Source organism: Mariniflexile fucanivorans, assembly GCF_004341235.1.
Lineage (GTDB): Bacteria > Bacteroidota > Bacteroidia > Flavobacteriales > Flavobacteriaceae > Mariniflexile > Mariniflexile fucanivorans.
Window position 1 is genome coordinate 57,672 of sequence record NZ_SLUP01000005.1, and the last position, 57,671, is coordinate 115,342.

The following is a 57,671-nucleotide window of genomic DNA, read 5'->3' on the forward strand; positions in this document are numbered from 1 at the left end:
TCAACTTATCCAGATAATGTTGGTCAGTCTTTAATAGTCCCTGTTGGCTGGAATAACACATTGGGAGGCACATCTCCTTATATGTATGAACGCAGTACTATGGAACTTTCTGGAGAAAATAATTCAGCAAGTCGTGCTGCTTGGTCTACAATACTTTCGCAAGATCAATTAACAGATGGTACGCCCATAACAACCTTCAATTTCACTAAAGGAAATGATAATTGGGATCCTATTGCAGAATTAAACAGTTTGAGTGTTGATGATATTATTAAAACATCCTCAAAAGTAAATTTAGCGGCGTATGGTGGTAAAGTTTATATTTCAAATGTAAAATCAAATACTCAAATTAATATCTATAATATTACAGGAGCTTTGGTTAAATCTATAGCAACAAAAAACGATACTAACTTCGATTTTATAAACGGTCTATTTATTGTAAAAATTAAAGATGCCGATGGAAAAAAGACAGTTAAATTAATAGCTCACTAGTACTTTTCAGATTTATTTTTAAAAAAGGTTATCTTAACAGATAGCCTTTTTTTGATAATTCTCAAACACATCTTTTAACATACCAAACTTCAAAAAAATACTATTTATAAAAAATATTTTTATATATTTGGTAATCGATTACAGTAACTGTAATCAATTAACTTAAAACTAATTAAACATGAAACAAAAATTACTTTATTTTATTTTAACCGTTTTGTTTTTTACGGCGAACTTACAGGCCCAAGATAAGATTTGGGACTTTGCTAACCCATCGGCAAATTGGCCGTTAAATTTCGCTGGTGCATCTACACCAACAATAATCGACAATTTAGCACTAGTCCCCGGTAGTGGAATTACTAATTTAGGTCAGATTGATGGAAATAATACATCTTGGACTGATGGTTTTACAGGCTCGCAAAGAATAAAACAAAATGGAGCTGGTGTAGATACCGGAATCATACCTGAAACGGACATGGTCTTTATTCCAACCAAACGTCATATGTATTTTGCCGTTAATGGAGCGTGTACAGTAAAAATATGGTTTAGAGGTGGTGGCACAAGTGCTCGTACACTTTATGTAACTGATGGTTCTGCAGTAGTTGGTAAATTCACAACGGCTAATACGGATCAACAGATTGAGACATTTAACTATTCAGGAGGTGCAGCAAATTTATATATATTTGGTGTTGACAATGCTTTTAATTTATATAAAATGGAAGTGTCCCCTGCCAGTGCTCTCAATACAACTACTCTTGGTTTAGGTTCTAAAGTCTCGGCTGTTTCAACTAATTTACAAGCAATCGGCAACAGAATTTTTGTTTCAAACGTTAAGACAAGCTCAGAAGTGAATATTTACAGTATTACAGGAGCATTAGTAAAATCATTCAAAACAAATAGTGATATAGATTTTGCTTTCAAAACTGGGTTGTTTATTGCTACAATTAAAACTTCAGAGGGTCAAAAAGTAGTTAAACTATTAACCAATTAAGCTTGATAATAATTTAAAAAATAATATAAGGATATCCAACTGGGTATCCTTTATACTATAAAAAAAATTAAAATGAGAAAACAAAAAGGTTGTTTATTATTATCATTAATTTTAGTGTCGTTAGCCCATGGTCAAGAAATAAAAGAGGTTTTAAATGATTCTATAAAAAATTACACCATACAAAATTGTGTTAATCAATTTAATATAGAACAAGCTATACCTACCAAAGTGGGTTACCAATATTGGTTTGCTGATAAAGATTTTATTGATGGAAGAACTCTTAAATTAAGTGTTGTAGTACCTCATCAATCTACCCACGCTCCACACAAACATATTGAAGATGAATTCTTTTTTGTTTTAGAAGGTACTGCAGAATTTTTTCTAGATGGCAAAACCCAAACAGCAGGTCCTTATACCAGTTTTTATTGTCCGTCTAACTCAATGCACGGCATTAGTAATGTTGGAGATACCGAACTTAAGTATTTGGTGATTAAAAAATATAAGATAGATTAAATTGAAAAAAAGTAAACAAACATGAATTATTTAAAAAGAAATATAATTACGCTATTTAGTATTTGTGCCATAACTATAAGCATTCAAGCACAAATTCTTGATAAATCTTGGAAAGAAATAACCGAAATGGATGAAGGTACTTGGTTTGCTTCACAAGAAGCAAAAGATATAGCTGAAAATGTATTGCTTTACCAACATAATATTGGTGGTTGGGAAAAAAATATTCAAATGCAAAATCCTTTAAGTGCCGAAGAAAAAGAAAAATTAAATAAAGAAAAAAGTAATACAGATCATGTTACTACGGACAATGGCGCAACATATCAAGAAATGGTTTTTCTTTCAAAAATGTACAGACAAGTACCAGACGAAAGATACAAGAAAGCATTTCTGGCGGGGTTAGATTATGTTCTGGAAGCACAATATGATAATGGTGGTTGGCCTCAATTTTATCCATTAAGAAAAGGCTACTATACACACATTACTTATAATGACGATTCTATGGTGAATATCCTGAATATTCTTAAGGAAATAAAAGATAAATCGGATTACTTTTCAATAAAACCTTCATCTGAAACCATAGAAAGAGTTACGAAAGCTTTTAACAAAGGCATTGATTGTATTATTAATACCCAATATAAACAAAATGGCGTATTAACAAGTTGGTGCGCGCAACATGACGAAAATACGTTGTTACCTGCTAAAGCTCGTGCTTATGAATTACCTTCATTAAGCGGTAAAGAATCTGCTAAAATAGTATTGTTACTCATGGAAATTGAAAACCCTTCCAAAAAAGTTATTAATGCTGTAAATCGTGCTTATAATTGGTTTCAAAAAGTAAAAATAACTGGATTGAGAGAGGAACGTATTTTCAACGAATCTGGAAAAATAATTGATAAAAAAATGATACCAGATGCTGATGCCCCACCCCTTTGGGCACGTTTTATGAATTTGGAAGATAACAAACCTTTTTTCTGCGATAGAGATGGTATCAAAAAGTCTACTTTAGAAGAAATTGGAGCAGAACGCAGGAATGGCTATGCTTGGTACACTAATCAACCAAAAGAGGTGTTAAAAAAATATCCTAGATGGAAAGAGAAATATGATAATTCGCTTTCCGAAAAAAAAAAGTAAAGTCGCCAAAGGATGATTATAACATGCTAGTTTCAAAAGATGGAACTGGTGATTTCACAACAATTCAAGAAGCCATAAATGCCTCAAAAGCGTTTCCCTATCAACGTGTTCTTATTCATATAAAAAATGGTGTTTATAATGAAAAAGTACATGTTTACTCCTGGAACACGCACATTTCATTAATTGGAGAAAGTAAAGAAAACACGATTATTACTTTTGATGACTATTTTGATAAAATTGATTTAGGACGAAATAGCACCTTTCACACCTCTACCCTATTAGTTGAAGGCAATAATTTTATTGCTAAAAACTTAACTGTTCAAAACACCTCTGGTACTGTTGGACAAGCCATCGCGTTATCGGCAAACGCGGACAAATGCTATTTTGATAATTGTTCGTTTTTAGGCTTTCAAGATACTCTTTACACATCAGGCGAAGGTTTTAAGCAATACTTTAAAAATTGTTTTATTGAAGGAAGTACCGATTTTATCTTTGGTGAAGCGACCGTTTTGTTTGAAAATTGTGAAATTCGTAGTAAAACCAATTCGTACATTACAGCAGCTTCAACTCCTAAAACCCAAGATTTTGGGTATGTTTTTAAGAACTGTAAACTAACTGCCGATGAAAATGTTTCCGAAGTTTATTTAGGAAGACCCTGGCGCATGTATGCTAAAACCGTATTCATAGAATGCAAGATGGGCAAACATATAAAACCGGAAGGTTGGCACAACTGGTCTAATAAAGAAGCCGAAACCAATACATTTTATGCTGAATTTAATTGCAGCGATGAAGGATACAAACCTGAAAGTAGAGTTAATTGGTCTCATCAATTAAAAAAATCTCAAGCAAAAAAATACACCATAGATAATATTCTTAAATCAAACACAAAATGGTATCAAAATCTGTAATTAAAATGAAAAATATAATCAAAATTAAATTCGTAATTCTTTTATTAGTGACTTCTAGTTGTATGGCTCAACAAAGCACCATTTACATGATTGGCGACTCCACAATGGCGAATAAAAAAAACCCTGAAACCAACCCAGAACATGGTTGGGGGCAAGTTTTACCTGAATTTTTTAATAAACAAATAAAAATAGATAACAGAGCTGTAAATGGCAGAAGCAGCAGAAGTTTTATTGTTGAAAAACGATGGGATTCTATATATAATACATTAAAAAAAGGTGATTACGTTTTTATTCAATTTGGTCATAACGATCAAAAAATTAACGACCCGAAACGCTATGCCAACCCGCATACAGCATATCGGAATAATTTAGTTCGTTTTGTATTGGAAACTCGCGAAAAAGGCGCTACTCCTATTTTGTTTTCATCTATAGTTAGACGAAATTTTAATGAAGAAGGTACTTTAGTTGATACACATGGTGAATATCCATTGGAAGTGCGGTTAGTTGCAAATGAGTATCAAGTATCTTTTATTGATTTACAATACCAAACCGAACTACTTGAAGAAACCTATGGTGTTGAGAATTCAAAAAAACTACATTTACATTTTGAATCTGGCGAAAACCCGTATTACAAAGAAGCGAAACATGATGATACCCATTTATCAAGATTAGGAGCCACAGAAATATCTAAACTTGCCGTCAGTCAATTAAAAAAACAAGTGCCTAGCTTAATTAAATTCATCCTTTAAAAAAATCATTCTTCTTTTATATCTATTAAAAAAGGGTTAGATATTCTAACCCTTTTTATATTAACTAATAAATCTTTTTATCTTTTAACAATAATTTGCTTGTGTGTACCTTGCTCTGTTTGAATACTCACTAAATAATTTCCTCTACTTAGGTTGCTCAGATCTACAGATTTTGAATTTCTAATACTCTTTACTAAAACCCCCATAATAGTATAAACATGCACTTGCTCTATGTTCGCAATTGAAGCTATTTCAAAACTATTTGTTACAGGATTTGGATATAGTTTTAATTTCAGAATCTCTGCATTTTTGCCTAAACCCAAGGTATTATAAACTGTTTTTATATAAAATAGGTTTGCTGTATTATTTTTTGTTATTTCATGTGCTCCAGCTGGAATGTTTGGAATTGTTACTACACCTGCTGATGCGGTATAATCTACACCATCCAATTTAATTTTTCCAGTGAAAGAATCATCAAATACTAAAGTCAATGTAGAAATTGCCGTAGTAGTATAAGTAATTGAAGTTGAACTTTCAATTTTAAGACGTCTTGTTAAAGTTAAACCGTCATAGTTTACAGAACCATTAGTGCTATTCATATTTCCTGTAATGTTGTAGAATGAACTAACTTTTTCTGATAATGTGAAATTGTGAATTTCTTCCCCTGTAGTACTTCCAGGAGGAACTACTGTAATGGTTCCAGATTCTGATATTGGAGTGCTAATCGTACCAACGGTTGTAACTGAATAGGAAACGTTAGCTGTAGGTGTACCAGTAATAGTAACGGTTTTAGCTATACCATTTTTCACAAAGCTTAGTCCTGATGCTGGTAAACCACTAACCGAAACATCGGTAGCATCGCCACCCCACGTAAATATAATGGTTTCCATTGCTTCACCTTCAATGACATCTTGACTCGCATTGCTTGTTGTTACAATAAGTGTATGTGTACTTGGTACAGCTTCTCCTTGTATATAAACCAAACTAGTTTCATAATTTACAAGTGCTGTTTTTAATGGTGTATTTACAGCTGATGATGTATCATCCGCAGGTAAAAAAGTCCAATTAAAATCACCACCATTCATACGTCCTGCATATTGGATTACTTTTGCTTTTGCCACCTCGGGCGTATCAGGAACTAAATTTTTAACATATAGAGCTACATCGGTATCAAAATTATTATAGGTATTGGCTCCTTGTTTTGAAACAACTGAAGATGGGACAACTTCACTTCTTGTAGTTGCTAAATAAGCGTCAAAATCTGAAGTAGAGCTAATTTTTCCAGCAATATTGTATAAAGGATTCGTGTCTCCATAAGCAACAAAACGCATCGAGTTAGTTGCATTATCAGCATCAAAAGTATTGTTGAATGCTTTAATAGTACCACCATCTTCACCCGAAAATATTCCTTGATTATTTGGGTCATTTTGTTGGGTTGAATTATTCCATACATCTGTCCCCTGCATGGAGGTCATCATTGGGTTTTTACTATTACGGAAATAATTTCCTTCCACAAATAATGATGAGCCTTCAGTAGAACCAGAACCATATTTAGAATTTCCATCAAAATAGTTGTTGTAAATATGAGCCGAATAGTAACGTACACGTGGATGACGAGAATCGGAGTGATCATACCAATTGTGGTGGTAAGTAATATACAATTCCGTATCACTTCCTTCACTTAATCCTAAAAGATTACTTTTTCCTGAATCCCAGAAATGGTTATATGAAAACGTTACATACTTAGATTTTTTACAATCTAGTGCACCATCACCTTTTGCTTGATCGGCATCACCACCGGCATCACCATAAAAGAAGTCAACATTATGAACCCATATATAATCATTGTTTTGTTGTAAGCCAATATTATCACCTTCACTACTGTTGCAGTTCATTGTGCCAATATTACGAATTTCAATGTTTGTTGCATTTTTAACGCGAATACCCCAACCATCGGCTACATCATCTTCTCCTACCCCTTCAAAAGTTATGTAGCTTGATGCGTTATTTTTATTTTCTATTACAACATCGCCTCCTAATAAATAGCTTGGGTCTGTAATCTGTCCTATTAAACGAACAATTAATGGGCGTGTATCATTGCCTTTTTTAAAACCATCTAAAATAGTTTGCAACCCAACACAAGGATTTGCATTAGCACCTGTAACTACCAGTGATACTGTATTTTTAGTTTCTTCAGTAATGTAAAGTATAACAGCACCTGCTTTGGGTGTACCATCTAATTTATAAGCTCCCGGAACACGCCCATTGGCAAAGGCAAACCCGTTACGATCGTGGGCAAGCACAGTAATGGAACCTGTAGTTGTACCTGTTGTTTCTTCTACTGCTGAAACAACTGCTTTCACTGTAATGGTATATGTCCCAGATTTTAATCCAGGTATATCGGCACGAAAATATGTTCCATAACTACGAATAAGTGGGTTGTCAATTTTTTGATTGATAATACCTTCACCAGTAAAGTAAACATTGTAACTTTCAGCACCAGAAACTGGTTCCCATTTTACATAGGCTACTTCAAACCAACCTGCAGAATCTGTAATATTAACTGATTGTGACCAAGTTAATAAAGGGGTCATCAAAAAGGTAATTAAAAATAGTAATCTTTTCATAGTTTCATCTAAATATTTATACTAATTAGTTTTGATTCAAATAATTACAAAAACATCATTATTTAAAATAACATATTTGTAATCGATTGCATAAATATACGTTATTTTTTAAATCAAACTATTTAATTGGATTAAAATCGATGAAAGACATTAGAATTATTATTTATAAACTATTTTTGTAATATTAAGTGCAAAAAAGGGCAAGACAATACCACCCTCGGTGGAAAAAGATCCGCATAGATAAATTGTCAATAACTCATTGTATTATAATATTTTAAGCCGAAAATGATCTGGCTCAAATTATCCGCCTTTAATTCTCATCATCCGTCCCATCCACTATACTATAAACAACTAAGTATTTTACAGTCCTATTATTAAAAAATACGTCTAGTGCTTTTATTATTTTTTTCATTAACCCTTAATTATATCATTTTCAACCAACCCTAATTCAATTTCTTCCAAAATCTCGACTGCATATTCCAAATCCCAATCTTTTCCTCTAATCCATTGTTTAGCTATTTCTGAATTTTCAACATTAATGACATTTTCATTAATGGTTTTCAGTATTCTTTCATTTATGGCAGGAGAAACATCCAAAAACTGGCTTGCTTTTCTACCCAATACCCTTGCAGCTATTTTGAGTTGATCTAGTTCTCCTTCTTCAGGAAAGATGTCATTATGGAATTCTATTATTTCATCTAAATTTAGGCTAAAATAATGTTCTATAATTCTCAAAATATCTCCTAAATCACTATCACGTTCTTCTGGTCTATCACTCCAAGCTATAAGCTTTAATATAACCATGCCTGGTAGAGATGGTATTTGAACAATCTTTTCTTCTATTTGTACTGTTTCTGGGTCTTGCAGTACTTCACTAAAACCTAAAACATGCAAATCGGTATAACGTTTGTTAAAATTTACAGTAAACTTTTCTTCAATTTCTCCAAAAGGCAATAAGTCTATCACTATGTTAAATTTATCATTGTACAGTGTCCAAGGTGCTTCTACTTTTTTAAATCCATAATTACTCAGTTCCATAACAATGGTTTCAAACTCTTGAATAGATGAAATCATGATAGCAAAATCAATATCTTTTGTACCTCTGCTAGGCTTAATGCCATCTTTTAGTAATTCTAATGCTATGGCACTTGCTCCAATTAAATAATAAGGCACATTTAGTTTTAACATAACTTCATCAATAATGTCAAAAACTTCTTTGAAATAGGGAATTGCTAGTTCTTTATACGTTTGGTTGGATATGCTCATTGAAAATTAGTTTTGCTGTTTCTTTACATCTTTTATCATTGGTAATCATTAAATCTGCATAAACCAATTGTTTAGGTGCTGTATTTGTATTCATATTATTTGTCCAAAACATATCATATACCCATATATTGCCTTCATCATCTGGTAATAATCTATAATTCAACATTAAATCTTTATTTGTTTCCTTTGTGTAAATAGTAAATCTTTCTGGTCGTAGATGATTGGTTATAATATCTCCTGCGGGTTCACCACCCCACACTGTTTTTTCATGATTGAATGGAATATTTCTCCAATCTTGATTATCATTTTGAAATCTAAAACGTTGTTTAAAAATGCTAGGTTTCTGCGTTTGCTCGAATTCTGCAATCCACTTTTTAAGTAATTCTTCATAATTATTAATGACATACTCATTTTTATTCAACTTTAAAATTAGGTTCGTTTCTAGTAAACCATTTATAATTAAGGGAATATTGCCTAAAGCAACATTTGTAACTTCTGCAATATTTCGTTGGGTGTGATTGATTAATTCGGGGGCTAACAAGAATTGAAACAGTACTTTTAAGCCAGTTTTAGTAAACGCCCTATTGCCTTTTTCCTTTTGAGCTTTAGCTGTTTTATTTGTGTCTATATAAAGAAACAATCCATCTTTATTTATATATACATTGCCATTGCCCTCTAAATAATTCACTTGATTTTCTCTAAGTTCCTTTTTTACTTTTGGATATAGTTTTTCAGCCACCAATAAAAAATTTTTGAATTTATTATTATAATTAAGGATGTTAAATAGTTGGTGATTTTTAACGTCCTTTTTTACGTCTACAAGTAATACTGTTTTTTGATTATTAATTACAATATCTAATTCTCCATCAATACCAATATCTTTGTTATAATCCACAGCTTTCCATTCCCATTTTAACGGGATGTCTTTCTCCAAATTATGAATCGCATTATTTAGAATATCTATTTCATTCATTGTTATTAATTGTTTATGTTCATTATTTTTAAACGTTCATTATTCGTGAACAATAAAAATATATGAACAAATATATGTCATTTTTAATAAATATCAATAAGTAAACAGAGGAAGTTATTTTAATATCTCCGATGATTAAAAGTTACCAATTACTGAAGGTTTTCCCCAGTACATTCTAACATTTATCCGAATTGCCTTTAATGATTGTATGTCCTTTTTTGGTCTTGCCATATTTGGGAATTTTGAGGTAATAACTTGTAGCCCCTGCGAACGAAGTGAGCAGTTTTTGCTTGCAAAAACATGGCTTGCTTCGTGACTACCGACTGACTTTGGCTTTTTATCCTACTAACTTTTTGTTGTCAATAAGCGTTCTTATGTCGTTAGGGTAAAAAAGAACCCTGCCTTCAATGGAGATTCGTTTTAACAGCCCTTTTTTGATCCAGGAATAAATGGTTGGTCTTGAGACTGATAATTTTTGACAAGGTCGGTAATGGTCAATAACGGATCCCCTGATTTTGAATTTAAAGAATTTTTAGATGGTTCTGAACCGATTTTTGGAATTTGCTTATCCTGACTGTTGACGGGAATACACTCTTGAATGCGGTTATCGTCCATTACAAAAATTCTTTTCATTTTGTTGAATTTTGGTTTGTTTGACATATAGAAAACCTACCACCATTTGACATCATGAAATGGCTTTAACGTACATGCTGTATGGTATGGTAAAATGCTTAACAGAGTTTTACATTATCGAGCACTATAATAAGTGACATTTTCACCTCTGGCACTTGAGAGTATTTGTAGGGTGCCTCAACCAAAAGTAGCTCAGTTTTATAGCACGCTTTTCCGTGTACGTTTACCCAATCATCATCCGATTTTGAATAATTAACTTTAAATAAAAGCTTTAAACTATTTTGATGAGAGGCTTTATGAATAAATGGAAAGGGAGAAAAAGGTAAACGGTCAGTAAATTTCGACGGTTCGTCCACCTATTGTAAGGATATAATAAGAATATTCATGGTTATCTAATATTCATATATATGCATATATATTTATGTATATATATGTGTATATATATCATGCCAAAACATCAAAAAATAAAAATTAAAACCAATGGAATATCTATATTCTTCTTCTTTCTCCCTTTCCATAAAATGCACCCGTTAGGGTGCTAGGAGAAGCCTACCAATCCTAGCATGAAGCATTAATGAATAATTGGATAATAATGGAATTAACAAATCAGATTGTCAAAAATATAGAAAACGGAGATTCTCAAATTTTATTTAAGATTCTATACGTGCTCTAAGTGAAATATAAACGCTTTCAAGATAAATATGTTACAAATTTATTTTCAATTCCAATAAACAAACCATGTGTTCAATGGGGTTGGCGCAGGAAAAATAAAGTCTATGGGAACTTTTTTCTAAGTTCCCTTAGTCTTTATGAGCGGTCTTGGGTAGGTCTGTGTAATGAAGGTAAAAGATTCAAGATGGTACTGAGCAAAGCGAAGTCATCTTGGATCTTGAAACCGCAATGCAACAGACTTACCAAAAGAATTGGCAACCCTTATACAGATCCCAAATTTTTCTACAAATAAAAACTAACAACAATATCGTTGAACTTCTTTAATCAATTTCCTGTACAAAACAGCATGTACGGCAAAGCCGTTTCATGATGTCAAATGGCCATAAATTTGCTATTAAGGAGGTTAAAAAACACCTGCTAAGAATAAAAATAATATAAGAAAATAAAAAGCAAAAGAGAATAGTCTGACACAATATGGATGCGGGTTTAATCAGTGATAAAATATTAAATGTTCTAGTGGATAGTTTATCCATTGAAGAACTGGAAGCTATTTTGACCCAAAAGAGATCAAAGTTATTCCCAGATTACAAACCCAGACCGATGACCGAGGAACAACGCCTTAAAGAACATTATAGAAGGCTTATGATTTCTATGGGCATGGTTTACCCACCGAAACATAAGATGTAATGTTTATAAATGCCAACAACCCTACTCTAAGCAATAACAACCTTTATAAAGATTAAACAATACAGACTTTTTTGATTAGTAACCTTTCAGCCATTATTGTATCTCCTGTTCTCTCCCCCGTAATTATTCCATAATCTTTAAAACCCCTTCATTACTTTCCTTAAATGCCATGCTTTGGCGCAGCTTTTCTTCCATTTCATCCATATCGCTTCCATAAATGGTATGGCTAAACGCCTGTGCACGTTCCAACATTCTGATATAAACCTTTGGGTCATTGTTTCTCGTCAGTCTGCGTAACCCTCCCAAGTAATCTTCCCGGTAGACGGTAGGAATGATAATTTTTGTCTGGCCACTTGTAGCGAGTTCCGCATTCATCATTACTCGTGCCATACACCCGTTTCCATCAAGAAATGGATGAATTTCACTTACAACAAACATTATATAGGCAGCCTTGGCAAAAGGATGTACCAGTGCTTTATAAAAATCAAAACTCTGTATGATCGTTCCCCGTACCAATCCCATATCCACAAAGGAAGTGTCTCCTGCCTGGTTGTTCCTGTCCTTGAATTTACCTGGTTTCTTATCCTTACGGACATTTAACAATATTTCGTGGCGGTACTGTAGGATATCTAAGAGATTCTCTCCAGAGTATGGAATTATCGACATCTCCTGTTTATTGGAAACCAATTGATACGTGCCCAATACGTCATGTGAATCTTCATTGCGTGCAGGCATTGGTTGCTGTGTCGCGATGATTTGTTTTGCTGTATCTACCTCGAAAACAGTTCCTTCTATATAATTAGAGAAATAACTTTCATAGACTGCAAAATTACGATAAGCCTGGGTGGTTGTGTTTTGTTCTTCCCGGTTCTTAAACTCCTGTTGCTTTAGCTCCCTAAAGAGCATTTCAAACAACTGCAAACGGGCGGGGTCGTAAGGCATACCTACGGCACGGGCAGCCGCTACAGGAGATTTTAATCCGCTTGCAGATCGCGTAGACAGAAGAGCGCTTATGATTTTATTAAGTTTTTTGAATTCCTTTTGCATTCCAATCTCTTCTGAAATCTCCCGTGCACGATCCCTGACCGCATTGAGATCATCCTCCCCATTTACACGTATGATTTGTTCCAGTTTTTCTTCTATTTGTGGATAGGCAAGTGTTTTGGAATCAGCACCTGTCTGTCTTGATTCCTGCAGATTTTCAAGAAGAGCCCTTTCCTTTTGTGATACCATTAATTTTCCTGAGAACGGTGTATCGCCATGAATAGCCGCTACACCTTCCATAAAACGAATGGTAATCCCCGGAAGTCTTACTTTTTTGGTGTACTTGTAGGTCACAAATATTTGTCCGCTGGCTGTGGGGGCAAATTCAAAGGCCGAACGGTGGCTCAATAGCACACCAGAATAAAGATTGCCTAAAATTGGAAAAATGTTACGTTTGATGATGTCTGCTGGCGAATCTTCAAGATTTGATGTGTAGAGTCTTGACGCAATTTTGCGCACGATGCCTTCAGATTCCCACTTGGATATCCTACGGGAAATAACAGAATCTGCCGAACCGTAAATTATCTCTTGTAGATGTATCGGGAAGTTTTTTTCCACTATAAACGATTTAGAACAAAATTGCAAAATATTTTCCATTAAAACATTAATATAGCAAAATATTTTCTATTATAAATGAAATTTGATTTTCCAATAAATTAACTCACTTGGACAACATTGCAAAATATTTTTTATTAAATATCCATTTGTGTAAAATATTTTCCAGTTAAAATCAAGTTTATAGATAAAACTATTTAACAATAAACGGGGTGAATATAGATGCTTTGCATATATCAATGGCAAAATACTTAGCCAACAACTTTAGCCAATTAAACAATAATTTTTAACTTTTCAAACCCAACAAACCACTATAATCCTCTGGCAACTCCGCATCAATATCCTTTAAATAGGTTTTAAGGGCTTTTAAAGTGGAATGCCCAGTAATAAGCATGAGTTTATCGCAGGTCTCGGAATATGAAAACTCCTCCCTAAATTTACGGAAAAGCAGGGTAATAAATGTGTGCCTGAAGGAATAGACGGTATATTCATTTCCCAATTGAAAGCTTTCCCCCTGTTCTATAAGGTAATCGTTATATTTCTCTTTCAGCTTTTTAAATCGTTTTGTAAAATAGTCCCGACGATAGTTTTCTTTAATAGGCCAGAGCCCAATACCATTCGGCGTAAACAGAAAATAATCTTGAACGGAAAAATCAAATCCCATAATTTCATTAACCACGATATCAGGTATGATTTTTGTCTTGGTTGGCTTGTTCTTTGCCTTAAATTGCAATTGTTTTTCATCTAAATTGATGTCCTTTATTCTTAGGCGACAAACTTCTATAGGTCGTAATACGTTATAGGAAACAAATTTTATAAATAATAGTAATAGAGGATCATTTTCTTTCATATAGGAAAACAGACCTTCCAATACATCCAACGAATAGGTTTGGTGTCTTACAGAATTTGTCTCAAGCACTTTAATATTAGCCACAAAGTTTCTTTGAATAATATCGTTGTCTTCCAACACCCCAAAAAGAGCGCTTATGACGATTCGTGTGTTGTTGCGATTTCTTGCACTCGTTGCTTTAAGAATTCCGTTAAGATAACCATTTACAATTTGTTTGGTTATATCCAAAATACTTCTTTCCAGCAACCCTTTACTTTTAAGATAGGTTTTAAACTGATTCAACCTGCTTCGATAATCTGGTATGGATGTATCGCTCAAACTCTCTACTTTAAGAGAATAAGCATAGTCTAAAGCAGCCTCGGCAGTATATTCTGTGTAATCCAGTTTAAATTCATCCTTATAAGGGGAAAAGCCACCTTTCAACATTTCATGGAGTACGTCCTTTATAATTCCAAAATGTAACAGCCGTTTCTCCTTGGTCTTGTAATTTCGGTTGACCTTTAAGGTAATAGGGGTTTGCCGCACCAAAACGGGACGCCCTTGCTTATCCCTTAAGGTAGGATGGGCGTATGAGTAATAGACATACCACCGTTTGGAAAGGTCAAAATGCTTTCCTCCATGGTAAATCTTTGGTTCGGTATACTTCTTTTCCACGCCGTGCTTGTATGCGGTAGTGTATGCGGTATGCAATATATTAAAAAAATAACCCATTGACAAAGGTGTTAAGTACCTGTTGATCAATGGGTTTCTTTTGTAGCGGGAACTGGACTCGAACCAGTGACCTTCGGGTTATGAGCCCGACGAGCTACCTACTGCTCTATCCCGCGATGTAATACCTTAACAATTTACTTAGCTTCTAACTTTCGGTTCATAATGCCGACCAAATTGTTTCGGATTGCAAATATACAACCCTTTTTAATTCCTGCAAGCATAAATTTAGAAAATATTATTGCTCTATGCTATTTGCCTGAAAATCTACTAATTCCGAATTATTAAATTGAACCCTAAGCTCAATAGGGTTACAACAAACTTCGCAATCCTCTATGTATACTTGTTTAGAAACTGAATTATCTAACATCATAGATATAGTTTCCCAACAATACGGACATGTAAAATAATGTTCTAGCACAACCATAAAATTAAACAAAAAAAGCCAACTACAATAGTTGGCCGTTTTTGTTTTAAAGTATAAATTTATTTAATCTTTTTCAATGTCTAATATCGCTGTTGAATTTTGTATTTCCATTTGTAAAACACTTGGTGGCGCCATAACAGAAATGCTTATGTATTCTTCATTTAAGTTATTATCACTAACCATAATAGTATTTAATTTTTTTAAATCCATAAATTCAATTGGTAAATTACCTGTTAATTGGTTAGTAGATAAAATTAACTCTTCTAAGTTTGTTAATTTAGCCAATTCTACTGGAATTTCTCCTTCCAATCTATTATCCATTAAACTTAATTTTTCAAGTTTTGATAGTACATAAATATCGTTTGGAATAGTTCCTGACAAATAATTGCTACCTAATAATAGTTCTTTTAAATTTGTTAATTCCAATAAAGCTTGTGGGAAAGAACCATCAAACTTGTTACTATATAACTTTAAAGACTCTAGTTTAGATAATTCTCCTAATTCTGAAGGTATATTTCCTTCAAATTGATTCATAAACAATTCCAGAGATACTAATTCTTTTAAATTTTTTATTGAAGAAGGAAGGGTACCTTCTAATTTGTTGAATCCTAAATTAATTTTTCTAATATATGCCAAATCCCCTATTTCTTGAGGCAAACTTCCTTGAAGGTTATTAAATTGAAGATTTATTTCCACAACTTTATCGTTCTCAACCTTAACACCATACCAAGTTTTAATAGGTGAATTTAAGTTCCATTTCGTATTCCATTCACTACCATTTGTAGTATTATAAAGTGCAATTAATGCATCTTTTTCACTTTGGGAGATATTAGCAAATGAATAAGCCGATATAAAAAAAGTTAGAATTATAAGTTTTAAGGTTTTCATGGTCGAATAAATTTGGGGTTAATTCTACTTCGAAAATAAGCCCAATATAGACAAAAAACTATTTTATTCGTTGTAATACACTTTTTTTTAACAAAGAACATTCGATGAACGACATTCTGCGAAAATGAAAATAAGCTATTATAATACCTAAAACGTAATATTTAGCAGTTCTCCGCTTAATTGGAGCAATTGTAATTCGGCCAATTTAGCATCATATTTAGCTTGATTTCTACTTAATTCCGCATTTAATAAATTTAATTGCGCTTGTCTAAATTCAATAGAATTTACTTGCCCTATTTTAAACTTTTCTTCTGTACGATTGAAATTGTTTTGTGAAGTAATAATGTTTGCTTCTTGTAGTTTGAAAATATTCAATTTGTTTTGATAATCGTCCCAAGCATTGTTAAAGTCGCGTTCTATTGTTATCAACAATTGTTCTTTCTGTAATTGCTGATTTTCTAAATTGATTTTAGCATTTTTCACTCGTATAATTGTACTACCTCCATCAAATAAATTCCATGATAAATTTAGTCCAGCCGAAACACCAGAATTTGTACTTTGCAACGTAAATGCCAATGGACTATTGTTAGTAGATTCATTCCATCCATAAGAGCCAATTAAACCAATAGTTGGTAGATAAGCTGATTTTCCAGATTTTATATCAAAGCCGCTAATGGCAATATTCTTATCAATTTGCAAAAGTGTTGTATTTCTAGTTTTTGCCTTTAGAAAAAGTTCTTCTTTACTAAATAATACATCAAAATTTATTTGGGTATCTACACTAAAATCTTCAGTTAAAACATCACCCAAAACAACATTTAAATCGCGTTTAATATTTATTAATTGCTGCTTAGTATTTATAACACTTATACTATCTTTATTTATATCTACCTCAGCATTAAGAACACCTAACTTAGTACTTTGCCCATAATCAAACTGATATTGTGCGCGTAACAACCGGTCTTTTGAAATGGCTAAGGTTTCATTTAATGCCACGGTGTTTTCTGTTAACTGTGCCACATTATAATAGACAGTAAACAACTGGAAAACGGTATTTTCAATAGTTTCTCTCGCCTCTAATTCGGTTAGTTGATAACGTTCTTTTAATTGTTTATAGTTATAACTTCTTCCCATACCATCAAACAAGGTATAGTTCAAGTTTATTGATGCGTTATAACGTCTTGTTTCTGCACCGTCTGCAATTCTAACCTCTCCATTAGCTAACTGTCCTTCTGTATCTTGCTTGTCAATGGTAGCGCCTGCATTCCCTGTAAGTGTTGGTAAATATCCAGAGTTTAAGATACTCACATTATTTTTGGCAACCTCTACTTGATTATCGGCTAATTTTATTCCGTAATTATTTTCTAAAGCCAAAGAAACAGCTTCATTTGCCGTTATCACCTTTTGTTGCGCTATAACATTTGAAACAACAAACAATCCGATTAATAGAAAATTTTTATGATTCATGTTCTTCTTTTTGTTCTTTAATGGCTCTTTCAACTTCCTCTTTAGTTACTTTTTTTCCTGTAGCTAACCATTTTGTATTTTTCTTGATACTGTTGCTAAATGATAGAAACAGAGGTAAAAGCAACAAGGTTAATATAGTAGCGTAGGCAATTCCGAATGAAACAGAAATAGCCATAGGTTTTAAAAACTGTGCTTGACGGCTTTTTTCCAATAATAATGGCGCTAAACCTGCAATGGTTGTTAGCGATGTTAAAAATATGGCTCTAAAACGTGATTTTCCTGCATCCATTAGTGCATCGTCAAATAACATTCCTGCTTTTAAATTGCTATTAAATTTTCCTATTAATACCAAACCATCATTTACCATAATACCTACTAAGGCTATAATTCCTAATAAGGACAAAATATTAACAGGAAACCCTAATAACCAATGGCCCCATCCCACCGCTGTTAAACTAAAAGGCACTAATAATATTAATAAAAGAGGTTGACTGTAACTTCTAAAAGTGAATGCAATGGTGATGTAGATGAGTAGCAATATAGGTATGCCTGCACTTTTTAATGATCTAGACAGTTTTGTTTTCTCTCTATTTTGCCCTTCAAAAGAAGCTGAAATTGTTGGGTATTTTGATTGAATTTTAGGAAGTATCGTTGCCTGAATATCATCTAAAATATCGGTAACACTGGTGCTTGGGTTTTTTAAATCGGCAGACACTTGAATTTCACGTTGACCATCCAAATGGTTAATGGCAACATCACCTCTTTCAATGGTGTAAACGGCGATATCCTTTAAGGTAACTCTCTCTCCTGATGGCGCTACAATTCGCATATCATCTAAATCGTTAATAGATTCCCTGTTGCTTCTATCGTAACGCACCCAAACCCTAATTTCATCTTGCCCCCTTTGAAAGCGTTGCGCCTGAACACCAAAAAAACCTGAACGAACTTGATTCATTACCGTTCTTAAATCTAAACCCAATAAGTAGGCACTTTCTTTTAATTCTAAACGAATTTCCTTGATGCCCGCAGGATCATTATCGGAAACGTCTTTTAAAAGTGGATTGGTTTCTAATATTGATTTCAACTCAAGCTTCGCTGCTTTTAATTCGTCTATATTATTACTTAGCAACGAAACAGAAACTGGATTTCCACCAAAATTACCTCCTGAACCAAATATCAATCGTTCTGTACCAATAACCGGCCCTACTAATTCTCTTAATCTATTTGCCACCAAACTGGAACTAATAACATCTGGACGCTCTTCTCCTGGTAGTAAATTTATTCTAAGAGTAGCACTAGAACTGCTGTTTAGGGTTAAAATAGTATTCTCAAAAAGCTTTTTGCCCGTGCCTTCTAGATATTCTTCCGTGAATTCTTTATTTACAATAAAAGATTTATCTTCAATCATCGAAATAATGGAATCTGTCACTTTAACATTTGTGCCATTAGGCATTTCCAACTCAATTGAAACCGTATCGCTTGCAATAGACGGAAACAAAGTCATTCCTATAATACCGCCTCCAACAGAACCAAATGTTAGCACTAAAAGCGCAACAAAAATACCAAGAGAAAGCATTTTAAATTTTAAAACAAAAGAGATGGTAGGACTATAAACTTTATCTCTTAGGAAGACCATAAACCTATCTCCCAATTTGTTTATCTCTCTCATTTTAGCAAAAAACTGCTTTATTTTTGAAGGATTTTCAACTACTGTAGATTTATGCAATGCTTTTGAATGTGCTAAATGGGCTGGGAGAATAATAAGTGCTTCAATTAACGAAATGGCCAAAGTTAAAATTACAATGACAGCTACTTCACCAAAAAACTCCCCGATTCTACTTTCTAAGAAAAAGAACAATGAAAACGCCAATATTGTAGTGATAATTGCAGAAACTACTGGCGGAATCACTTCCATGGTACCATCTATAGCGGCTTGTATAGGGGTTTTACCTTTTTCGTAATGCTGATAAATATTTTCGCCAATAACAATCCCGTCATCCACCAAAATACCTAAAACTATAATCATTCCAAAAAGCGAAAATATGTTAATAGTAACATCAAATTGACCAGCAAACACAAACATGCCTAAAAAGGAAATTGGCAAACCAAAGGCTACCCAAAAGGCTAAACGCGTATTTAAGAATAGTGATAAAAAAATTAACACCAATAGCATTCCCATTATGGCATTTTCTGTTAGCAATTGTGTACGCTGATTCAATGTTACAGAACGATCTCTAACCACATCTAAATGAACATTGTTGTTCTTTTGATTATAATCTTCAACATACTGATTAACTTTTTCAGCCGAAGATGCTAAATCTTCGTTATTAGTACTTGTAATTGAAATATCAACAGCAAGTTCTTGATTAAAATAAGTAGCATTAGGTATTTCTGAAAAACGATCGCGCACTATGGCCACATCCTTTAACCTAATTGTTTTACCATCATTTGAAGCCTTTATAACTACATTTGAAAGCTCATCACCATAATAATTACGGTTATTGGCTCTAATTAAATATTCTTCTGCATCGGTTTTAATATTACCGCCCGTTACTAAAATGTTAGATTGGCTAACAGCTTGCGCTACTTCATCAAATGTTAAATTATATGCTAATAAATTAATTTCATTTACTGCAATTTCAATTTCCTCATCTGGAAAACCTGTTAATTCCACTTGCGATATACCTTCAATGGCACGCAATTCGTTTTCAATTTGTCTCCCAATTTGCTTTAATGTAGCTAAAGGAATTCCTTTGCCATTTACTGCAAAAGAAATAGTCTCTCTAACTTCCTCATTTTTAGCAACAATTAACGGCTCCATACCCGTTGGAAAAGATGGCACCCTATCAACCGCATTTTTAACTTCAAGAAGCATAAAGTCGATATTTTCTCCTTTTTGAATTTCTACAGTAATGGTCCCACTATTTTCCCGCGACACCGAAGTAACCCGATCTACTCCTTTTAATCCTTTGAGATTATCTTCTATTTGAAGTACGATTCCCTCCTCAATTTCTTGTGGTGATGCCCCAGGATAGGCAATACTTACGGTTATTATTTTTGAATCGACTAATGGAAAGAAGGAAGATTTTAATGACAATAAACCAATAATACCAAATAAAACAAAACCAATAATAAAAATGTTTACAGCAACGTGATACCTAATAAAATATGCAATTAGTTTTCTCATGGCTTAGAGGTTTGATTAGCCTGAAAAGGTTTTACCAACATACCAACGTACGCTCCAGGAACCGGTTTTTTAAGTATTATAGCTCCATTTGGTAAATCTTTTAAAACCACTTTTGTTTCAGAAAAATATACAGGCGTTACTGGCATGGTATCTAACATACCATCTTTAATCACAAAAACCTGTTGATCTTCCAATAACAGGTTTCTATCTATTTCAATAGCATTTTTTACTATTTCACCATTTATATTCGCTTCTAAATATATGCCTTCTTTTAAGTTTTCGTGTTTAACATCAATATAAGCGGTGATAGTTTGCGTGGTTTGATCGATACTACCATTAACCCTAGATATTTTGCCTTTGTAAGTTTCTGTTTTATTTAAATTGTTCAAATCTACAGCTTCGCCTACTTTCAATAAATTGGCGTATGTTTTACTTATGGCAACCTCCATTTCATAATCTGTTGGATCTATAAACTCACCTAGTTTTTGTCCGCTTCTTATTAAAGTTCCTTCGGTTACAAGTGCTTCAGTTAATATCCCAGTAAACGGTGCGCTTATCACATATTTTGATAAACGTTGTTCTAAGTTTTTCAGATTATAATAATTGGAAACAATGCCTCTTCCTGTTATGAAATAATTTTCCTTTTCGGAAGACATTTCAGGTAATTTAGGAGTGGTTTTATTTAAATCGAATGCATTGAGGTAATTTTGCCATTTTTGATAAACTTCTGGAAAATCGAGTCTTAAATCTGGCATAATTGCCGAAATAGAATTGTACAAGTTACTCTTTGATGATTGCACACTTGCATAATGCTCGGAGGCATCAATACGTATTAAAGATTGACCTGCACCATACTTTTGCCCTGGTTTAAACAGTAAATTCCCCATCTTAAAAAGACCTTGTACTTCAGAGTAAATTTCAACACGTCGCTTCGCTACCAAACTTCCATTTGCAGGAATTCTTATTTGAACTTCACCATTTTTTACGGTATCGGTAAATACTGTTTTTGTAACTTTTTCAAGAATGGGTTTAGGTTTGTTTTTATTAGCAATTAATGATTTTGCCAGAAAAAAGGAAGCTATAATTAATAGCACTCCTATAAAAGAAAGTATAATTTTACGCATGTACCTTATTTTGAGGTGTAGTGGGTAAATTTACCTAATAAGAATTTTTGAAAAGTTAAAAAAACCTTAAACTTAAGAATCGAACGCTTCTATTTCAAGGTGAATGGCCTCCCATTTATCCATAGACTCTTGTAAATCAGTCTTTAATTTTTGGTATTTATCAAAGAAATTAGGTTTGGATGAAACCTCCTCGTAGTTAGCTTCGAGCTCTAAATCTATCTTTTTTATGTCGCGTTCCAGCTTATTAATCTCAGCTTCGACATTACTTAGTTTATTATTTAAGGATTTTAGCTTTTTTTGATCATCATAAGATTGTTGCTTCTTTTCCTTAGGCGTTTCTTTAACTACGGTTCGTTTTTCAACCTCACGTAAACTTTCAACATTGCGTTGTTCTAAATAATAATCGATATCGCCTAAATATTCTTTTAGCTTATGGTCTTTAAACTCATATACTTTATTGGTTAAACCTTGAAGAAAATCACGGTCGTGAGACACTAAAATTAAAGTCCCTTCAAACTTTTTTAAAGCCTCTTTTAAAACGTTTTTAGACTTAATATCTAAATGGTTTGTAGGCTCATCCATAATCAATACGTTAAATGGCTGAAGCATTAATTTTGCTAATGCCAAACGGTTACGTTCACCTCCAGAAAGTACACGTACATACTTATCAGCTTCATCGCCTCTAAATAAAAACGAGCCTAAAATATCGCGCACTTTACTTCTGTTTGTTTCGTTGGCAGCATCAATCATGGTATCTAGTACCGTTTTGCTACCATCCAAATACTCTGCTTGGTTTTGGGCAAAGTACCCTATTTGAACATTATGTCCCAATTTTAAATGACCATCATACTTAATATCACCAACCATTATTTTAGCTAAGGTCGATTTTCCTTGTCCGTTTTGCCCAACAAAAGCCGTTTTACTGTCGCGCTCAATTAACAAGCTAACGTTTTTTAAAACCTGGTTATGACCATAGTTTTTGGAGATTTTATCCATTTCGGCCACCACTTTCCCTGGAGTAATTGAAACTGGAAAGTTAAGTGTCATCACACTGTTATCATCTTCATCAACCTCAATTCTATCAATTTTATCCAGCTTTTTAATAAGCGATTGCGCCATGGTTGCTTTGGAGGCTTTAGCACGAAACTTCTCTATAAGCTTCTCGGTTTGCTCAATTTGTTTTTGCTGATTTTTTTGCGATGCCAATTGTTGGGTTCTCAATTCTTCACGCAGCACCAAATATTTAGAATAAGACTTCGGATAGTCGTAAATACGCCCTAATGAAATTTCAATAGTTCTATTCGTTACATTATCCAAAAACATTTTATCATGCGATACAATAGCTACTGCTCCTGTATAATTCTTCAAAAAACCTTCCAACCAAATAATAGATTCTATATCCAAGTGGTTTGTTGGCTCATCCAATAATAATATATCGTTATTTTGAAGTAATAATTTTGCCAACTCAATACGCATACGCCATCCACCAGAAAATGTATCGGTTAGTTTCCCAAAATCTTCACGCTTAAACCCTAAACCTTGAAGAATTTTCTCGGTCTCACCTTGGTAATTATAACCTCCTAAAATTTCGTATTGATGTTGAAGTTCGTTAATATCGACCATTAATTGATGGTAGCCGTCACTTTCGTAATCGGTACGTTCTGCCATTTGGATATTAACATGCTCTATTTTAATCTCAAGTTCTTTAATTTCGGTAAACGCTTCATACGCTTCTTCTAGTACCGTTCTACCTAAAACAAAATCAATATCCTGCTTTAAAAACCCAATTTTAAGTTCTTTATCGGCAGCAATTTGCCCTGTATCAGGCTCCATTTCTTTCGATAAAATTTTAAGCATGGTCGATTTTCCTGCGCCATTTTTTCCAATAAGACCTACCCTATCGCCATTAACCAGTTTAAAAGTAATATCTTCAAACAAGTATTCGCCTTGAAATGAAATCGATAAATTATGAATGTTCATCATAGAAATGTAACTTTTGCTACAGAACTTTAATTAATAACGGTTACTTTTGTTCTGTAATTGCGAATGCAAAAGTACATTAAATTATATGTTTAAAAAAGGCTCAAAATTATATAGTATTTTCACCGGAACTTGTCCGAAATGCCATGAGGAATCTATGTTTGTAAATAAGAATCCTTACATACTTTCCGAAGCATTAAAAATGCACGAAAAGTGTAGTAATTGTGGTACCAAATACAAAATAGAACCATCCTTTTTTTATGGTGCTATGTATGTTAGTTATGCGGTGGGTATTGCTTTTGCCGTTGCTGCTTTTGTTATTTCGTATGTGGTTTTTAACGCAGGCATCCATGCTATTTTTTTCTCCATAATTGGCACTTTAATTGTTTTCATGCCCATCATCATGCGACTTTCCAGAAATATTTGGATTAACTTTTTTATGCATTATGATAAAACCTTGGCTAAAAAGAAACACAATTAACAATTAACAATTAACAATTAACAATTAACAATTAACAATTAACAAAACTAAAAAATCAGTTCCTGTTGCACCATTGAAAAATCGTTAATCGTTAATCAAAAACATCTCATATTTGGGCGTTACCCTAAAGGGTCGGGCTATACGTTACAATCTTTTTGCTCGTACCTCACAAAAAGGATTTCCACTGCAAATGCGGAGCATTCACGATTTCAAATTTATCAAAATAAAATGCATGAGTAATCCCTAACGCACTACCAGCCAACTAACTGTAAAAACGAGCAATATCAATCTCGTTTTCAAGAGGCTCGTTCTTTTCAATAAAGTCATAAAGTTGTTGTGCAACATAAGGTCCAATCATAACACCACGCGTCCCTAAACCGTTTAAAACATACATATTTTTATGTATAGTGTGATTACCAACTAACGGACGCCTATCTTTTACAGTTGGGCGAATGCCTGCCACTTGTTTCACAATTTCAAAGTCACAACTAACAAGCTGTTTAAGCTTGGTTTCAAGTTCTTCTTTAGCTACAACAGTAACTTCTGCACTTAAATCTTTCCATTCATAAGTCGCACCAACAATATATAAATCGTCTCCCAAGGGAATTAAAAACACACCTGCCTTTAAAACAAAATCTATTTTTAAATTTGGAGCATGTATGGTTAACAATTCGCCTTTTGCTGGCACTAATGGCAAATCTTTAAAAAACGGATTCTGTTTTACTCCAAAACCTTCAGCAAAAACAATGTGTTTCGCTTGTATGTTTTTATATTGAATAATATCTGTTTCCAAAACCAAATCGTCATAATTAAAAACAGATTCTATAAACAAGTCTTTCTGTAATAAAAACGCTTTATAGGCTTCAATTAAGGTTTTCACATCAATTCTACCTGTTTCCAATACTTCACCATAACCAAAAGAGGCGTCAATGAACGAATTATTATTCTTAATAATTTTTGGTGAAAGATATTCTGAAAGTATCGCTTTATCGGAAGCAGTAAACCAATCATTTTGTTCTTCTAGGGAAGCAAATTTTCTATAAACTGGCATTTTATAATCTAGCTTAACTTGCAGCAACCCTTCTAAATTAGCGTACATAGGCAATGCTAAATCGAGTTGTTCTTGGCATTTCCAAACGGGTGTAAAACGTTTTAAAACAACCGGGTTATACAAGCCTCCTGCAACTGTAGATGATTGTTGAGATGCATTATCAAAAACTACAAACTGTTTGTTATTAGCTCTTAATTGTTCGCAAAAGCTAATGCCTGCCAACCCAATTCCCACTATTATATAATCTACTTGCTTCATAAGGCGAAGATAGTTAGAATGTGGATTTCTATCTGTGCAGGAATAGCAAAAAAATAAAAACGCCCACTTAAAAAAGCGGGCGTTTCAATTATTTTAAAAAATTATAGAATTAATATGTCCACATATCTAATTCAAAATCTCTAATTTTTTCTTTAATTCTTTCAGATTCCAGTAACTGCATCAAAGCATTATCCGAAATATATTCTGTAACGGCTCTGTCTCCTTGTACATTTTCTTCTTTGTAAATGTAAGCTTGGAATCGTCTTGCATTCAACACATGATCGAATGAAAATGGCATCGAGCTATTTTTGTTATTAAACGATTTTGCTTCGTGTAACACCTCTCTAGCATCTGGGAAAAACACCCAAAACAACTCTACTAAATCTGGGCTATCAGAATCTATAAAGTTAACGTCTGGAGCTACCGGAGCAATTCCCAAAAGTCTGTATTTCATTTCAGCTTGACGCTTATCAAAATACCAAAGGCCCTTAATGTGATATTCGGTAATATCTGCTGCAGTAATATCTCTTCTATTGATATATTCTGCTGCCAATTCTTCACCTGCATTTAATTGTTCAATACCTAATTCTGTGGTATCAATTTTAACTAATGAGGCTTCAATATCTTTTAAGGTGCGTTTAGTTTTGAAATAAGAATCATCATAAATGTTTTTGATTCTACCATTTTTAATGTTCTTCATAAGCACATCATACAAACAACGTCTGTCACTACCAATATTATTAGTATCTATTGGATAATACAACGGAAAGTTAGCACGTTCGTCTAAAATAATCTTTTCCCAAGTCATTTTAGAGAAAAGTATATCCCTATCGTCAACATAACCATATTCTAACGGCTTATCATTATCTAAGGATTTTTGAGCATCTGTTCTTACCCCAATTTCTTCAGGGCTTTTAGCATTTAGTATATTGGCTTGAGCAAATATGCTTGACACTGTAAAAACAGTTGTTACGGTTAATAAAAAACTTTTTAAATTCATGTGCTTATCTTTATTGTTATTTCAATGGTAAAACAACATCCTTATTATTTTTTTTAACTAAAATTAGTTTGTTTTTAATAAGGATGTTTAATCTTATTATACATCATTTTTAATCACTAGAGAATTAACAAAATGCTTATTCCAATATTTTAATTTGTAAGCTCTATAATGATTGGAGACACTTTTTTAAGTATCACACTTACACCACTAGCTCTTGCTTCAATATCGAATATTTGAACATCTGTTCCTCTTTTCGCTTTAAGTAATGCTGCTTTAGCTCTACTATCAAGCTTGCTTCCATTTACATCAATGGTTGGCTGCCCAGGTACTTTAAATTTAAACCCAGTTACGTTTAGTGGTAATTCGAAATCGAAATCATCAAACTTAGCACCTACGGTTGAAATTTCAAGAGCATTACGTTGCATTTGTATAGCACCGTCTTCACCTCTTATAGTTCCTGTTGGTTTTGGTAAATCTTTAATTCTAAACGTAGCTCTATCACCAACGGTTTGTCCGTCAATTTTACCAGTTACATTAATAGTTACTTCTCTACCTTGAATTCTAGTAGCATCCATAATGTATTTGCTACCGCTTACTCTACTTAAACCTTCAGCTGAAGCATTTACATTATTATCTGCTATACCAGCAAAAGAAATAGTCATTGGGTTTTTAACACCACGATATACTACGTTCATTTTATCTGCTGAAATAGTTGCTGAATTTGGCTTAGCTACCGTTGCGAATGAAGATTTAACTGGAACAGCTAATTCTGAACCATCTTGAGCGAAATATAAATTTCCTTCAATTTTATGTTCTCCAACGCCACCAGTTCCTATTTTCAACTTTACTTTACCATCTTCAATCGAATATTGACTAGCGTCTAGTTTTCTACCATCAAGGGTTAATTCTACTCTACTAGGTTTTGTAGAAGCGTCCTTACGACCTAGTACAATTTGTCCATCAAATTGCTCACCATTAAAATAAGCAGATTTAGATGTTTCCATTAAGGTTGTATAGTTTGTCATAGACACCTCGCTAGCAAGTGTACCTTGTAACATAGTTGATAATACCTCAGATTGTGTAGTTTTAATATCTGCTTGAATCTGTGTCATTTTTGTTAATGATGCCACTAAAGGAAACCCTTTGTAGTGATACTCTAACCAGCCTTGTTTGTTACCATCTCTATTGGTAACTTCATCTGTGCTAAATTTTTCTTTTACATCTTTTACAACATTTTGCATTCCTTTTTCGCCAGCTAATATCTTAGCAACACCGTCTCTATATGCGGCCATTTGAGCTAGGAACTCTTCACCTTCTGGTTTTAATTTTGCGCCTTTGAAGAAATTCTCATCAAGGTAATCGCCCTTATCCATGATTTCATAGTCTGTAGGGTTATCAATTTTCGCAACCATATTACCTTTCAATTCTTCTAGGTACTTGTCAAATTTAGTTGCTAACGCACCTATTTGATCTGCTTTAGATTTTAATGAAACATATTTTTCTGGTTGGTCTTCAGCTTTTTGTTCTAAATTAGCCATGAAAGCTGTATTTCTTTCACTTGTAGCTTGATTAGACTCAGTAAGCTTTTCGTTCATTAATCCGAATGCCGAAAGCACTTCTTTAGACATATTTAATGCTAGCATCGCTATAAATATTAAATACATCAGATTAATCATTTTCTGTCTGGGTGATAAATTTCCTCCTGCCATGCTTAATTAGGTTTTTTTAGTTAATTATTAAATTTGGGATTAACTCCTAATTAATTCTTGTTCATAGCAGATAGCATGCCACCGTATACGCCATTTAATGATGATAAGTTTGATGCTAAAGATTGCATTTGTTCTTTTAATTTAGCTGCATTCTCAACAGACTCTTCATTGATGGTAGCTTGTTTGCTGATGCTTTCTAACTGCACTTTGTACAAACTGTTCAAAGATTCCATTTGAGCTGCTGCTAATGATAATTCCTCACCGTATTTTTTAGAAGCTTCAATAGAATTTGCACTAGATGACATATTTTTTGCTGCACCTTCAAAGTTTTTAATACTTTCTCCTAAACTTGCCATTAATTCGCCATCAATTTTAGCATCTTTTAACAACTCGTCTAATTTTTTAGACAATAAACCTTCTGGATTGTCTTCACTTTTTACTTTTTTGCTTCCTTGACCTCCAGCTAATTCTGGATATACTAAAGACCAATCCAATTCGTTATCAACAGGTTCGAATGCTGATAATGCAAAAATAATTGCTTCGGTAACAAGACCTAACGTTAACATCGCGTTACCTGTTATAGGTCCAAACTCCATATGGGTGATTTTGAAAAGCGCTCCAATAATTACAATTGCCGCTCCTAATCCGTAAGCCATATTCATGAACTTTTTACTTGCTTTTGACTGTGCCATAATTTTTCGATTTTTAATTTAAGTAAATACTTAAGTAGGTTAATTAATAGGTTAAATTTATATTTGATTTGATTTGATTTGATTTGATTTGATTAAAATTTATTCGTTTTATTACTTATTTGCCAGTTACTTGTGTCCCCATGTAATCTTGAACTGTTCTAAAACCAATGTAGCTTCTTGCAGAATCTGCATATTCGTAATCTCTTGAGCTTACCTGTAAAAAGTATGCTACATCTTTCCAAGAACCACCTCTAACGATTTTACGTTGGTTGTTGTTATCATTAACACTTGGGTTAATAGTTGATGTATACTCATAAGACGATGCGTCATATGAAGCGTTTACCCATTCTGCAACGTTTCCAGCCATGTTAAATAAGTTATAGTCGTTAGGCTCGTAAGACTTAGCTTCTACAGTATATAATGCTTGGTCGGCAGCGTAATCACCTCTCACCGGTTTAAAGTTTGCCATAAAACAACCTCTATCACTTTTTGTGTAAGGACCACCCCATGGGTATGTTGCTGCTTGCAGACCTCCTCTTGCGGCATATTCCCATTCTGCTTCAGATGGTAATCTAAATGTATTTACCATGGCAGCTTTTCTAGACTTTTGGTATGAATTTTTCTTAATGGTTCTCCATTCACAAAATGCTTTAGCTTGTTTCCAAGTAACTCCTACTACTGGATATTCACTATATGCATCATGCCAAAAGTAATCGTTGTGCATCGGCTCATTATAAGAGTACGAAAAGTCTCTAATCCATACTGCTGTATCTGGATATACTTCAATTTCTTCTTTAACAATAGCGTCTCTACGCTTGATACCTCTGTTTCTTGCAGCTTCTTGTATATCCATATGGCTATACTGGAACTTGAATTTTTTAACATCCCAAGTACGTTGACCATTATAAGAATCTTCTAATGGCAAATACATCGTATCCATTACTTCGGTGTAATATTCATCTGGATAATCTGAAGTATCGAAAATCAAATCAACATCGCGATTAATTTTTCTTCCTTCATATCCTGTAGGACCTAAACCTGTATAGTTTTCGAACATGTACTTTTCGTATACAGACATATTAGCCGTATCTGCATCTTTAAATGCAAATTCACCAATACCTCCATCATCCGGCACCTTACCTACTTCATCAGCTAAAACAGCTAATTTGTATCGTACAATAGAATCTCTTACCCAATTAACAAATTCGCGGTATTCGCTATTTGTTATTTCGGTAGCATCCATATAAAAGGCTCTAACGGTTGCTGTTTTAGCTGGGGCATCTTGAACACCTGCTAAATCATCATCACCTTTACCCATTATGAATGCACCACCTGGAATAAGTTCCATTCCGTAAGGCTTTTCTGGGTGCCAACTTTTTCCTTTAACACCTACTAGTTCGCCCTTATCGTTAGAGCCACAACTTGCAAGCATTGTTATTACTGCGGTTAATAATACAAACTTCTTCATATCCATAGAAAACTCGAGGTTAATTATTTAAGCTTTATTTTGAGAGCGTAAACTTATTTATATATTTTTTAATAAACAACTTTTTTTACGAAAAAAATACGCTTCATCGTAAAAAAATGGCATTTTACCGATAAAATGTACGCTTCGCCTATTATTGAGCACTAAACACAATTCTTTTGAAACGCTTTATACCAGCGATCTGGTACTTTATTATTACATGCGTCCACATAATCTTGATGCATGCAAGGTAATAACGTATGTCTCTTTAATTTATTATTAATTTCTGATAAAAAAGGAATTTCAATCCACCATCTACCCGTTTTATTACTTTTATAAAACACTAATTCTTGAGAATCTACCAAGGTTATGAATTTTTGATGGCTGGAATCATCCGAAAAATTATCATCCTTCACCCTAAAATTAACACCTTCAATAAAATACCAAAGCATCTGCGATATAAGCATACATGTGATATCATCATCTTTTGATGGTTTGTATTCATATATACCGAAAGAACTCACTTTATTACTAATTCCTGCATAACGAGCAATGGCACAAATTTCTTTTCCATCTAACCCATTTGGCGACAATCTTTGATTCAAACTTACTTCTGAACCTTTAACAGCACTTAAATCGACACTTACAATATTAGCATCACGCATTGCTGGTTCTACAATAGTGATGTCATTCGAAACAGCCCCTAATCTATACGACTCAAAATAAAGGCTATCCATTAAATCTTTTTCTTCTTGTGAATTAAAATAGGTTTGATAGCCTATAGTCGCATAATTAAAAAGATTGTAAGGTTCATCTAAAATTATTTTACCTACAAAACTGTCGTTTTTTATTGGTTTTGTTGAATCGCCCAAATCGAACTTACAGTCTACATTTACAATATTCACCATAGGCATGATGCTATCATACGCTCTATAATTTGGGTACGTAAGATCTTGTGTTCCTCCTAATATAATGGGTATGATATTTTTTTTGATTAAAATAGTAATGGTAGTTTTTAAAGCGAAATAAGTATCTTCAACACTTTCTCCTTTATTGATATCTCCCAAATCGGCTATTGAAGTATGCCAACTTCCTGGAAACAGACTGTAAAATATTTTTCGAATTTCGTTTAATTGAAATTCTTCACCTATATAATTAATATCGTTTCTATTTTCAAGAACCCCTAAAATAGCGATATTGATGCCTTCTAAATCTGGAATTCCTTTTTGTGCGGAATGAATCCTTATTTTTCTACCCAATGCTTGTAAAGAAAGTAACTCATTATGAGCTAAAACCAAATCTGAAACTGGTGAAAGAAAATTAAAATTCATTTATAGCGTACTGTGTTATGTAATAAAAGGACTTTTTATAAAGTCGAAATACAAATATGATAAGAAAAGACGACTTATAACATGTAGTTATCATAAAAATAATCTATAAAAACCTAAAATATAATAATTTCACAGATTGGTTTTTATAGATTATTTAATACATATAACAATTACTTTTTCTTTGTAGTTGTTTTTTTCTTAACTGCCTTTTTCTTTACTGCTTTTTTCTTGGGTGATTTAGCCTCAATTAGAGCTTTTGCTTCTTCTAAAGTCATTTTTGATACATCAACCGATTTATCCAACTCTACTTTAATTTTACCTTTCAACACATTGTGTCTACCCCAACGGGCTTTTTCAACACGAATCCCTTCATCTTCCCAATTATGGATAACCTTATCAATTTCTTTTTGGATTTTAGTTTCAATAAGCTCCACAATATCTTTGTCTGATAAATTATCCCAATCGTATTTACTGTTCACGTTAATAAACATGTTATTCCATTTGATAAAAGGACCAAAACGACCTTTACCTTTTTGAACAGGTAACTTTTTATAGGTATAAATAGGCGCATCCGCCGCTTCTTTTTCTTTAATTAATACAATAGCATCATCTATCTCCACACTTAATGGATCTACGCCTTTTGGCAACGACACAAAGGAATCGCCAAACTTAACATAAGGCCCGAAGCGTCCGTTATTCACCTCAACTTCTTCACCTTTATAAGTACCAAGGTTTTTAGGAAGTTGGAATAAATCCATCGCTTCCTCATATGTAATAGTATTTAATTGTTGGTCTGGACTTAAACTTGCAAATTGTGGTTTCTCTTCATCATCTGGTGTTCCTATTTGAACCATCGGGCCAAATTTACCTAAACGCACACTTACTGGTTTTCCTGTTTTTGGGTCGGTTCCTAAAACACGTTCGCCAGATTCTCTTTCGGCATTTTCCTGAACATCTTCAACTTTTGGGTGAAAGTCTTTATAAAACGCTTTCATCATTTTAGTCCAATCTTCTTTTCCTTCAGCAATATTATCAAAGTCTTCTTCAACTTTTGCTGTAAAATTATAGTCTAAAATATGCTCGAAATGATTCACCAAAAAGTCGGTTACAATCATTCCGATATCCGTTGGTACTAATTTTCCTTTATCTGAACCTACTTTTTCGGTAAGTATTTTATCTTTTACAACACCTTTCTTTAAAGTAAGCTGTGTATAGTTACGCTCTACACCATCAACAGCTCCTTTTTCAACATAATTTCTATTTTGAATGGTTGAAATAGTTGGTGCATAGGTTGACGGACGCCCGATACCCAATTCCTCCAATTGTTTCACTAAAGAAGCTTCAGTAAATCTGTATGGAGGACGCGTATAACGCTCGGTCGCTGTGATGTAATTATTAAGTAACACTTCATTCGTTCTCATAGCAGGAAGCATGCCTTCTTGCTCAACATCCTCATCATCAGTACTTTCTAAATACACTTTTAAAAACCCATCAAACGTAATCACTTCTCCATTGGCGGTAAAAGTCTCGTTATGTGTAGAGGCTGCAATCTTCACATTGGTACGCTCTAACTCAGCTTCACTCATTTGCGATGCGATGGCACGTTTCCAAATTAAATCGTATAAGCGGGCTTGATCTCTATCGATATCTACGGAATGAACCGCAAAATCGGTAGGACGTATGGCCTCATGCGCTTCTTGAGCTCCTTTGGCTTTACCTGTATAATTTCTTGTTTTACTATATTTTGAACCGTAAGCACTTTCAATTTCTGCTTTGGCACCTTTTTTTGCTTCGTCTGATAAATTAACGCTATCCGTTCTCATGTAAGTTATTAAACCTGCTTCGTATAGGCGTTGTGCCATCGTCATGGTTTTACTTACTGAAAAATACAGTTTACGTGATGCTTCTTGTTGTAATGTTGAAGTAGTAAACGGTGCTGCTGGTGATTTTTTAGCCGGTTTTTTCTCTAAATCTGAAACTTTAAAAGTTGCTTTAGCATTCTTTTCTAAGAATTTTTGAGCTTCTTCTTTAGTTGAAAATGTTTTAGGCAATTTCGCTTTAAAAGTTTGTCCGTCCTCATTTGAAAATTCAGCATCAATTCTATAGGATGCTTCAGCAGTAAAGTTTTGAATATCACGTTCGCGCTCAACAATTAATCTAACAGAAACCGATTGAACACGACCTGCCGACAAACCTCCTTTTACTTTACGCCACAAAACTGGCGACAACTCGTATCCCACAATTCTATCCAATACACGACGTGCTTGTTGTGCATCAACTAAATCATAATCGATACCTCGTGGGTTTTCAATTGCTTTTTGAATGGCCGTTTTAGTAATTTCATGAAAAACAATACGTTTCGTTTTGCTTTTATCCAATTTTAAAGTTTCGGCTAAATGCCATGCAATAGCCTCACCCTCGCGATCCTCATCACTTGCTAACCAAACCATATCGGCATTTTTAGCTAAGTCTTTCAGTTTTTTTACAACTGCTTTTTTATCTTTTGAAACTTCATATTTTGGTTTAAAATCACCTTCAACATTCACACCCAATTCCTTTGATGGAAGGTCTGCTATATGCCCAAAGCTAGACTCTACCTTAAAATCTTTTCCTAAAAATTTTTCGATAGTTTTTGCCTTTGCAGGTGACTCCACAATTACTAAATTCTTCGCCATACTTCATTTTTTGAAGATACAAATGTATATGAAAAAAAGTTTATCTGCCTAATTTTAGGGATTATCTGTTTTATATTTAAATAAAAAAGCCTGCTTTTCGATTACAAAAAACAGGCTTTTTAAGCATTTTTATCATTTATTCGTAAGACATACCATAGCCTTCGTTATCTTGCTTTTTATCTGTTTCTTTATTAAAACCAACTGATTCTTTATACACATAATAAACTGGCAAATATGCAAAAGCCGAGGTAACATAAATACCAATACAGCACATTAACATACCTACTATTCCCGCTAAAAACCCAGAAACAAGCGTTAATCCAAAAATTAATAACCATTTTTTATTTCCTAGTTTAAAACTTGCTTTTATAATTTCAGAAGTTGATAATTCAGGGTTAAAAGCAAAAACAACATTCATTACAGCCAAAGGAACCATTACATAAAATATAGGAAGTACACATAATAGCATGGCCGCAATCCAAATACCGAAAGAAGCTAATGAAAGTTTCATCACTTTACCTAAATATGGCTTCTTTAAATAGTAAAAATAATCATCGGCACCCATTTCTTCTAAATCTTTTAATTTACAGATTCTATAAAAAGAGGCTTTCAAACCAAAACCTATAACCATAGCTATAAATACAAATAGAAGCATGAATATGAAAAAAGGCAGCATAAGTAGTGGAGTAAAATCCCCCATATTTTCCATGTTTTGAAATGATTGCGGATCAATCAAGCCCATTGCAAGCATTGGCAAATACATAATTATGTAAAAAGGCACCATTAAAAGCATTGTTAGCAATAGCATCACCAAACCTTGTACCCATACTTTTTTGAATAATTCGATGGATTCACTAAAAATGGTTCCAAAATCTAAAGCTTTTGCCTTCTCTATTTTATCTAATAAACTATCAATTGTATTCATTTGTTATTTTTTGGTTAGTTGCAACCAAAGTAAATACATTCCTCCATTATTTCAAAATTTAATAAATTTTTAAATATGACACTTTGTCACAAAACATAAATAAGTTGTATCTTTGCATGCTTATTGAAAATACGTGTTTCAGCAACCTATGGAAAAGACAATAGACGAAAACAAACAAGGAGAATTTTTAGTTCTTGAACAAAAAGAAGGTAACAAACGCAAACTTTTTATTGAAAGTTATGGTTGTGCTATGAATTTTAGTGACAGTGAAATTGTAGCTTCCATTTTAACCGAGCAGGGTTATAACACCACTCAAAATTTAGAAGATGCCGATTTAGTTCTGGTAAACACCTGTTCTATTCGCGATAAAGCAGAACAAACCGTACGCAAACGTTTAGAAAAATACAACGCTGTAAAACGCGACCATAACCCAAAAATGAAAGTGGGTGTTTTAGGTTGTATGGCAGAACGCCTAAAAACAAAATTTCTTGAAGAAGAAAAAATTGTAGACTTGGTTGTTGGCCCTGACGCATATAAAGATTTACCAAACTTATTGGCCGAAGTAGATGAAGGACATGATGCCATAAACGTAATACTTTCAAAAGAAGAAACGTATGGCGATATTTCACCAGTGCGTTTAAACAGCAATGGTGTAACTGCTTTTGTATCAATAACACGTGGTTGCGATAACATGTGCACCTTTTGTGTGGTACCTTTTACGCGTGGTCGCGAACGTAGTAGAGAACCTCAAAGTATTTTAGAAGAAATTAACGATTTAGCAAACAAAGGTTATAAAGAAGTAACACTTTTAGGTCAAAACGTAGACAGTTACCTGTGGTATGGTGGTGGTTTGAAAAAAGACTTTGAAAAAGCTTCCGAGTTACAACGAGCAACGGCAGTTAATTTCGCTAGTTTATTAGACTTATGCGCCAAAGCACAGCCTAAAATGCGTATTCGTTTTTCAACCTCTAATCCACAAGATTTAACATTGGATGTGGTTGAAACTATGGCAAAACATCAAAATATTTGTAACCATATTCATTTACCAGTACAAAGTGGTAGCGACCGTATTTTAAAAGAAATGAACCGTTTGCACACCCGTGAAGAATACATGCTGTTAATAGATAATATTAAACGTATTATTCCAGATTGCGCCATCAGTCAAGATATGATTGTTGGTTTCCCAACTGAAACTGAAGCCGATTTTCAAGATACCGTATCGTTAATGAACTATGTGAAATATGATTTTGGTTATATGTTTACCTATTCTGAACGCCCAGGAACGTTGGCAGAACGCAAAATGGAAGATGATGTGCCTGAGGAAACTAAAAAACGCAGACTTGCAGACATGGTAGAACTTCAACAGGAGCACAGCGGTTTCAGAACCAGACAAAATTTAAATACGGTTGTAGAAGTTCTTATTGAAAAAGAATCAAAAAAATCAGATGCGCAGTGGTCTGGTAGAACACAACACAGTTTGGTTACGGTTTTCCCAAAAGGCAACTATAAAATTGGCGATTTTGTAAACGTACAAGTTACCGATTGTACCAGTGCAACGTTAATTGGGGATGCTATTGGGTATTCAATTAACAATTAATAATGAAAAATTAACAATGAAAAACATTTATATTCATATTGCTATTTTTTTAATTTTCAACTTTTTTAATTCCCCCTTTGGGGGTTAGGGGGCTTATGGAATCAATTCAAGCTATAAAACAACGTTTTGGTATTATTGGCAATACGCCTGCACTAAATCGTGCCATAGAAAAAGCGATTCAAGTGGCACCAACCGATATTTCGGTATTGGTAACTGGCGAAAGTGGTGTAGGTAAAGAAAGTATTCCTAAAATAATACATCAACTTTCTCACAGAAAGCACAATAAATACATTGCTGTAAACTGTGGTGCTATACCAGAAGGGACAATAGATAGTGAACTTTTTGGTCATGAAAAAGGTTCGTTTACTGGCGCAACCCAAACGCGTGAAGGTTATTTTGAAGTAGCTGATGGCGGTACTATTTTTTTAGATGAAGTGGGCGAACTTCCACTTACCACTCAAGTACGTTTATTACGTGTTTTGGAAAATGGCGAGTTTTTAAAAGTGGGTTCAAGCAAAGTGCAAAAAACCAATGTACGTATTGTAGCGGCTACCAACGTTAATATGTTTGAAGCCATTGAAAAAGAAAAGTTTCGTGAAGATTTATATTACCGTTTAAGTACCGTAGATATTCATTTACCACCTTTACGCGACCGTCAAGATGATATTCATTTATTATTTAGAAAATTCGCAAGCGATTTTGCTTTAAAATATAAAATGCCTACCATCAAATTAACCGATGCTGCCATTCAAACACTTTTAAAACACCGTTGGGCAGGTAATATTCGTCAGTTACGAAACATCGCAGAACAACTATCAGTTTTAGAGCAAAATAGAACCATTTCAGCCGAAACTCTAAAAAGTTACTTACCAGCAACAGGCAGCAATTTACCCGCTGTAATTAAAACATCGAAATCTGAAAGTGATTTTAGTAGCGAACGTGAAATTCTTTACAAGGTATTGTTCGACATGAAAAGTGATTTAAACGATTTAAAGAAACTCACTTTAGAACTCATGAAAAACGGCAATACTAAAGATGTTGAAAAGAAAAACGAAAGCTTAATTCAGAAAATTTATGGTGATGATGAAGATGATGCTGAATACGAAGAAGACACCACAACAAACAGTGAAGTACTATCTATACCAGAGCACAGCGCCAACCATACAACACCCGAAACTTTAGACAAATACCATTTTGCTGAAGAAATTGAAGAAGAAGAAACCTTATCATTACAAGACAAGGAATTGGAATTAATAAAAAAATCGCTTGAACGTCACCAAGGAAAACGTAAATTAGCAGCTGCTGAATTAGGTATTAGCGAACGTACCTTGTACCGAAAAATAAAACAATATGATCTTTAAATGAGTTTTCAGTCGCAGTCTCATTTAACAGTAAAAAACTGCAACAAATTAAACAAATAATCGTTTTATAATAATGAAAACAAAATGTCACACTGAGCAAGCCTGCACTGAGCGCAGACGGAGTGAAGTGTTTTTAATAATATGAAAAAAACAATCATTTACATGTCACTTTTCACATGTAGCTTTTTATTTACTGGCTGCGGTTTTTACTCCTTTACAGGCGCTTCCATACCAGCAAACGTAAAAACCTTTCAAGTGAATCGTTTTGAAAATAACGCGCTTTTAGTAGAACCCGGTTTAGAACGCGATTTTAAATTGGCTTTAGAAGATTTAATTCAAAACCAAACCAATTTAAATTTAGTAACTTCTAATGGCGATTTGGTTTATGAAGGTGAAATTACCGATTACCGTATTTCGCCAACCACAGCAACCTCAGAGAATACCGCGGCACAAAACAGACTTACAATTAGTGTTAAAATACGATTCTATAACAGAAAAAAAGAAGATGACGATTTAGACCAAAGCTTTTCCTTCTTTTACGACTATGCTGCAAATGCCCAATTAGTCGGCTCTACAAAAACAACGGCACACGAAGAAATTTTTGAACGCATTACCCAAGATATTTTTAATGCTACATTAGCCAAATGGTAGTTTGGTCTTGGGTCTGAAGATTAAAATTTTTGAACTAGCTTGAAGCTGTAAACTTTAAATCTCTGTAACTTTGAAACTTTGCAACTTTTAAAATTTTCTTTAAAAAAATGAATAGTACCGATTTTACATACCTCCTTCAGCATCCACAAAGCATCACGCATCAACAAACCGAAGCTGTAAAATCTATTATAGATGAGTTTCCCTATTTTCAATCGGCACGTGCATTGTATCTTAAAGGTTTAAAAAACCAAAGCAGTTTCAAATACAATCAAGAACTTAAAACCACGGCAGCTTATACCGCAGATCGTAGTATTTTATTCGATTTTATAACCTCGGATGTATTCGTTCAAAATGAAATTTCAGAACTTATAAAACAAAACACTGCGCACTTACAAGATATTGAAATTGATATTGAAGACATTTCAGTAAACAAAAAAGTGACTTCTGATGACCGACTGAAACAACAAATAATGGAAACTATTGGCGTTTTAGATCCCATGCTTTTCAGACCTAAACAGGAAGAAGTTTTAAGTGAAACTGATTTAACTTTGGAGGTGCCTGAAAATTCTGAGTTAGAAATAGAAGAAACCGAAACTCAAGAACCCGTTAATACAGCCATATTAAATTTAGGAAAACCTTTTGATTTTAATAAAAGAGAAACCCATTCCTTTAACGAATGGTTGAATTTAACACGTCTTCAACCCATAGAAAGAGAAGAAAATACTGTTGAAGCATTTAACGAAACAGACGATACTGAAAATACTTCAAACATTGAAAAGCTTAAAAAGTTTGAATTGATTGAAGAGTTCATTAATAAAAATCCAAAAATAAATCCGAGTACATTTACGCCTTCAAAAGTAAATCTTGCTGAAGCGCAAATGATACAACCCGAATCTTTGATGACCGAGACTTTGGCACGAATTTATGTAGAACAAAAAAACTATAAAAAGGCAATTCAATCTTATAAAATTTTAAGTTTGAAATATCCAGAAAAAAGTGGTTTCTTTGCAGACCAAATTAAGGCAGTAGAACAATTACAAGAACAAAATAACAAGAAATAATGAGTACGTTTACAATATTTTTAGCATTAATAGTTGTGGTAGCATTTTTACTAATCGTAGTAATCATGGTTCAAAACCCTAAAGGTGGTGGATTATCTTCATCTTTTGGCGGCGGTGGCACACAACAATTAGGTGGTGTAAAAAAAACAACAGACTTTTTAGACAAAAGTACCTGGACATTGGCAACTTTATTGTTGGCATTAATTTTATTATCAAATGTTGCCATTCATAGAGGTGGAGAAAGTACAGATTCTAAAGCTTTAGATTTAGATGCAACCACATCTCAGCCATTACCTAAACCAGCACAACCTTCCAACACACCTGCTCCTGCAGAATAAGTTATGCTTTTAAAAAACAAAAAATGCCAACTTGTATAAAGTTGGCATTTTTTGTTGCTGTAAGTTTGTCAGTTTTCAACCATTGGCACACTTTTCGAATAGTACATATCCGTTAACATTAATTTTTAAACTTAAAAATATATTTAAAATGGCATTAAACATTAAACCATTAGCAGACCGCGTTCTTATTGAACCTGCTCCCGCTGAAACTAAAACAGCTTCAGGATTAATTATACCAGATAACGCTAAAGAAAAACCACAAAAAGGAACTGTAGTTGCTGCTGGTAAAGGCACCAAAGACGAGCCTATTACTGTAAAAGTTGGCGATACTGTTTTATATGGTAAATATGCTGGAACAGAATTAAAACTTGAAGGTAAAGATTACTTAATAATGCGCGAAAGCGACATACTGGCTATTATCTAATAGCAAATTCCAAAAAACAAAAAACAAATTCCAAAAATCTCAGATTACAATAAAAGTTCCAATATTTTGGAATTTTGCATTTGAACATTGAGATTTAAAATTTTAAATAAAATTTTTCATTATGGCAAAAGATATAAAATTTGATATTGAAGCGCGCGACGGTTTAAAACGTGGTGTTGATGCATTAGCAAATGCAGTAAAAGTAACTTTAGGCCCAAAAGGGCGTAATGTTATTATTGGTAAATCTTTCGGAGCACCACAAGTAACTAAAGATGGTGTATCAGTAGCGAAAGAAATTGAATTAAAAGACGCTCTAGAAAACATGGGCGCACAAATGGTAAAAGAAGTGGCTTCTAAAACCAACGATTTAGCTGGTGATGGTACAACTACCGCTACCGTTTTAGCTCAAGCTATCGTAAAAGAAGGCTTAAAAAATGTGGCTGCGGGTGCAAACCCAATGGATTTAAAACGTGGTATAGATAAAGCGGTTGAAGCGATTGTTAAAGACCTTGAAAAACAATCAAAGAAAGTTGGTAACTCTTCTGAAATGATTAAACAAGTGGCCTCTATTTCAGCTAATAACGATGAAACTATTGGAGATTTAATCGCTAAAGCTTTCAGTAAAGTTGGTAAAGAAGGTGTTATCACCGTTGAAGAAGCCAAAGGTATGGATACGTATGTAGACGTTGTTGAAGGGATGCAATTCGATAGAGGTTATTTATCACCTTACTTCGTAACAGATACCGATAAAATGATTGTCGATTTAGACAATCCATACATTTTATTATTCGATAAAAAGATTTCTAACTTACAAGAAATCCTTCCAATTTTAGAACCAGTTGCACAATCGGGTCGTCCGTTATTAATTGTTGCTGAAGATGTTGATGGTCAAGCCTTAGCGACTTTAGTAGTAAACAAATTACGCGGTGGATTAAAAATTGCTGCTGTAAAAGCACCTGGATTTGGTGATAGACGTAAAGCTATGTTAGAAGATATCGCTATCTTAACTGGTGGTACTGTTATTTCTGAAGAAAGAGGATTTACTTTAGAGAATGCCGATTTAAGCATGTTAGGTACTGCTGAAACTGTAACTGTAGATAAAGACAATACAACTATTGTAAACGGTTCTGGAGATGCTGAAAATATTAAAGGACGTGTAAACCAAATTAAAGCGCAAATTGAAACCACAACAAGCGATTACGACAAAGAAAAACTGCAAGAACGTTTGGCTAAATTAGCTGGTGGTGTTGCTGTTCTTTATGTGGGTGCTGCTTCTGAAGTTGAAATGAAAGAGAAAAAAGACCGTGTGGATGATGCATTACACGCTACAAGAGCTGCCGTTGAAGAAGGTATTGTTGCTGGTGGTGGTGTTGCTTTGGTAAGAGCCAAATCGGTTTTAGAAAAAATAACTACTGAAAACCTTGATGAAGTTACAGGTATTCAAATTGTAGCACGTGCTATTGAATCGCCTTTACGTACTATTGTTGAAAATGCAGGTGGCGAAGGTAGCGTAGTGGTTTCTAAAGTAATGGAAGGTAAAGGTTCTTTTGGCTATGATGCTAAAACTGAAACCTATGTTGATATGTTGAAAGCAGGTATTATCGATCCTAAAAAAGTAACGCGTATTGCTTTAGAAAATGCAGCTTCTGTAGCTGGAATGATTCTAACAACCGAGTGTGCTTTAATTGATATTAAAGAAGATGCTCCAGCGATGCCAGGTGGTATGGGTGGCGGTATGCCAGGAATGATGTAGTCGAGATCCTCGACACGCAAATATTTTAAAAAACGCTTCAATTTAGTTTGAAGCGTTTTTTTTATGGGTTGGTTTAATTTAGTTTTTTTACAAAAGTATATTTGCAATAATTCACGCTCCACTATTTTTGATTTTTAGAGAATGATTTAATATTTTTTTAATGAAATCTCTCTATCCTTCAAATTATTCTGATGCGATAACCATTCTGATATTATTATACCAACTTAAGATTCCAAATTCCTTCAATAATTATTTAGAACATCTATTTCTCTTTTATTACCACATTATCCCAATAGCCGGTGCCTTCAAAATCTGGTGAAATAATACAACGTAAGTTCACTTCTTTAGCATCGGCACTGTTAAATTCTCCTTTAAACGCCACCCATTCCCTTGCTTTGGTGTTTGCATCCAACTCAAATTTGCAACTTCCATCAAAAACATTATTGGTATCAAATATCACTTTTCCTTTGGTACCCGCTTCAACTTTTAATTGTACGCTCAATTCATAGTTAGTATTTGGGATAATAGCTACTTTTTGACTTAAATCTTTTGGTTTTTCATCTCCTTTTCCTTTATATTGAAGCGAGTAATAGCCTAGTCCTGTACTATCCAGAATTCTTGCGAAAGGCTTAAAATTACGATTGTACCAATATTTCACCATCGCTTGGGTTGCAAGCTCAAATGAGGCATTCTTCGCTAGGTTTTCAGATTTGGATTTAGAAATTTTTATGGATGAGATGATATCACTGCAACCAATGTCATTCAAATCAATTCTATCTTCCTCAAACTTCCATACTTTTCCTTTGTAATTATTTTTCTCAAAACATTCCACAACATACCCTTCTGGAATTTGAATAGAAGAAATGGCACCTGGTTGGATACCTTGCTTTTTTAAGTCGGATTTATTGTAATTACCAATTGGTAAAGTGCCAAACATTTCGTTAAAATTAATGGCGTTATGGAAAGTTGGTAAATCAACTCCTAAAGTTTGCTTTACCATTTGAATAGAGCCATCTTCATTAAAATAAACAGGGTCAAAACAAACAGAACGGTTGTGTCCTTTACCTCCCGAAAGGTTTCCGTTATGATAAAACAAGTACCACTGATTTTTATATTCAACCACCGAACCGTGCATGGTAATTACATCGGTATGGTCCACAAACACACCCTGGCATTCCCATGGTCCCAAAGGATTAATAGCTGTAGAATAGCGCATTTTGTTAAATTTTGGATAATCATCGGGGTATATAAGGTAATAAATATCTTTTCGTTTAAACACAAATGGGCCTTCTCGGTGGCCGTCTAAACCAGTTTGCAGCACCATTTCCCCTTCAATTTCCATCATATTGTCTTTAAGCTTGGCAGCGTATGTTTTTGCGCCCACTACCGCATACAGATAAATTTGACCATCATCGTCTATAAAAACATTTGGATCGCAGAAGGTTTTCCCACCTTTCACATAGCCCTGCAATTTAAAATCAGATGCTGGGTTTTTACTAGTTGCAACGCCTAACTCCCATACCATATCTTTATTCTTATGTGGAAAATAGAAATAATAGATTCCATCTTTGTACACACAATCGGGTGCCCACATATATCCGCCTTTTTCAACGCCCCAAGGAACATCCCGGGAATGAAGAATTTCACCATGATCTTTAAAGGTAATCATGTCTTCTGTAGAGAATACATGGTAGCCATCCATTGTTGTATATCCATCTGAAGGTGCTACATCTGTTGAAGGATAGATATACAAACGCCCGTCTTCCCATACACGTGCTGTTGCATCGGCCGTAAACATATGGCTTATTATGGGGTTTGAACGACGTTTTTGAGCATTAACTAGTGTTATCGCTGTTAAAAGCAAGGATATTAAAAGAAGCGTTTTATGGTTTCTCATTTGAATAAAATTTATTTTTAAAGTTTGAAACACTTATGAAAAGTGTAATAAAGCTCTAAATTACCTACAATAATTTCGTTTAAACTAACAATTAGCATCCTACTTTCATCAACTCTAATATTGGGAACGATCTTAACATGAAATCTTTTTTAATATTTTATATCTGAAATCAAACGAAATTAGCTGATTCTTTTCACACTATAAAACAGTGTAATAAAATCTACTATCTACCTCCCGGTGGACAGTAAGTTTTCAAATAAGTAGTGAACAAGGTTTTTAAATGTTCGGTAGTGCCTTCACCTTCTCTAATACCATGCGTGCGGTTTGGGTAGGGCATAAACTGAAATTGTTTGTTATGCTTTACCAATTCATTTACTAAAATTTCAGCATTTTGGTAATGCACGTTATCATCGCCCGTTCCATGAATGTATAATAAATTTCCTTTAAGGTTTTTAGCATAGGTTACTGGTGAACCATTTACAAAATCTTCCATGTTTTCTTGTGGCAAACCCATGTAACGCTCTTGGTAAATATTATCGTAAGTCAATAAATTTGAAATAGCCGCAACCGAAATGCCTGTTTTATAGATGTCGGGATATTGAAATAACAAATTTAAAGTGGTTGAACCACCACCACTCCATCCCCAAACTGCAATACGTTCTGGATCTACAAAATCCCATTTCAGGATTTCTTTGGCCGCCATGGCTTGGTCTTTTATGTTTATTTGCCCAATCTTTCTGTAAATACTTTTACGCCATTCACGTCCTTTTGGTGCTGGCGTGCCACGGTTATCTAATGAGATGTGGATATAACCATCATCTGCCATACTACCATTGTAATTTCTATTGTTTCCTGCTCCATAGGTATCGTTTACTGTCGCACTTCCAGGTTCAGAATACACATAAAACACGACGGGGTATTTTTTTGTGGCATCAAAGTTTGTTGGTTTTACCATCCAACCGTCCATTTCAACACCTTCAGAAGTTGTCACTTTAATGAATTCTACTTTCGGGGTTTCTACCAATTTAGATAAATTGGCCTCTATACCACTAGCAGGATTTATAGATTGGTGGTTTGCCAACGTAATAAGTTCAGAAGCAGGTTTTGTAAAATGATTTGAAAATGAATGAATTGCAAATGCACCTGTTGGCGACACATTATAATCGTGGGTACCTTTTAAAGCCTTTGGGCTCATCAATTCTAAATGGCCTTTACCATCTAATTTCGTTTTGTATAAATAACTTTGTGTGGCATTATCTGGCGATGCCATAAAATACACATAACCGTTTTTGGTGTCAATAAAAGATAAGTCTATAAAATCGTAGTTTCCATTGGTTATTAATTGTTCCTTTTCTCCTTCTAATGATACGTTATATAAATGCCTCCAACCATCTTTTTCGGTTGTCCATAAAATATTTTTTCCGTCGTTATACCAAATAAAATTATTAGTATAATCTACTGCATATTTATTTCCAGCATTGTAAATATCAACCCAAGCAGCATCGATTTCTTCTTGAATTACTTTGGAATTGCCCGTTTTAGGTTCAGCAATAAACAATTTACTATGGTTTTGTTTTCTGTTTAATTGTTGAATTAAAAGTTTTTTGGTGGAAGGAATAAATTCCATACGCACTAAATAGTTTTGACGCGCATCACCCGGAATATTAATCCACGTCGTTTTAGCATCATCAACATTAACAACGCCTACTTTACAAGCTGAAGGCGGTTCGCCTACTTTGGGGTATTCTAACGGTATAACTTCAGAATAAATAGCATCTGTATTATTAATCATGTAAAAGGTTTTGGTATTGCTGGCATCAATTTGCCAATACGCAATCGATTTGCTATCAGGACTCCAACGAAACCCATCACGACACGCAAATTCTTCCTCATAAACCCAATCGAACGTTCCGTTAATTAAGGTTTTAGTCCCATCAGTAGTTAATGCTTTAATTTTAGATGTCCCTAAATCTTCAACATATATATTATTATCACTTACATAAGCTGCTAATTTTCCGTCGGGAGATATTTTAGCAAACATAAGCGACGCCTCAGGAAGTGATTTACCAAGTTGTTGCAAAGCGCCCGTTGCCATATTCAATACCCAATAATCGCCTTTTGTATTGATACGCCATACACGCTTGGTATTAGTAAACAATAACACTTTTTGTTCATCTTGAGAAAACGTAAAATAGTTAACCGAAAGGGGCGTATTACTATTTTTTGGGGTTAATTGCTCCCTTGATATTAATAATTTAGCATCATTATTAGGTAATGTATATTGAACAACACCTTCACTTTGAATTCTGTAATACGACGTACCATCTTTGGACCATTTGAAACCACCTTGTGAAAAACTTTGTAATGATATGGCGATAAAAAGCCCGAAGATTAAGCTTGATTTTAACCTTATTTGAAATTTGAAAATGTTCATATAATGCATTTTAATAAGATACTTTTATTCTGAAAAAATAAGTTTTCCGAATTTAATATTTTATTTGAAATATGAAACTGTTTGTGATGTCTTTAACAGATTCTTATGATAGAAAAAAGGATGAGGCAGACTAAAAAATAATTCTAAACACCATTTTGAGCGCAGTCGAAAAAACTTTTGTTTTAGTGTTTCAATGCATTTCGACTGCGCACAATATGACAATAAAATGAATTTTTACTTTTTAGGCAACCTCAATTAATAGACTTATTTTTTATGACCGCTTTCACCTTTATGGTCATCTTTCACGTCTTCATCTCTGTATTTACAACATGGATGTACCGAGGCATAGGCTTCATCAGATGCTTTTAAACCTTTAGTATCATGACCAACAGCCACCACACTGTTTTGAATGGTTTTTAAATTGGTTTTGCGGGCATCGTAAATCAATTTCAATTCGTGTGTTTTCACATCCCAAATAGCACTTTTAACACCTTTGGTACCAAAACATGCTTTTTCAATTCTGTTTTTACACATTAAACAAACACCATCTACTTCTAGCGATGCTTTTTCGTTTTTATTTTGAGCAAATGTGATTGTTGACACTAATACCGCTAATAGAATTATTATTTTTTTCATTTTTAATTTTTGTTTTTGTCAATACGTGACTTTTTAAATTTTAGTCATCTTCAAATTTGAAAATCAATTTATAAGATTACTTCGGTCATAATCCCCTCGTAATGACGGTTATTTTTAATTATTATTTTATTTTATATCGCAACCCTGCATAATACATACTTCCAAAAATGGGACCATATACATAAGTGGTATCAAAATTTGCACCAAAAGGATTATCTGCTCCTAAAACAGGATTGCCTTGTCTCACATTTGTCACGTTTTCACCGCCTAAATATACTTCAAATTTTGGAGAAAACACTTTGGTTATTTGCACATTCAAGGTCCCTACTGTAGGTGTGTATTTTGGTAATTGATATACTACAGGATTACTTTCCATTGAAGAAAAACGCTGTTTTCCTAACCAATTAAACGTCGCATCAAACTTCCAATGTCCAGTTGTATTTTCACGTACATGCGTTTCATAAGAAGCATTAGCAAACAATCGATGTTTAGGCGTTAATGGCTTTTCTAATTCTCCAGAATTGTATTGCGTTTTCACTTTGTAATATTTGTAAGCCAATCGTAAATCAAAATGCTCAAACGCATTATAATTGAATTCTGTTTGAAAACTGTTGGCATAACTTTTTCCGTCAAGGTTATAAAAATTAACTTCCTGCGGATTTTCATAATCTACCACCACTTGGTTTGTGAAATCGGTTTTGTAGTAATCTATGGTTACATCGGCTTTTCTTCCAAACAAATTAAAACCTTGTAGATAAGACACACCGTAATTCCATGCAATTTCAGGGTCTAAACCGTAAACTTTACCTGTTGTATTTAAAATATTGATATTTCTTGACGTTGAAAACATACTTTGATTTTCTGCAAAAATATTGGCACTACGCTTACCTCGTCCAACAGAAGCTCTTAAAGCCGATTTTTCCCAAGGCGTATAACGCACATTTAATCGGGGCGTTACAAACGTTCCTAGTAAATTATGGTTATCGATACGCACACCGGCGGTTAAGTTCAATTTATCTAAACTATCATAATTATACTCAAAAAAAGCACCAATAGATCGCTCAGTTCTTTCATAATCTGGTAATAAATTCGGCGTTTCTAAACTTTCATCATAGTGGTCGTACGTATAACTCAATCCCGTTTTTATTTTATGACGAGAATCACTAATAATCGAGTTATAAATAATATTGGAATACAGGCTATTATGTAAAATATCATATTGTTTCAATCCAAAATACGACTCTTGTTTATGACTACTAAACGCCGTTTGAATTCCCACACTTTGCCACGGAATTTCGGGATTCACATACCCCAATTTCGCCGACACCTCATAACGTCTCGTATCAATTTCGCTTCCCCAAGCATTGGTGGTAAGCTTATCGGTTTCAGGATCAAAATCAAGTTGACCCGTTTGTTTTTTATCATTTAAAAACTTCAAATTAATAAAACTCACAAATCCTTTTTCTGGGTTCGTATATTGCCAACGGTTCATTACATTAATTTGGTCGTATTGTGGCATATCCAAAAACCCGTCATTATTCACATCGTGTACACCGTGGTGCGTGTTGCCGTGTACATACAAACCAGTATCCCACTTGTCGCTCAACTTCGTGTTTATGTGTGTGTTTAATTCCAAACGTTCGCTGCTGGCACCATATAGGTTTACATACAACTTATTATCGGTTGATGGTTTTACCAATTCAGCATTTATTTGGCCTGCAATACTTTCATAGCCATTCACAACACTTCCTGCGCCTTTGGTGATTTGAATACTTTCTACCCATGTACCAGGAATAAAACTCAACCCAAACGCTTGCGACGCACCTCGAACTGTTGGAATATTTTCCGTAGCTATTAAAATATACGGACTCGTTAATCCCAACATTTTTATTTGGCGTGTACCTGTTACTGCATCGGCAAAATTAACATCTATGGATGGATTGGTTTCAAAACTTTCAGACAAGTTACAACACGCCGCTTTCAACAATTCATCACTACTAACGGTGAACGTATTTGTAGCTTGTAAATATGATTTTGCCGTAGCTTGCTTTCTAGACGTTACGGTTACCGCATCCAGATTATCAACAGGGTTCAACCAATGATGCACTAATTTTGGCTGCCTAATAGTTAAGGTATCGGTTTTAAAACCCACATAACTAATTATTAATTTGGTATTTTCTTTTGAATATGGAATTATAAATTTGCCATCCAGATTAGTGACTGTTCCAATATTGGTATTAAGCCAATACACATTAGCTCCACCTAAACCAATGTGTTCATTTTTATCATTTGCTTCCATAATCATCCCATTTATTTTTTCTTGGGAAGACATTAGCAACGGAAGCATTAGTATTATATATATAAAGTTTTTCATTCTAATTTTTATTTGGGCGTTACCACAAGGGTCAGGCTTTACGCGCTACACGGTAGCTTGCTTCAATCCCTAACGCAACGGGAAACTCCATTTCATATTAAGCCTTACCAATTAACATAATAATAGCCATAACAATCATAATGCTGTTTTCAATAAAGGTTGCTTTCGTCATAGGTAATTTTAAAGCAGTTCCTAAACAGGCACATGAAATCGATTTTTTATCTAACAATGTTTTTGTAACACCAATAGTGGTAATTCCTAAAACAATTAAGGTTAAAATTAAAGCCATCGAAATTTCAATGCGCATTAAAAACATAACGCCCAAGGCTACTTCAATAAACGGATATACCCAACCATAAACAGGTATTACTTTAGCCAACGGATCGTACATTTTAAACGATTCCGGAAAACCTTTTAAGTCCAACAACTTAAAAAAGCTAAAAACTATGTAAAACAAACCCATAAAATCGAGCATAAAACTGCTTCCATTCCAAGGATCATAATTAAGTAAAATGGCTGCAATTGTTATGTAGCCAAATATTAAGAATAGCGGAAAAAGTTGCTGTAAATCGCTCTTTTCATCTTCCATCAAATTCGATTTTGTTTGAAAAACATTTTTTTCTGAAATAGTATATTTACTTGAAAGTGCATTTTGTAAGGCTTCAATTGAAAGGTGTTCCGCCATTTCTATAACAGCTTCACTTTTTTCTAAATTTACGGTTGCGTTTGTAACACCATCAAGCTTATTGAGTTTTTCTTCAACAGATGTTCTGCAACCGTCGCAGGTCATGCCTGTAACTGTATATGTATGTTTCATTTTAATTTTTAATTTGATTAAATAAATTGTCCCACGAATAACGGATTCCTGCTTACGCAGGAATGACAAAAAATCAAATTATAAATACTTGGTCTAGAACCTGAATATCGGCGACCAAATTGGGTGGAGAGTAATCTTTATGTGGACTTACTTGTTTCGCTAACCCTTCAAAGAGATTAACAAATGCGTAAGCGCTTGTTGTAATAAAAAGTTGTTGTTGGAAATTTAAATCATCGAAAGTTGAAACTTTTAATTCATCTTGACCTTTAACAAGCTTCACTTCATCTTTACAACAGGTGTTTTTTGTAATAGCTTCTTGAGCCATTCCCGAAGTACCCATATCGCATTTTTGCGCTTCAGTAAATAATGCAACATCTACTAAAACATCGCCACAGTAATGTTTTTCAATAGTAAAAGACACTGTTGAAAACAAGACAAGCAACGCCAAAAGCACCGAAAAACTTTTATGTAAAAACCGTTTTATCACCATGCAAAAGTACAAAAAATTAAAAAAATGCGTCTTCATTTACAAAATGATTAACATTTAGTTCCTAAGTTTATGATAGTAAAATGCAGGTAATAAAAGAATTAGGATAATAGGTTGAATTAAAAATCGGCGTAAATTAAAAAACAAATAATAATCTTCATGCCTAGGGTTAATTACAAAATACAAATAAATTGCTATTAAAATTACAAATGCAAAAGCGTAACTAAGTGCGGAAAATTTAATAATACTTTTATCTTTAAAAACCACGTACAATATTCCTAATGAAATAATAGTATTCAAAAAATATCGCAGTGAAGTAAATAATGTCAATTTAAAAATTTCGCGTCTTGGACTATCAATATACAAATAGTCGTTTTGAAAAAACGTTAAATAGGGGTCGTAAAACAAGTCGTTTTCAAAAAGTCGGATTAAAATTAAAAATCCAACCAAAACACTAAGTAATAAATATTTAGTTAGTTTTTGCATGTGTATTTTTTAATTTAGAAAATCGATTTACCCAAAATATCCACAATAAAAATACTAATCCGTAAATAATACCTGGAAATACAACACTGTGAAAAATAACCTGATGTTCTGGGTAATGATACAACAACAAACTTAATAGCACGATACGCAACAAGTTTACGGTATAAATTAAAACACTACCCGATAAAATATAAAAAAAAGTGGTTTTTACTTGTGAAGAAAATGCCATAATAAATGACACAAATAAGATAATTACACTAATGGAATTACAACCTTCAATTACACGTGCAATATAGCCGCCATTTAAAATCACTTTCATTGAAGGCTCATTTGGATGCGGTAACATTTGCACCTTATAACCCAAAACATGCAATAGCTCTTCACTTTGAATTGCAACTAAGTGCGTCATGAAATCGGGGTAATACTTGCTTCCATCAGAAAATTGTAAGTAAAATTTATAGGCTACAGATAGTACTATATACACCAACAAAAATGTGGCTATAAATTTTATGACTAACTTGTATTTAACTAAAAGTGCTTTCAAAAAAAATTATCCGTTTTTACAAGGTTAAAATTATGCAAAGCAAATATATAATTCATCGCTTTTTAAATACTTTTACCAAAACTTTTGAATTTTATGACTTTTGAGCAACTAAAACCCCAAGTAGAAACTATTGTTTTAAACTCTGAAAAAACAGTTGATAAACGACTTTTAAATATTTGCGAACTCCTTGAAAAGCACATAGCACATTACAATTGGGTGGGTTTTTATTTTAGAAATGGTAACAAAGAAGAGTTAAAACTTGGCCCTTATGTGGGTGCACCAACCGACCACACCATCATCCCTTTTGGGAAAGGTATTTGCGGACAAGTAGCCGTTAGCAACCAAAATTTTGTGGTTCCCGATGTGGCTGCTCAAGACAACTACATAGCTTGTAGCATCACGGTTAAGGCTGAAATTGTGATTCCCATTTTTGTAAATGGTGAAAATATTGGACAGATTGATATCGATTCGAATACACCGGATCCCTTTACCGAAGCTGACGAACGTTTTCTAGAATTTGTTTGCGCACAAGTTGCTGCAATACTTTAAAAGAAGAAATCCAAAAAATTAAATACCAAATTCCAAGAACTAACGGGATTTAAATGTTTTAAAACCTATTGGTATTTGGAATTTGTTTTTTGGGATTTGGAATTTGTTTTTTGGGGATTTTAAAACACTTCATAAAAAAAATCAGATTTACTTAAAAAATCATCTCGTTTTTTGCTTTATAAACACTTGTATATTAGTTGAAATAACTACTTTTGCAACTTCAAATTTAGATTTAAAAAATGAGCAACGAAAAAACAGTAAAATCTGCATTAATTTCCGTTTTTAGTAAAGATGGATTAGAACCAATTGTTAGAAAACTAAACGAGCAAGGTGTAACCATTTATTCCACTGGTGGTACTGAAACATTTATTAACGATTTAGGCATTGATGTGGTTCCTGTAGAAGAAGTTACGTCGTACCCATCTATACTTGGTGGTCGTGTAAAAACATTACACCCTAAAGTATTTGGAGGTATTTTAAACAGACAAAACCATGCTGGTGATGTTGCTGAAATGGAATCTTTTGAAATCCCTCAAATTGATGTGGTTATTGTAGATTTATATCCGTTTGAAAAAACAGTAGCTTCTGGTGCCAGCGCTCAAGATATTATTGAAAAAATTGACATAGGTGGCATTTCTTTAATTAGAGCTGCCGCTAAAAACTTTGCCGATGTTATTTGTGTAGCTTCGGTTGATGATTATGCTGAGTTTTTAAGTTTAATTTCAGAAAACAACGGAAGCATCTCAGAAGAAAACAGAAAGCGTTTTGCTGGAAAAGCGTTTAATGTATCATCGCATTATGACACTGCTATTTTTAATTACTTCAACAGAAACAATGAAGAAACCGTTTTAAAAATTAGCGAAACCAACGGAAACATATTGCGTTACGGTGAAAACCCACACCAAAAAGGATTTTTCTTTGGCGATTTTGATGCCATGTTCACTAAATTGAACGGTAAAGAATTAAGTTACAATAATTTATTAGATGTTGATGCTGCTGTAAACTTAATTAACGAGTTTAAAGGTGAAACTCCAACATTTGCTATATTAAAACACAATAACGCTTGTGGTTTTGCACAAAACAACACTATCCACCAAGCGTATGTTGATGCTTTAGCAGGAGATCCTGTTTCTGCTTTTGGTGGCGTTTTAATTAGTAATACAGAAATTGACAAAGCTACTGCTGAAGAAATTAGTAGTTTATTTTGTGAAGTTGTTATTGCTCCTTCATACAATGCGGAAGCTTTAGAAATACTAAAAGGAAAGAAAAATAGAATCATCTTAATTTTAAATGATGTTGAATTACCACAAACCAACGTAAGAAGTTGTTTGAATGGCGTTTTAGTTCAAGACAGAAATAACGTTACAGACACTATTGAAGGTTTAACATACGTTACTAACACTAAACCATCTCAAAACGATTTGGACGATTTAATATTTGCTTCAAAAATTTGTAAGCACACCAAATCGAATACGATCGTTTTAGTGAAAAACAAAAAATTATTAGCTAGCGGAACAGGACAAACCAGTCGTGTTGATGCTTTAGAACAAGCTATCCACAAAGCAAAAACCTTTAATTTCGATTTAAACGGTGCGGTTATGGCGAGTGATGCGTTTTTTCCGTTTCCAGATTGTGTTGAAATTGCAAAAAATGCAGGTATAACGGCGGTTATTCAACCAGGTGGTTCTATTAAAGACCAATTGAGTATTGATTATTGCAATGAAAACGGTGTGGCTATGGTGATGACAGGCACACGCCATTTTAAACATTAATTTTTAATTGTTAATTACTAATTGTAATTGTTTCGCGTTAGGGATTGAAGTGGAAAGCCCACAGCGAGGCACGAGCGAGGACTTGTAACGCAAAGCCCGACCCGATAGGGTAACGCCCTAAATATAATCGCTAAAATGCATAAAAAGAATTGACTAGTGACTTTTATAAAAATAAGAGTTCTATGAAACATTAAAATATTTATTAACTTTTATTACATTTACGGAATCCGTTTATTAAACCTCTAATATCATTTATAGCTTATGGGCTTTTTTGACTTCTTAACCGAAGAAATTGCAATAGATTTAGGTACTGCAAATACACTTATTATACATAACGACAAGGTTGTGGTTGATGCCCCTTCCATTGTTGCTCGCGATAGAATTTCTGGTAAAATTATTGCCGTCGGTCAAGAGGCAAGTTTGATGCAGGGAAAAACGCATGAAAATATTAAAACCATTCGCCCATTAAAAGATGGTGTTATTGCCGATTTTGATGCTTCGGAACAAATGATAAGTATGTTTATTAAAAACATACCTGCCTTAAAAAAGAAGTTCTTTACACCTGCGCTTCGTATGGTAGTTTGTATTCCATCGGGTATTACAGAAGTTGAGATGCGTGCTGTAAAAGAAAGTGCGGAGCGTGTAAACGGTAAAGAAGTATATTTAATACACGAACCTATGGCTGCGGCTATTGGTATTGGTGTTGATATTATGCAACCTAAAGGAAATATGGTGGTGGATATAGGTGGTGGTACTACCGAAATTGCGGTGATTGCACTAGGTGGTATTGTATGTGATAAATCGGTTAAAATTGCAGGTGACGTTTTTACGAACGATATTGTTTATTACATGCGTACACAACATAACCTTTATGTAGGTGAGCGTACTGCTGAAAAAATAAAAATTCAGATTGGTGCTGCTACCGAAGATTTAGATTTACCTCCAGAAGATATGAGCGTTCAAGGGCGTGATTTATTGACTGGTAAACCTAAGCAAGTATCTATTTCTTTTAGAGAAATTGCGAAAGCGTTAGATAAATCTATTTTACGTATTGAAGATGCGGTTATGGAAACCTTATCGCAAACACCTCCAGAATTGGCTGCGGATATATACAATACCGGTATTTATTTAGCTGGTGGTGGTTCTATGCTACGTGGATTGGACAAACGTTTGTCACAAAAAACAGACCTTCCGGTTTATATAGCAGAAGACCCTTTAAGAGCGGTAGTAAGAGGCACTGGGATAACCCTTAAAAATTTAGCCAAATACAAAAGCGTCTTGATTAAATAGGCTTATAGAACATGCAACAAATTATTAATTTTATAATAAGAAACAAAAACTTTTTGTTGTCCTTGTTGCTGTTTTCTATTTCTATGGTTTTTACCATTCAAACACATTCTTACCATAAAAGTAGGTTTATTAATTCTGCCAATTTTTTAACGGGAGGTATTTACAATTCCATTAATAATTTTACGGGTTATTTAAGTTTGAAATCTCAAAACCAAGTATTGGCTGAAGAAAATAGCCGTTTAAAAATGCTGCTTTTTAATTCTGAAAGCAAAAAAGATTCTACTTATTTAGATACCGTTAGTTACAATGGCACCTATAAATTTACGTTAGCAAACGTTATTAGGAACACCTATTCTGGCACCAACAACGTCCTACTTTTAAACCGAGGAAAAAACGATGGTTTGAAACAAGATTTAGGCGTTATAAGTTCCAAAGGTATTGTAGGTATTATTGATGGTACTAGCAAACACTATGCAACCGTTATTTCGGTGCTGAATACCATAAATAAAATTAGTGCACAACTAAAAAAAACAAACCATTTTGGTACGCTTTATTGGGATGCTAAATCACCAAATTTTATTCAATTAACAGATATTCCCAAAATAGCACCCATAGTAAAAGGGGATACTATTATTACATCGGGAAGATCATCCATATTCCCTAAAGGCATACCTATAGGGATTATAAATGATTTTAAGTTAGATGCTGCCGAAAACTATTATGAAATAAACATTAAACTGTTTAATGATATGACCAATCTTGAACATGTTTATACCATTGAGAACATTGATACCGCTGAAATTGACTCATTACTAAATAAAAACACCGATGAATAACTCTGTGTTTTTACATATTGCGCGTTTTATATCATTGGTTTTTTTACAAGTGGTCTTGTTTAATCATATTAATTTTTTGGGCTACATTAACCCGTATATCTACATTATGTTTATTGCGTTGTTCCCTGTAAAAAACAACCGCTTTATTATTATTTTTTTAAGTTTCTTCATAGGATTAACAATCGATGTATTTTCAGATACTGGAGGTATTCATGCAGCAGCTTGTGTATTCATTGCTTATGTAAGACCATTGATATTAAAATTTTCTTTTGGTATGATTTACGACCATCAAACCATTAAATTTAACACCGTTGAATTCGGCGAAAAACTAACCTATTTAACCATACTCACGTTGTTGCATCACTTTATGTTATTCTTTTTAGAAATGTTTAGCGTTTCACAAATAATATTAGTGCTTCAAAAAACGTTATTCTCAAGTATTTTTACTATTTTATTAATCTTAATAGTAACCATTATTTTTAGTAAAAAAACTAAATGAGAAGATTCTTACTTGTTGGTGCCATAGCTGCTGTTGGGCTTATATTTATATCCAGACTTTTTTATTTACAAATCCATGAAGGTGGCATTCTAGATTTGTATGAAGACAATGCTATTAGAAAAGTTTATGACTACCCCAAACGTGGTTTTGTTTTTGACAGGAACGGTGAGTTATTGGTTTCAAACCAACCGTCGTACGATGTTATGTTTATTCCGCGCGAAGTTAAACCTTTAGATACTTTAGAGTTTTGTAAACTATTAAAAATTGAAAAGTCCAGATTCAAAGAAATTTTTGAAAAAGCATATCATTATTCCCCTTGGTTGCCTTCCGTTTTTATTCCGCATTTATCCAAAGAAGATTATGCTAGTTTACAAGAAAAAATGCGAAAATTCGAAGGTTTTTATATTCAGAA

49 protein-coding genes and 1 tRNA gene (2 of these 50 cut by a window edge) are annotated in these 57,671 nt (G+C 33.7%); 20 read left to right on the forward strand and 30 right to left on the reverse strand.

Annotation, left to right across the window (positions count from 1 at the left end; genetic code table 11):
• The 6 genes from EV196_RS11025 to EV196_RS11050 all read left to right on the forward strand — a co-directional run.
• Positions 1 to 489, forward strand: partial view of a pectinesterase family protein gene (locus EV196_RS11025; RefSeq protein WP_132217820.1) — the end only. It extends 3,105 nt beyond the left edge of the window; 489 of the gene's 3,594 nt are visible here — the last part of the coding sequence; its start codon lies off the left edge, out of view; its stop codon occupies positions 487 to 489.
• A gap of 178 nt (positions 490 to 667) precedes the next feature.
• The gene (locus EV196_RS11030) at positions 668 to 1,477 is read left to right on the forward strand and encodes a T9SS type A sorting domain-containing protein (RefSeq protein WP_132217821.1); all 810 of its coding nucleotides are present in this window, start codon (positions 668 to 670) and stop codon (positions 1,475 to 1,477) included.
• Positions 1,478 to 1,549: 72 nt separating this feature from the next.
• Entirely contained in the window at positions 1,550 to 1,990 is a 441-nt protein-coding gene (locus EV196_RS11035; RefSeq protein WP_132217822.1) for a cupin domain-containing protein, read from the forward strand.
• Between the two features lie 21 nt (positions 1,991 to 2,011).
• Positions 2,012 to 3,121 carry a pectate lyase gene (gene pelA / locus EV196_RS11040; RefSeq protein WP_132217823.1) on the forward strand — a complete coding sequence of 370 codons (1,110 nt, stop codon included), beginning with the start codon at positions 2,012 to 2,014 and terminating at the stop codon, positions 3,119 to 3,121.
• Between the two features lie 23 nt (positions 3,122 to 3,144).
• A complete protein-coding gene (locus EV196_RS11045; protein WP_132217824.1) occupies positions 3,145 to 4,029 on the forward strand; it encodes a pectinesterase family protein in 885 nt (294 codons plus the stop codon).
• A gap of 5 nt (positions 4,030 to 4,034) precedes the next feature.
• On the forward strand, positions 4,035 to 4,778 hold the full coding sequence (locus EV196_RS11050) for a rhamnogalacturonan acetylesterase (protein WP_132217825.1): 744 nt from the start codon (positions 4,035 to 4,037) through the stop codon (positions 4,776 to 4,778).
• A gap of 77 nt (positions 4,779 to 4,855) precedes the next feature.
• Here EV196_RS11050 and EV196_RS11055 read toward each other — a convergent pair whose 3' ends face one another.
• The 14 genes from EV196_RS11055 to EV196_RS11115 all read right to left on the reverse strand — a co-directional run bounded on the left by EV196_RS11055 (position 4,856) and on the right by EV196_RS11115 (position 23,869).
• Complete coding sequence (locus EV196_RS11055; RefSeq protein WP_132217826.1) at positions 4,856 to 7,405, reverse strand: pectate lyase family protein; 2,550 nt, start codon at positions 7,403 to 7,405, stop codon at positions 4,856 to 4,858.
• 411 nt (positions 7,406 to 7,816) lie between these two features.
• Positions 7,817 to 8,671, reverse strand: a complete 855-nt coding sequence (locus EV196_RS11060) for a nucleotidyl transferase AbiEii/AbiGii toxin family protein (protein WP_132217827.1) — start codon at positions 8,669 to 8,671, stop codon at positions 7,817 to 7,819.
• Complete coding sequence (locus EV196_RS11065; RefSeq protein ID WP_132217828.1) at positions 8,646 to 9,644, reverse strand: type IV toxin-antitoxin system AbiEi family antitoxin; 999 nt, start codon at positions 9,642 to 9,644, stop codon at positions 8,646 to 8,648. The genes EV196_RS11060 and EV196_RS11065 overlap by 26 nt, the downstream gene beginning before the upstream one ends.
• Positions 9,645 to 9,981: 337 nt before the next feature.
• The gene (locus tag EV196_RS20325) at positions 9,982 to 10,095 is read right to left on the reverse strand and encodes a hypothetical protein (RefSeq protein WP_394343246.1); all 114 of its coding nucleotides are present in this window, start codon (positions 10,093 to 10,095) and stop codon (positions 9,982 to 9,984) included.
• Positions 10,065 to 10,277 carry a hypothetical protein gene (locus tag EV196_RS20150; RefSeq protein ID WP_243652227.1) on the reverse strand — a complete coding sequence of 71 codons (213 nt, stop codon included), beginning with the start codon at positions 10,275 to 10,277 and terminating at the stop codon, positions 10,065 to 10,067. The genes EV196_RS20325 and EV196_RS20150 overlap by 31 nt, the downstream gene beginning before the upstream one ends.
• Positions 10,278 to 11,759: 1,482 nt before the next feature.
• Positions 11,760 to 13,277 (reverse strand): Fic family protein, encoded by a 1,518-nt coding sequence (locus EV196_RS11075; protein WP_243652228.1) that lies wholly within the window; start codon positions 13,275 to 13,277, stop codon positions 11,760 to 11,762.
• A 244-nt stretch (positions 13,278 to 13,521) separates the two neighbouring features.
• The gene (locus EV196_RS11080; RefSeq protein ID WP_132217829.1) at positions 13,522 to 14,796 is read right to left on the reverse strand and encodes a tyrosine-type recombinase/integrase; all 1,275 of its coding nucleotides are present in this window, start codon (positions 14,794 to 14,796) and stop codon (positions 13,522 to 13,524) included.
• Positions 14,797 to 14,839: 43 nt separating this feature from the next.
• Positions 14,840 to 14,912: transfer RNA gene (locus EV196_RS11085), tRNA-Met, on the reverse strand.
• A gap of 119 nt (positions 14,913 to 15,031) precedes the next feature.
• A complete protein-coding gene (locus tag EV196_RS11090; RefSeq protein ID WP_132217830.1) occupies positions 15,032 to 15,214 on the reverse strand; it encodes a CPXCG motif-containing cysteine-rich protein in 183 nt (60 codons plus the stop codon).
• 69 nt (positions 15,215 to 15,283) lie between these two features.
• Positions 15,284 to 16,108, reverse strand: a complete 825-nt coding sequence (locus EV196_RS11095) for a leucine-rich repeat domain-containing protein (RefSeq protein WP_132217831.1) — start codon at positions 16,106 to 16,108, stop codon at positions 15,284 to 15,286.
• A 147-nt stretch (positions 16,109 to 16,255) separates the two neighbouring features.
• Positions 16,256 to 17,575 carry a TolC family protein gene (locus tag EV196_RS11100; protein WP_132217832.1) on the reverse strand — a complete coding sequence of 440 codons (1,320 nt, stop codon included), beginning with the start codon at positions 17,573 to 17,575 and terminating at the stop codon, positions 16,256 to 16,258.
• Complete coding sequence (locus EV196_RS11105; RefSeq protein ID WP_132217833.1) at positions 17,565 to 20,762, reverse strand: efflux RND transporter permease subunit; 3,198 nt, start codon at positions 20,760 to 20,762, stop codon at positions 17,565 to 17,567. The genes EV196_RS11100 and EV196_RS11105 overlap by 11 nt, the downstream gene beginning before the upstream one ends.
• Positions 20,759 to 21,886 carry an efflux RND transporter periplasmic adaptor subunit gene (locus EV196_RS11110; protein WP_132217834.1) on the reverse strand — a complete coding sequence of 376 codons (1,128 nt, stop codon included), beginning with the start codon at positions 21,884 to 21,886 and terminating at the stop codon, positions 20,759 to 20,761. The genes EV196_RS11105 and EV196_RS11110 overlap by 4 nt, the downstream gene beginning before the upstream one ends.
• 72 nt (positions 21,887 to 21,958) lie before the next feature.
• Positions 21,959 to 23,869, reverse strand: coding sequence for an ABC-F family ATP-binding cassette domain-containing protein (locus EV196_RS11115; protein WP_132217835.1), 1,911 nt, complete (start codon positions 23,867 to 23,869; stop codon positions 21,959 to 21,961).
• 85 nt (positions 23,870 to 23,954) lie between these two features.
• On the opposite strand from EV196_RS11115, the gene EV196_RS11120 reads away from it, so the two are divergent.
• The gene (locus tag EV196_RS11120; RefSeq protein ID WP_132217836.1) at positions 23,955 to 24,347 is read left to right on the forward strand and encodes a DUF983 domain-containing protein; all 393 of its coding nucleotides are present in this window, start codon (positions 23,955 to 23,957) and stop codon (positions 24,345 to 24,347) included.
• A 262-nt stretch (positions 24,348 to 24,609) separates the two neighbouring features.
• On the opposite strand, the gene EV196_RS11125 is transcribed toward EV196_RS11120, so the two are convergent.
• From EV196_RS11125 to EV196_RS11160, 8 genes are all read right to left on the reverse strand, one after another.
• On the reverse strand, positions 24,610 to 25,656 hold the full coding sequence (locus EV196_RS11125) for an NAD(P)/FAD-dependent oxidoreductase (RefSeq protein WP_132217837.1): 1,047 nt from the start codon (positions 25,654 to 25,656) through the stop codon (positions 24,610 to 24,612).
• 109 nt (positions 25,657 to 25,765) lie between these two features.
• Positions 25,766 to 26,656 carry a type IX secretion system ring subunit PorN/GldN gene (porN, locus tag EV196_RS11130; RefSeq protein ID WP_132217838.1) on the reverse strand — a complete coding sequence of 297 codons (891 nt, stop codon included), beginning with the start codon at positions 26,654 to 26,656 and terminating at the stop codon, positions 25,766 to 25,768.
• 149 nt (positions 26,657 to 26,805) lie between these two features.
• Positions 26,806 to 28,365: a type IX secretion system motor protein PorM/GldM gene (gene porM, locus EV196_RS11135; RefSeq protein ID WP_132217839.1), complete on the reverse strand. Its 1,560-nt coding sequence runs from the start codon at positions 28,363 to 28,365 to the stop codon at positions 26,806 to 26,808.
• A 50-nt stretch (positions 28,366 to 28,415) separates the two neighbouring features.
• Positions 28,416 to 29,057, reverse strand: coding sequence for a type IX secretion system motor protein PorL/GldL (gene porL, locus EV196_RS11140; protein WP_132217840.1), 642 nt, complete (start codon positions 29,055 to 29,057; stop codon positions 28,416 to 28,418).
• A gap of 115 nt (positions 29,058 to 29,172) precedes the next feature.
• Positions 29,173 to 30,525: a T9SS ring complex lipoprotein PorK/GldK gene (gene porK / locus EV196_RS11145; protein ID WP_165876153.1), complete on the reverse strand. Its 1,353-nt coding sequence runs from the start codon at positions 30,523 to 30,525 to the stop codon at positions 29,173 to 29,175.
• Positions 30,526 to 30,686: 161 nt separating this feature from the next.
• A complete protein-coding gene (locus tag EV196_RS11150) occupies positions 30,687 to 31,853 on the reverse strand; it encodes a formimidoylglutamase (RefSeq protein ID WP_132217842.1) in 1,167 nt (388 codons plus the stop codon).
• Between the two features lie 170 nt (positions 31,854 to 32,023).
• Positions 32,024 to 34,528 carry a type I DNA topoisomerase gene (topA, locus tag EV196_RS11155; protein ID WP_132217843.1) on the reverse strand — a complete coding sequence of 835 codons (2,505 nt, stop codon included), beginning with the start codon at positions 34,526 to 34,528 and terminating at the stop codon, positions 32,024 to 32,026.
• A 136-nt stretch (positions 34,529 to 34,664) separates the two neighbouring features.
• Positions 34,665 to 35,453 carry a hypothetical protein gene (locus EV196_RS11160; protein ID WP_132217844.1) on the reverse strand — a complete coding sequence of 263 codons (789 nt, stop codon included), beginning with the start codon at positions 35,451 to 35,453 and terminating at the stop codon, positions 34,665 to 34,667.
• Positions 35,454 to 35,601: 148 nt separating this feature from the next.
• Between EV196_RS11160 and miaB the strand changes: the two genes are divergently transcribed.
• The 7 genes from miaB (at position 35,602) to groL (ending at position 42,638) form a co-directional block, all read left to right on the forward strand.
• Positions 35,602 to 37,050 (forward strand): tRNA (N6-isopentenyl adenosine(37)-C2)-methylthiotransferase MiaB, encoded by a 1,449-nt coding sequence (gene miaB, locus EV196_RS11165; protein WP_132217845.1) that lies wholly within the window; start codon positions 35,602 to 35,604, stop codon positions 37,048 to 37,050.
• 95 nt (positions 37,051 to 37,145) lie between these two features.
• On the forward strand, positions 37,146 to 38,411 hold the full coding sequence (locus EV196_RS11170; RefSeq protein ID WP_132217846.1) for a sigma-54 interaction domain-containing protein: 1,266 nt from the start codon (positions 37,146 to 37,148) through the stop codon (positions 38,409 to 38,411).
• A gap of 141 nt (positions 38,412 to 38,552) precedes the next feature.
• The gene (gene lptE / locus EV196_RS11175; RefSeq protein ID WP_132217847.1) at positions 38,553 to 39,062 is read left to right on the forward strand and encodes an LPS assembly lipoprotein LptE; all 510 of its coding nucleotides are present in this window, start codon (positions 38,553 to 38,555) and stop codon (positions 39,060 to 39,062) included.
• 107 nt (positions 39,063 to 39,169) lie between these two features.
• Positions 39,170 to 40,123, forward strand: a complete 954-nt coding sequence (locus tag EV196_RS11180; RefSeq protein ID WP_132217848.1) for a hypothetical protein — start codon at positions 39,170 to 39,172, stop codon at positions 40,121 to 40,123.
• Entirely contained in the window at positions 40,123 to 40,461 is a 339-nt protein-coding gene (gene secG, locus EV196_RS11185; protein ID WP_132217849.1) for a preprotein translocase subunit SecG, read from the forward strand. The genes EV196_RS11180 and secG overlap by 1 nt, the downstream gene beginning before the upstream one ends.
• Before the next feature lie 148 nt (positions 40,462 to 40,609).
• A complete protein-coding gene (locus EV196_RS11190) occupies positions 40,610 to 40,885 on the forward strand; it encodes a co-chaperone GroES (RefSeq protein WP_132217850.1) in 276 nt (91 codons plus the stop codon).
• 121 nt (positions 40,886 to 41,006) lie between these two features.
• Positions 41,007 to 42,638 (forward strand): chaperonin GroEL, encoded by a 1,632-nt coding sequence (gene groL / locus EV196_RS11195; RefSeq protein ID WP_132217851.1) that lies wholly within the window; start codon positions 41,007 to 41,009, stop codon positions 42,636 to 42,638.
• Positions 42,639 to 42,900: 262 nt separating this feature from the next.
• Here groL and EV196_RS11200 read toward each other — a convergent pair whose 3' ends face one another.
• The 8 genes from EV196_RS11200 to xrtF all read right to left on the reverse strand — a co-directional run bounded on the left by EV196_RS11200 (position 42,901) and on the right by xrtF (position 52,313).
• The gene (locus EV196_RS11200; protein ID WP_132217852.1) at positions 42,901 to 44,535 is read right to left on the reverse strand and encodes a family 43 glycosylhydrolase; all 1,635 of its coding nucleotides are present in this window, start codon (positions 44,533 to 44,535) and stop codon (positions 42,901 to 42,903) included.
• A 223-nt stretch (positions 44,536 to 44,758) separates the two neighbouring features.
• Positions 44,759 to 46,969 carry a S9 family peptidase gene (locus EV196_RS11205; protein WP_132217853.1) on the reverse strand — a complete coding sequence of 737 codons (2,211 nt, stop codon included), beginning with the start codon at positions 46,967 to 46,969 and terminating at the stop codon, positions 44,759 to 44,761.
• A 264-nt stretch (positions 46,970 to 47,233) separates the two neighbouring features.
• Positions 47,234 to 47,605: a heavy-metal-associated domain-containing protein gene (locus EV196_RS11210; protein WP_132217854.1), complete on the reverse strand. Its 372-nt coding sequence runs from the start codon at positions 47,603 to 47,605 to the stop codon at positions 47,234 to 47,236.
• A 121-nt stretch (positions 47,606 to 47,726) separates the two neighbouring features.
• Positions 47,727 to 49,979, reverse strand: coding sequence for a TonB-dependent receptor (locus EV196_RS11215; RefSeq protein WP_132217855.1), 2,253 nt, complete (start codon positions 49,977 to 49,979; stop codon positions 47,727 to 47,729).
• 97 nt (positions 49,980 to 50,076) lie between these two features.
• On the reverse strand, positions 50,077 to 50,796 hold the full coding sequence (locus EV196_RS11220) for a heavy-metal-associated domain-containing protein (RefSeq protein WP_132217856.1): 720 nt from the start codon (positions 50,794 to 50,796) through the stop codon (positions 50,077 to 50,079).
• 73 nt (positions 50,797 to 50,869) lie between these two features.
• Entirely contained in the window at positions 50,870 to 51,283 is a 414-nt protein-coding gene (locus EV196_RS11225; RefSeq protein WP_435662309.1) for an HYC_CC_PP family protein, read from the reverse strand.
• A 57-nt stretch (positions 51,284 to 51,340) separates the two neighbouring features.
• Complete coding sequence (locus tag EV196_RS11230; protein ID WP_132217857.1) at positions 51,341 to 51,769, reverse strand: exosortase F system-associated membrane protein; 429 nt, start codon at positions 51,767 to 51,769, stop codon at positions 51,341 to 51,343.
• A complete protein-coding gene (gene xrtF, locus EV196_RS11235; RefSeq protein ID WP_132217858.1) occupies positions 51,753 to 52,313 on the reverse strand; it encodes an exosortase family protein XrtF in 561 nt (186 codons plus the stop codon). Before xrtF ends, EV196_RS11230 begins: the two co-directional genes overlap by 17 nt.
• 93 nt (positions 52,314 to 52,406) lie before the next feature.
• Between xrtF and EV196_RS11240 the strand changes: the two genes are divergently transcribed.
• The 6 genes from EV196_RS11240 to mrdA form a co-directional block, all read left to right on the forward strand.
• The gene (locus EV196_RS11240) at positions 52,407 to 52,862 is read left to right on the forward strand and encodes a GAF domain-containing protein (RefSeq protein WP_132217859.1); all 456 of its coding nucleotides are present in this window, start codon (positions 52,407 to 52,409) and stop codon (positions 52,860 to 52,862) included.
• A gap of 239 nt (positions 52,863 to 53,101) precedes the next feature.
• Positions 53,102 to 54,634 carry a bifunctional phosphoribosylaminoimidazolecarboxamide formyltransferase/IMP cyclohydrolase gene (gene purH, locus EV196_RS11245; RefSeq protein ID WP_132217860.1) on the forward strand — a complete coding sequence of 511 codons (1,533 nt, stop codon included), beginning with the start codon at positions 53,102 to 53,104 and terminating at the stop codon, positions 54,632 to 54,634.
• 261 nt (positions 54,635 to 54,895) lie between these two features.
• Positions 54,896 to 55,924, forward strand: coding sequence for a rod shape-determining protein (locus EV196_RS11250; RefSeq protein WP_132217861.1), 1,029 nt, complete (start codon positions 54,896 to 54,898; stop codon positions 55,922 to 55,924).
• A gap of 11 nt (positions 55,925 to 55,935) precedes the next feature.
• Complete coding sequence (gene mreC / locus EV196_RS11255) at positions 55,936 to 56,760, forward strand: rod shape-determining protein MreC (RefSeq protein WP_132217862.1); 825 nt, start codon at positions 55,936 to 55,938, stop codon at positions 56,758 to 56,760.
• Complete coding sequence (locus EV196_RS11260; protein ID WP_132217863.1) at positions 56,753 to 57,259, forward strand: rod shape-determining protein MreD; 507 nt, start codon at positions 56,753 to 56,755, stop codon at positions 57,257 to 57,259. Before mreC ends, EV196_RS11260 begins: the two co-directional genes overlap by 8 nt.
• Positions 57,256 to 57,671, forward strand: partial view of a penicillin-binding protein 2 gene (gene mrdA, locus EV196_RS11265; protein ID WP_132217864.1) — the beginning only. The gene runs 1,561 nt beyond the window's last position; the window shows 416 of its 1,977 coding nt (coding positions 1-416); it begins with the start codon at positions 57,256 to 57,258; the stop codon falls past the right edge of the window. Before EV196_RS11260 ends, mrdA begins: the two co-directional genes overlap by 4 nt.

Coding starts and splice junctions, on each gene's coding strand:
- EV196_RS11030 (WP_132217821.1), top strand. CDS start 668: ATGAAACAAAAATTACTTTATTTTATTTTAACCGTTTTGTTTTTTACG.
- EV196_RS11035 (WP_132217822.1), top strand. CDS start 1,550: ATGAGAAAACAAAAAGGTTGTTTATTATTATCATTAATTTTAGTGTCG.
- pelA (WP_132217823.1), top strand. CDS start 2,012: ATGAATTATTTAAAAAGAAATATAATTACGCTATTTAGTATTTGTGCC.
- EV196_RS11045 (WP_132217824.1), top strand. CDS start 3,145: ATGCTAGTTTCAAAAGATGGAACTGGTGATTTCACAACAATTCAAGAA.
- EV196_RS11050 (WP_132217825.1), top strand. CDS start 4,035: ATGAAAAATATAATCAAAATTAAATTCGTAATTCTTTTATTAGTGACT.
- EV196_RS11055 (WP_132217826.1), bottom strand. CDS start 7,405: ATGAAAAGATTACTATTTTTAATTACCTTTTTGATGACCCCTTTATTA.
- EV196_RS11060 (WP_132217827.1), bottom strand. CDS start 8,671: ATGAGCATATCCAACCAAACGTATAAAGAACTAGCAATTCCCTATTTC.
- EV196_RS11065 (WP_132217828.1), bottom strand. CDS start 9,644: ATGAATGAAATAGATATTCTAAATAATGCGATTCATAATTTGGAGAAA.
- EV196_RS20150 (WP_243652227.1), bottom strand. CDS start 10,277: ATGAAAAGAATTTTTGTAATGGACGATAACCGCATTCAAGAGTGTATT.
- EV196_RS11075 (WP_243652228.1), bottom strand. CDS start 13,277: ATGGAAAATATTTTGCAATTTTGTTCTAAATCGTTTATAGTGGAAAAA.
- EV196_RS11080 (WP_132217829.1), bottom strand. CDS start 14,796: ATGGGTTATTTTTTTAATATATTGCATACCGCATACACTACCGCATAC.
- EV196_RS11095 (WP_132217831.1), bottom strand. CDS start 16,108: ATGAAAACCTTAAAACTTATAATTCTAACTTTTTTTATATCGGCTTAT.
- EV196_RS11100 (WP_132217832.1), bottom strand. CDS start 17,575: ATGAATCATAAAAATTTTCTATTAATCGGATTGTTTGTTGTTTCAAAT.
- EV196_RS11105 (WP_132217833.1), bottom strand. CDS start 20,762: ATGAGAAAACTAATTGCATATTTTATTAGGTATCACGTTGCTGTAAAC.
- EV196_RS11110 (WP_132217834.1), bottom strand. CDS start 21,886: ATGCGTAAAATTATACTTTCTTTTATAGGAGTGCTATTAATTATAGCT.
- EV196_RS11115 (WP_132217835.1), bottom strand. CDS start 23,869: ATGATGAACATTCATAATTTATCGATTTCATTTCAAGGCGAATACTTG.
- EV196_RS11120 (WP_132217836.1), top strand. CDS start 23,955: ATGTTTAAAAAAGGCTCAAAATTATATAGTATTTTCACCGGAACTTGT.
- EV196_RS11125 (WP_132217837.1), bottom strand. CDS start 25,656: ATGAAGCAAGTAGATTATATAATAGTGGGAATTGGGTTGGCAGGCATT.
- porN (WP_132217838.1), bottom strand. CDS start 26,656: ATGAATTTAAAAAGTTTTTTATTAACCGTAACAACTGTTTTTACAGTG.
- porM (WP_132217839.1), bottom strand. CDS start 28,365: ATGGCAGGAGGAAATTTATCACCCAGACAGAAAATGATTAATCTGATG.
- porL (WP_132217840.1), bottom strand. CDS start 29,057: ATGGCACAGTCAAAAGCAAGTAAAAAGTTCATGAATATGGCTTACGGA.
- porK (WP_165876153.1), bottom strand. CDS start 30,525: ATGAAGAAGTTTGTATTATTAACCGCAGTAATAACAATGCTTGCAAGT.
- EV196_RS11150 (WP_132217842.1), bottom strand. CDS start 31,853: ATGAATTTTAATTTTCTTTCACCAGTTTCAGATTTGGTTTTAGCTCAT.
- topA (WP_132217843.1), bottom strand. CDS start 34,528: ATGGCGAAGAATTTAGTAATTGTGGAGTCACCTGCAAAGGCAAAAACT.
- EV196_RS11160 (WP_132217844.1), bottom strand. CDS start 35,453: ATGAATACAATTGATAGTTTATTAGATAAAATAGAGAAGGCAAAAGCT.
- miaB (WP_132217845.1), top strand. CDS start 35,602: ATGGAAAAGACAATAGACGAAAACAAACAAGGAGAATTTTTAGTTCTT.
- EV196_RS11170 (WP_132217846.1), top strand. CDS start 37,146: ATGGAATCAATTCAAGCTATAAAACAACGTTTTGGTATTATTGGCAAT.
- lptE (WP_132217847.1), top strand. CDS start 38,553: ATGAAAAAAACAATCATTTACATGTCACTTTTCACATGTAGCTTTTTA.
- EV196_RS11180 (WP_132217848.1), top strand. CDS start 39,170: ATGAATAGTACCGATTTTACATACCTCCTTCAGCATCCACAAAGCATC.
- secG (WP_132217849.1), top strand. CDS start 40,123: ATGAGTACGTTTACAATATTTTTAGCATTAATAGTTGTGGTAGCATTT.
- EV196_RS11190 (WP_132217850.1), top strand. CDS start 40,610: ATGGCATTAAACATTAAACCATTAGCAGACCGCGTTCTTATTGAACCT.
- groL (WP_132217851.1), top strand. CDS start 41,007: ATGGCAAAAGATATAAAATTTGATATTGAAGCGCGCGACGGTTTAAAA.
- EV196_RS11200 (WP_132217852.1), bottom strand. CDS start 44,535: ATGAGAAACCATAAAACGCTTCTTTTAATATCCTTGCTTTTAACAGCG.
- EV196_RS11205 (WP_132217853.1), bottom strand. CDS start 46,969: ATGAACATTTTCAAATTTCAAATAAGGTTAAAATCAAGCTTAATCTTC.
- EV196_RS11210 (WP_132217854.1), bottom strand. CDS start 47,605: ATGAAAAAAATAATAATTCTATTAGCGGTATTAGTGTCAACAATCACA.
- EV196_RS11215 (WP_132217855.1), bottom strand. CDS start 49,979: ATGAAAAACTTTATATATATAATACTAATGCTTCCGTTGCTAATGTCT.
- EV196_RS11220 (WP_132217856.1), bottom strand. CDS start 50,796: ATGAAACATACATATACAGTTACAGGCATGACCTGCGACGGTTGCAGA.
- EV196_RS11230 (WP_132217857.1), bottom strand. CDS start 51,769: ATGCAAAAACTAACTAAATATTTATTACTTAGTGTTTTGGTTGGATTT.
- EV196_RS11240 (WP_132217859.1), top strand. CDS start 52,407: ATGACTTTTGAGCAACTAAAACCCCAAGTAGAAACTATTGTTTTAAAC.
- purH (WP_132217860.1), top strand. CDS start 53,102: ATGAGCAACGAAAAAACAGTAAAATCTGCATTAATTTCCGTTTTTAGT.
- EV196_RS11250 (WP_132217861.1), top strand. CDS start 54,896: ATGGGCTTTTTTGACTTCTTAACCGAAGAAATTGCAATAGATTTAGGT.
- mreC (WP_132217862.1), top strand. CDS start 55,936: ATGCAACAAATTATTAATTTTATAATAAGAAACAAAAACTTTTTGTTG.
- EV196_RS11260 (WP_132217863.1), top strand. CDS start 56,753: ATGAATAACTCTGTGTTTTTACATATTGCGCGTTTTATATCATTGGTT.